This is a genomic window from Thermodesulfobacteriota bacterium (assembly GCA_036397855.1).
In the GTDB taxonomy this organism is placed as follows: domain Bacteria; phylum Desulfobacterota_D; class UBA1144; order Nemesobacterales; family CSP1-2; genus DASWID01.
On record DASWID010000163.1, the window covers coordinates 1 to 41,349 of the forward strand.

Here is a 41,349-nt window from a genome sequence, read left to right on the forward strand (position 1 = left end):
GCGCCCATAGCTCAGTTGGACAGAGCAACGGCCTTCTAAGCCGTGGGTCGGGGGTTCGAATCCCTCTGGGCGCGGGAAAAATCAATGGTGGGTGTAGCTCAGCTTGGTTAGAGCACTGGGTTGTGGCCCCAGAGGCCGCCGGTTCAAGTCCGGTCACCCACCCTCTTTTTTCCAGTGTTTTTTGAGATTTATCTAATAGTTAAAGGATATTCCGTCAGGTAGGAATCAAATCACAATAATAAAAGCGGTTGTCCCTCAGGACAACTTCCCCCTTTGCAAATATCAGGGGAATTTGAAAAATGTTCCCTCCATACACGAAAGAATGGAATTCTCCGTTTTCTCCACAAGGATCCACTCCGGCAGGCAGGTCAGATAAAAATTTCTCATCGTATTCTCTGCCTGCGAATGATTTGTCTAATGCTTCTGTATCTATGCATGTGATAACCGCCTTGAATCCCAAAGTTATAAATGTGTTGGCAAGCTCAATGGAATTTTTCCCCCAAATCGGGAATAGTCCCCTCATGCCTATTCCGCTTAGAAAATCTTCCCTGTACCTTCTTATATCTTGTAAGAAGATATCCCCAAATACTACCGAATTGATGCCCATTTTCTTATATTCAAGCACTACTTCACTGAACTTTGATTCATATTCTTGATTTGAGGCATTGTTGGAGATAAAAACATTTTCCAAGGGTATACCAATGGAATCAGCCTGTTGTTCGAGCAGGATCCTTCTTATACCGTGCATGCTGACCCTGTCATAACCTTTTGTAATAGTCGTTATCAAGGCGACTATCTCAAAATTGTCGTTTTTTTGAAGCTCACGGAGAGCTAATACACTATCTTTTCCACCACTCCAAGATAGAAGAACTTTTTCGGGCATTAGTGTTCTCCAAATTTAAGTTTTGATCATTAGAGGATAAATTATTATTAAAAAAAGAGCTTCACCTTATATGGAGTCAGCATTCAGAAGTCTGAATTCAGAATTGAGTATATAATTATAAAGGTAGTTTAGAAATAGACAGTAAAAATTTCAAATCAATTACGGCCTCATTCTCAGATCTTCTACCTAATCTGTAGGAGCGGCTTCCAGCCGCGACAAAGGGAATATATGAGAAATACGCAACCCCGTCAAAAAAGCCTTCGAAACGGTCGGTACATCGAGGCAGGCCTTTTCTACTTTCTTACTTCAGTAACAAAAGACCGTACTCCCTTCTTTCTTAAATCTAACACCGCTCTAACTGTTCTAGATGCTCTGAAATGGCTGGACCAAAAAAACCGAATAATATTGGTGGGTGCGGTGGTTATGCCTGACCATCTTCACTTCATTGCTCAACTGAAGGACGAAACACTGTCTCGGCTGATGCATTCACTGAAAAGCTACACGGCGAATGAAATTAATAAAATTCTGGGTAGACGCGGTCCTGTCTGGGAACGCCAGTATTACGAAAGCGGCATAAGATGTGAGCAGGCTTTGAGGAAGAAGGTCGAATATTGCCTAAATAACCCTGAAAGAAGAGGTTTGGTTGAAGATTTCAGGGAGTATCCTTATTGGTACTGCAGGTATGAACTTTGATCGCGCCAAGATGGCGCTCCTACAGGAGGGGCGAGACGGAGCTGTCGTAGGAGCGGCTTCCCTTCGACCCTTCGATTCTTCGACAATGCTCAGAACTTAGGACTCAGGGCAGGCCAGTAGCGATGATTAAGTCGCACCAATTCGGTACCACTTAAATAAATCATTGCATTATAAACGATGATGGCTTCATTTATTATTGGGTAATATATATTATTCATTGAAAATCAAGCGCTAGTTCCTTAAATGTATAAACAAATAATAAGGCCAATGCTAGACCGGTTGGACTCTGAGACATGGCATGACATAGCCCGCGAATCATTACACGTCGCAGAGATGTCGCCCTTCACCCTTAAATTATTGGAGAAATTTGCCTACAGAGGAAGTCGATTTTTTGATGATCGGCTGCGAGTTTCTCTGGGCGGGGTAGAATTGGAAAACCCCCTTATAGTTGGAGCGGGATGGGACAAGGCCGGCCGTGCCGTGAAGGGGCTATGGCAATTAGGCTTTGCCGGCGTTGAGGTCGGGTCGGTCCTAGAGTATCCACAGGCTGGAAATCCTAAACCTAGGCTGTTCATGCTGTCATCGGGTGTTGCTTTGAATTGGCTAGGATTTAATAGCCCTGGAATGGATGTCGTCGCCAGAAATCTGGATAGTTATAAGGATAGCGGCATACCAATTGGAATCAGTATCGGCATCAACCGAGACGTTGCTGCGAAGGATGCCCCGAGGGCCCATGCTGTAGTGGCAAAGGAGTTATACGATCATGCCAGTTATTTTGTCATTAATATCAGTTCGCCAAATACACCGGGGCTCAGACGACTCCAGGTCAAAAATTCTGTGACAGATATAGCGAAAGCCGTTAATCAAGAAATGAACGCGAAGGGTGAAAGAAAACCCCTGTTTGTAAAAATAGCCCCTGACCTCAATCAAAATGATTTAGATGGCATTATTGACGCAGTTGTTGATAATGGTTTGACAGGAATAATAGCAGCAAACACCGCCGATATTCCTGAGCTGAAAGCGAAATATGGTGAAAGATGGAGATATGTTAATGGTGGCATAAGTGGTGACGACGGGGATTATAGGAGGATGACAACGGGAAAAATAGCCTATATCTACAAGAAAGCCGGCGACCTAGTGGAGATTATCGGGGTCGGAGGCATAAAAGATACCGAGACAGCCCTTGAAAAAATCAAAGCAGGGGCAAAAGCACTTCAAATTGTTACAGGCATCAGGGGGGAAGGCCCCACCTTGCCTGGCAGGATCAACAGCGGCCTTGTCGATTATATGGAGAAAGAAGGGATCAAAAGCCTTGATGAAATAGTGGGAATTGATGTTAGGAAATAATACAATGAACTATAGACGGGACTTTCCAGTCCCCCCTCTTTGGTTCTCCCCCCAACTCATTGGTGGGGAGAGTATGATTGGACGTGATTTCCGAATGTAGCAGCGACCTTAAGGTCGCTATGCTGGCTCGGAGAATTTCGAGAATACTGACCTACCTTATGTCCTATAATGGGCATTAAGCTTCAAGTATTCTATCGTTATATCGCTGGCGATGACGAAAGAACTTGCTTTGCCACTTTTGATGTCTATTGTAACCGTAAAATTTGGCTGTCTCATAACATGCTTAAATTTATTTCCATTCATAACCTCTACACCATTTCTAACAACCCTATAATCCCCAAAATAAAGATCGACCCTCTCGGGATCGAATTTAACCCCCGCTCTTCCGGCGGCTGCAATCAGCCTGCCCCAATTCGGGTCTTCGCCATAAAAAGCGGTCTTAACTAGTATCGAGGACCCGAGTGTTCTGGCGATAAGATTTGCTTCATTCTCGGTTTTTGCGCCCTTAATTATAATCTTTACAACCTTTGTAGCCCCTTCCCCATCTCTCACTATCATCTCTGCGATTTCAGTGTTAAGTTCCGTCAATGCCCTTTCAAACTTGTTATAGGTCCTATCTCCCTCCCAAATCGCCTTATTCCCAAGTATCCCGTTTGAAAGCATGATTACAGCATCATTAGTAGATGTGTCGCCATCAACAATTATCCTATTAAATGATGTTTCCACTGAGCTTTTGAGAGATTTCACCATGGCCCTTCTGGTCAGGTTGATATCAGTTAGAATAAAACATAGCATGGTAGCCATCTGAGGGGCAATCATCCCCGCCCCTTTTCCGACTGCACATATGGTCCCCAATTTCCCATTTATCTTTAACCTTGAAGATGCGTATTTAGGAAACTTATCCGTCGTCATTATTGCCTCAGCCATGTCTACCAATCCATCGTGTCTTAAACTAGAAATCAGATTCGGGACTGCTTTCTCTATCTTTTCCACGGGCAGAAACTCGCCTATTACCCCTGTCGAAGAAGGTATTACAAGTGATTCCTTAATGTTGAGCTTATTTGCTACTATTCTTGTTGTAAGTTCAGCATCCTTGATACCTCTTTTCGCAGTACAGGCATTTGCATTTCCACTATTTGCGATTATTGCCTGACAGAACCCACCCTTAACGCGCTCCATAGCAATAATTACGGGTGCCGCTTTCACAACGTTTGTTGTAAAAACCGCGGCAACTCTTGCCGGCAACTCAGAAAAAATGAGACCCAAATCTTTCTTCTGTTTCTTCTTAATTCCGGCATATATTCCCGAGCTAAGAAATCCTGGCACCTCAATCATTTACAAAGCTCCTCGACCAATTTAAATGACTTAAATTCTCTTCCAGTATGATATTCCGTGAATTTTCGAAAGAGATTTATATACTTAAAAGCCATTCCATGATCCTCATCGATCAATTGTGAATCTAGCAAAAAATCCTTATATAGAACAGGTCCTCTAGTCTTATTCGAGTTACAATTTGAACAAATAAATCCCCCCTTTTTAATGCTGAGGGAAGATCTGTCATCGATAACCCGACCACACCCAGCACAGGAATGAAGGTTGGGCATTAAACCTGACAATTTAAGAATAGAGAGTTGAAACCTCAAAAGTTCCGGAAGGGCGGACCTCCCAGAATCAAGAGAAGAAAATGTGTCTACCAACAGGCTAAAAGTTTTTTCGTTGGGTTCTTCTTTTGGAACGAGGATCTCTATATTCTCCATTATGAAACTCCCCAAAGCAAAGAGATCTACATTCTGCATAAAACTAGAAAAAACACTTATAGTCTCGCAATCCTCAACGAAATTCATCCTGCCCGATCTATTCCGAAAACTAATGCGAAGATGTATAAACGGCTCGAGCCTTCCACCAAAGCGCTTGCTGCTTTTCTTAGCATTCCTTGCAAATCCCGTAACTTTCCCGTAATCCCTGGTGAAAATCGAGAGTATGTAATCCGCTTCACCGTAGATATTCTTTTTAAGTATAAATGACTCAGAGAGCTGCATTAACAATATTATTGTCTAAAATATCATCATAGCAATAAAGAGATAAACAACAGAACCAAATAAATCATTAAACATCGTCAGAAACGGACCAGACGCAGCGGCGGGATCAAACTTTAATTTATACAGGGTAAGAGGTCCAGCAACTCCGATGAATGAGGTAGCGATGGTCGCTGTAACCATTGCTACGAAAACCGCAATGGCCAGTTTTGCGGCTTCTGGCTCGTTCATGCTAATTATCGAGCCAATCACCGCTGCAACTAAACCACAAATCAAACCAATAATCAATCCCACTTTTACCTCTGCAAGAATCAAACTTATCATTTCTCCAAAGTGTATCGTTCCCATGCCGAGACCCCTGATGACAATCGTTACGGTCTGAAGCCCGACATTTCCACCGGTAGCCATTATAGCAGGCATAAATGCAGCTAGGATCGCAACCCGTTGTAGCGTCGGTTTGAATGCATAAATTATCACGAAGGCTATCATAAGCTCTCCAAAGAGTGTTAAGATAAGCCAGGGTGTCCTCAATCTTACTCTTGTGACCGTTGGTGTGTATATTGGATGAAGATATTCTTGAACGCCTGCTAATTGGTACATGTCTTCAGAAGCTTCTTCCGTTATGACATCTATGATATCGTCTGCCGTGATTCGTCCAAGCAGTTCTCCGTTTTCTCCTACCACCGGGAGAGAGAAAATATCATACTTTTCGAATAGATTGCCAACGGCTTCCTGATCCATAGACGGAGTAGCCGTTATTTCAACAGGCGCCATTATATTCTTTACCTTCGTTTTGGGATTTGAAAGAAGCAGTTTTTTTGGCGTGACCACTCCGAGGAGTTTTTCATTTTCATCTACCACGTATATCTCATGAAAATCTTCTACATCTTCAGCGATCAGACGAATCCAATTTATTGCATCTGCGACGGTAGAATCCTGTTGCACCTCAACCAGTTCCTTCTGCATGATACCACCGGCGGAATCTTCAGGATATTTGAGAAGAGTCTCTACTTCTTCCACCTCTTGAGGTGGCAACTTTTCAAGTACCAATCTCGCAGTTTCATCGGGCAATTCTGCAATTACGTCAGTTGCATCATCTGAATCCATTTCTTCAACCAATTCAGCTATTTCACCTAGGTCAAGTGTCTTTAGAAGTTCCTGCCTAACCTCTGGCTCGATCTCTAAAATCACTTGAGAAGCCGTTTCATTATCTAGGCTATTGAGTACCCTCGATTGATCTTCGGGTTCGAGAGCTTGAATCAAGTCAGCAATTTCGAATGGTTGAAGCTTTGAGAGCAATTCCTCAATCTCCTCCGCTTTCCCCTTCAAAATCAAATTGGAAATTTCCTCTTTAGACTTATGTTCTTCCATGATGCCAATTTCACAAATTAGGGTGTAATCAAGCTATTCTAAGTGAGAAACCTAAAATGTAAAGCAATATATGTTCCATTCAATACAAAAAATAATAACTGCATCTTACTTCTTGAAAATTCATGATATCAGATATTGATACTACATATATCAAAGGCAATGATCCAACATCGGAACAACTACTTATGGGAATAATAATATTTAACCACCAGAAAAATTTCTTTATTTTATGATTCCTTAAGATAAGATAAATGGATCGTAATAGAGACAGCGTAAAACATTTAAAAGTTGGTATAGTTAAGAAATAGCCAAATTAAGCAACGATCTATCGTTAATGGAGGTAGTTTGATGCAAGTGGAACAAAACAAGTCTATCGCCTTACGTTATATAGAAGAGATGCACAATAAAAGGAATCTCGATGTAGCAGATGAGTGATTCTCAGATGAATGTAAAATCCATCTGGGACAAGCATCATTTAATGGAGAAAATTATAAGAATATAATACTCAGATCTTCATCTACTTTTTCAGATACAACAACAACCGTAGATGATCTAATTGCCGAGGGAGATAAGGTTGTAACAAGATGGACGAGTCGATTTACTCATCAAGATAAATTTATGGGGGTCGATCCTACATATCAGCAAATAAAGATATCTGGTATCTCTATATACAGGATTAACCAAGGCAAAATTGCTGAAATCTGGATCAGCTGGGACAGGCTATCATTGATGCAGCAACTGGGCATTATTCATCCATAGACGTTTCATAATTCTGAGCGAATATTTTTGGTTTTCCCCGATTCTTTACTGGTAATAAAACCGTTGAGAGGTTTTTTTAAACCGAGTATCTTGCCAACAAACTTATCTTACGTATAGGAATCCGTTGGCAAACCCAATAACATAGCTTATGAATTCATCTTAAACGATCTGTTGCAGGTCCTTATTTATGTCGAAGGGACGGGTAGTAGTTTACTTGGATGCAACTCTAAAAGAACGTCAGGCTATTACCATCCTACTTACCCTGCACATCTAAATTGAGCAAAAACCTATGAACTCATACTTTGGTGGTTTCGTAAGACCAATTATCATATTATAATGTATTGTTGATGGATGTGTTTTAGACTTTAAGTTTAATTATCTATGCTCGGAAATAAATATAAGTTAATTGTCTTATTTTCTCTATCTTATCTCATTGTTATTCAAATGTCGTTCAGAAATAATACGTTTGCTTTGGGAGGAAATAGTATGGAACTTAAAAGCCCTGCGTTCGGAGAAGGGAGTATGATTCCCAAAAAATACACCTGCGACGGTCAGGACATCTCTCCTCCTTTAAAATGGACATCAGTGATAGATGGCACCAAGACTCTTGCTCTAATATGTGATGATCCAGATGCTCCTGGGGGAACATGGGTTCACTGGGTCATTTTTAATCTACCTAGTGACACCAGAGGCTTAACGGAGAGCACGCCCCACCTGAAAGAACTCCCGACCGGTGCTAAACAGGGCACTAATGATTTTGGAAAGATTGGCTACGGAGGACCTTGTCCACCGGGAGGAACTCATAGATATTATTTCAAAATTTATTCCCTGGATACAGATCTCAATCTAGAGCCTGGTGCTACCAAGGCTCAATTACTCCAGGCAATGGAAGGTCATATTCTTGGAGAGGGTCAATTGATGGGTAAATATAAGAGATAATAGTTTTATATAATATGCTAACCATTAAATAAAAAATGAGATCAATGAAAAATATTAAGTTTTCGTGGTAGTTGAAATAATACTGTTTTAGTGAAGTTCCTCACAAGTCCTACTTATTACATCGACAGCACGATCCACTTCTTGAATGGTGTTTTCAATGGAAAAGCTAAAGCGAATACTCGAATAAGCTTCCTCGTCTGTATGACCCATTGCTTTTAGCACATAAGAAGGTTCAGGCTGTAAATTGGTGCATGCAGAGCTTTGCGAGCACCTTATTCCCATTGTGTCTAGTTTCTTTAATAATATTCTTCCGTCTATGCCTCCAAATAAAATGTTTGTTGTGTTGCAGATCCTATCTGAAGGATCCCCGTTTATACTTGTATTTGGCACCGATTCAAGTATTTCAGACTCAAAGTGGTCGCGTAGTTCTCGCATCTTCTTAATGTGATCCTTAAGATTCTTCCGTCGAAGTTCCGCAGCCTTGCCCATTCCCACAATCCCGGAAACGTTCTCGGTACCGGGACGGAAGCCGCTCTCTTGAAAGCCCCCGAAGAAAATGGGTGCTAATAAAAACTTATCCCTACAATATATCGCCCCTATTCCCTGGGGAGAGTGAAATTTGTGCCCCGTCAAAGAGAGAAAATCTACCGCAATGTCATCCATGCTTATTTCTAACTTTCCCACAGCCTGCGCTGCGTCCGTATGAATGATTTTTCCATTTTCATGACATATAGCGACAATTTCTGCCAATGGCTGAATGACTCCCGTCTCATTATTTACCCATTGAATCGATACAAGATCTATGTTCTCCCTAACAAGTCGTCTCAGTTCCTCAAGGTCTATATGTCCCCTTGAATCGACGGGGAGCAAAATAATATCAACACCCTTAATCCTTAAATGACTGCACATCTTTCGGATCGACGAATGCTCAACGGTAGTCGTTAGTATACGACAGCGCTCACTCTTGCTACGTGTAAAGGAGTAGAAAGCCATGTTATTAGCTTCTGTGCCAGAGCTTGTGAAAACTATATTTTTCGGATCAGCTCCTATCAACTGTCCCAGTTGCTTTCTAGCTCCTATAATATACTCCCTAGCCCTCTCCCCTGCCGAATGAGAGCTAGATGGGTTCCCAAAGCCGCCGCTGAGAATCGGAAGCATTGTTTTAACCACATCCGGTAAGGGCTTTGTAGTCGCATTATTGTCTAAATAAATTTCTATGTTTTCCATCAACAGTTTCGAGCCTTTTATATTACATAAACAGTATAATATACAAACCTATGACCTGTACAGTAAATATTAATCACTGGAGAACAACTATTGAATCATAAGCAACAAGCGGTTGGATAGGTAGTCCAGTGTCGGTTGATAAGACCAGGTTTGCTTCATGCTTGAGCTTATACCGAAATTATTTTTTGCTCCTAATCAAGTTATAATTAATATTCAAACAACATGGCTATTATCACAATTTCAGAAAATCTGGATGGCTTGGGTAACGAGATTGCAACTAAGGTCTCACAAAGACTAGGTTTTTCTTTAGTCGATAGTACCTTAATGCTGAGGGATTTGATCGACACAGGCTCTCTAGACAATAAGAGCTTATTCGATTATGTGTCAAAGAAAAAAATTCCTCCTGAAATAATAAAAAATCTAATCATTGAAAAAGCACTTAGGGATAATGTCGTCATACTTAATCTAGGCGGAGAAGTCTTATTTCGGAAATTGCCAGGGACATTACATGTAAAGGTGCGGGACAGTAACAGCTATCGGGCAGACAAAAGGGCTTTAACGCAAACTAGAAAAAATTATATAAGCTTCATAAGAACACTTTTTCGAAAAGAAAAAATAGGAGCTGAATTTTATGATATACAGATAATGTTAGAGAGACTGGATACTGATTTTGCAGTGGATCTGATACTCGCTGCAGTTGAAACCAAAGGTATAACCATGAAGGCTGGAATTACATGGAAGGCTCTTCAGCTACTTAAGTCAAGCTTGAGAAAAAAAGAAAGGCGTTTTAATGCAGCCAAATATGTTAAAAAATTTACAATGCCTTCATTTGCCCACCATAGCGAAAAAGAATTTGCGAAGGTTCTGGATTTTTACAGGATAAAATGGGAGTATGAGCCTAGAAGCTTTCTTCTTAAAGCCGATAAAAACGGGATGGTTAAAGAGGAGTTCACACCTGATTTTTATCTTCCTGAGCTAGACCTTTACATAGAACTCACAACCCTTAAGCAAAAGCTTGTTACAAAGAAGAATAGAAAATTGAGAAGATTAAAAAAGCTTTATCCCAACGTAAACATTAAATTATTCTATGGAAGGGATTATAATAAGTTACTGCAGAGGTTCGGAATTAGATAAAAAAAAGCGACCCCAAGTGACCTCGTTCCTCTTGAAAACCACTTTCTCTACTCGAGTCTCCTCTTTCGATACTCTTTGATTAGTTTTCTAAGTAGCCTCAGCCCCTTGGAATCGCTTATATATATTTATACAAAATATAACTCCCCATGTCAAGAGAAAATTTTTAAATATAAAATATTACTGAAACTCAGCAAGTTATGATACACTTAATCCAAGTAATTGACGATAACACTTATATGAGATAATCCAATACGCTATCTGAAGTACATATTTGTACTCGGCAGTGAAAGTTCACAATATCAAAAGTGCTTGAAGACATACAAAAAATACTAATTACTGAAAAAGAGATTAATGATAGGGTAAAGGAATTGGGTGCGAAGATTTCGCAAGATTATAAAGGAACGAATCCTGTTTTAGTCTGTGTGCTGAGGGGTGCAATCGTATTTATCTGTGATTTAATAAGACAGATTTCCATACCCATAACCCTGGATTTCTTGTCTATTTCAAGTTATACAGGTAACAAACAGACTGGAATCGTAAGAATATTAAAGGACTTAGATGAGAACATTGAGAATAAAAGCGTAATCATGGTTGAGGATATTATCGATACGGGGTTAACCCTTAACTATATACTAAGGACTCTAAAAGCAAGGAAACCGGCTAATGTCCGAGTATGCGCTCTCCTTGATAAAAAGGTAAGACGAATCGTAGATATACCGATTGATTATCGCGGCTTCGAGATACCAGATGAATTTGTTATAGGTTACGGAATGGATTACAGACAGCAGTATAGGAATCTACCATTCATCGGCGTTCTTAAGGAAGAAATTCTGGGAAGTTGAGTACGTAAAAGCGTCATCATCGCAAAAATTTGCGAAACTCGTTCATAATGACCAGATTGGAAACAATTTTTAGGCGACTTCGGATCTCATAGGCTCATTTATCCCCTTGTGAGAATAGACTTATTCTCAAATGAAAACGAGAATTTTGTTGACTTCGCTTTCTGTTGTAATTATTTCATCCGTATTATTTACGCTAAATTCTCTTGCTCAGCCCGGCGTACTCGTTTTTAAGCGACATGGAAATGATTTCAGAACGATACCTCTTGAAAAACTTAAAAAACTTATTCCACCACTTAAAGTAGAGGCGTTAGAACCTCAAGAATCCGTAAAACGAGAGTACGTTGGCTTTCCCGTAAACCAACTCCTTACGATAGTTTATGGTAATAGCTGGAAAGATGCCGATGACATTTTGTTTACATGTAAGGACGGCTATCAGCCATCTATTCCCACAGAAAACTTCATAAGATTCAATAGCTACCTTGTATATGACCGTCCAGACAACAAAGAATTTACATTAATAAATAAATTGCAAAATGATGAACTTGTGAAGCTCGGACCGTTTTACCTCATATGGGATGATATTAAATCCCCTGAGGTCCTAAAAATCGGCGCTGTGCATTGGCCTTATCAAATAACAACAATTGACCTTATAAACTTCTCCGACCGTTTTCCCCATATGGCTCCGCCCCAGAATAGCCCAAATTCGGTAAGGAGTGGATTCAATTCCTTTAGAACGTATTGCATGAGTTGTCACACAGTAAACGGCGAGGGTGGAAAGAAGGCACGAGAGCTTAATTACCCGGTTAGCGTAACTGAATATTTCAAAGAACCCTGGCTAAAAAAATGGATCAACAACCCAAGAGACATCAGCTACAATTCAACCATGCCAGCCCTGGATCCCAACGTCGAGGATAGAGAAAGGATCATCGAGAACATTATTTCCTATCTTAAAGTCATGAAGGATAATAAACATAGACCCAAATCATAATGTAAACAAGGAATAAAACAAACCGCCAATCTAATTGTTATGAGGTATGAGGGCGACGATCCGGAGCGGCCCTCCACTGCCACCTTTGATCTTCATAGGCAAGGCAAAAACGATTGCCCCTTTAGCAGGCAATTTGTCCAGATTAGCCACGTTTTCAAATGCCGGCACGCTTTCATTAAATAATGTGACGTGTGATTTAAATAACTGCGATTGACCATAATCTATACTTGCCGTATCCAATCCTATTGCCTTTAGTCTTCGATTTTCAATCAACCACTTTGCCGCTTCCGGGTCCAATCCTGGGAAGTGAAGATTCTTCACGGCTTCTTCACCGCGATTTTCTGTTCCCAGATATTTAACCTTATCCGGCCAATATTTTGAGTAACCGGTGTACAATAAAACAATCGAATCATCCGGAATCCGACCATTTTCATCCTCCCATTCCTTGAAATCGTCGATTCCTACCTGATAATCCGGGTCAACCGAGGCCTTTTGTGAAACATCAATAACAACAGCAGATCCAACCAGTTGTTCTATAGGAAGTTCGTCGACTGTCCTTTGGCCCTCTGCGAAATGAATGGGTGCGTCGACATGAGTTCCACCATGTTCAGCAGCTGAATAATTTTTCGCTTCATAAAAGAACCCCTTGTCTGTAATGCCCTTGAATACGACTTCGGATTTGAAAGGTTGGGCAGTTGGCCAGTAGATTGTGTCGGAGGAGAAATCATGTGTGAGGTCAACCCATTCCCCTTCAGGAAATGAGTTTGATTTAGAACACCCTAGAATAGTAATCAGGGTTGATAACAATAAAGCCGGCAAATTATAACTGGACATGTTATCTCCCTCTCTATGTACAAGTTCTTGACAAGATTATATAGTGGGTGTGATAATATCAAGAATTCACAAGCCAGAATGGAGGAATAATTTTATGACAAGAGCTTGGAGCAGAATAATCCTAGCTTTTTCTTTTGCAATATTATTGCTGAATATTTCATGCGAAGAGCAGAATACCGGCACCAGGATACTAACATTTCCTGGTGGGTTGGCAGTGGCAGAAGATGGCAATATATTTTTAACCACGGTAAGTCCGCCGACAGTATTACGAGTCGATCCCGATTCAGGCGGGGTTACAACAGTTTCCGGAGGCGGCGTTGGCAGTGGACCGGGATTTTCAGCTCCCAGAGGGCTTACAATTGATGATGCAGGAATACTGTTTGTAACAGACTCCGATCTCGGGGCTGTTTTTAGCGTAGACCCTCTTACCGGTAATCGCAATATCATATCCAGTTCAAGCGTTGGTTCCGGTACAGACTTAAAAAATCCCGTAGATGTTACGGTGGGGTTCGATGGGAATCTAGTCGTCGCTGACCCAAACCTTAAGGCACTCGTTATGATAAATCCCATAGATGGTAACCGCACCATAATATCCGACAGCGACATTGGTACTGGGACTAATTTTAAAGCACCGGTAGGTGTCACCGCCGATGATGAAGGAATATTATTGGTAGCGGATCAGTTCCGTAGAGCAGTTTTTGCAGTCGATCCTGATACGGGAGACCGAACTGTGATATCGGACAGGAAGACCGGCAATGGTTCATTATTCAATCAAATCTCCGGTCTAGCCCTTGATACAGATGGTAATATAGTTGTTGTTGACACAGGGGGTAATAGTGTTATTGGTGTAGAAATTCTGACCGGAGACCGTGATACCATAACAGGACTTTTTATCGGTTCAGGTCCAATACTTCAGTTTCCCAGGGCAATTGCAGTTGAGGACGACGGAAATATCCTGGTTTTTGACAGTTTCAATTTTAGCCTTTTTCGAGTTGACCCCATAAACGGCAATCGAACTGTACTGGTAGACGTTGGTTAATAAATGTGTTTTTTATGTAGCATAAATTCATAATTATACAAAGCTAATCCATAACTTATTAAAACGATTATAATTCATGAAACAATTTAATGTACTCTTTCTCGGTAATCATATCACTTACACTCTCTAACCTGTCTAAAAATACTATTCCATTTAAATGATCATATTCGTGTTGAAATATCCTTGCTATGAAATCTTCTAATTCCTCCCTCTTCTTACCCTCATTCCTGGTCGTATACTCAACGGCGATGGATTTGTGACGAGGTACCAATCCCCTGATTCCCGGTATGCTTAAACATCCTTCCCAATCCTTAACCATGTCATCGGAGCGAGATATAATCTTCGGATTTATTACCTCTAGAGGTTCCGTTTTTGGTGCATCGGGATACCGAGGGTTTGGATGAGAGTAAATTATAAAAATTTGATAGGACTCATTTACCTGCGGAGCAGCAATCCCCACACCATTTACCGCACTAACAGTCTCAGTCAAATTGTCGATTAGATTCTGAATATATTCATCGCCAATATTATCCACATGTTTAGCTTTCTCTCTTAATATTGGATTACCAAGCTCTTCAATTTCCAATATCTCGGCCATTTCCCTCAATTATAATACCAATATGAATTTAATAAAGAACCTGGTCTTAAATGTTTGAATATATCCAATAATAATGGGAGAATTTTTTGGAACGTATTTGGTTTTCTGTAAATGATACATAAACTCTCAGATTTAAAATTAACAAGACTCAATAATGTTGACAAAGGCTCAACGAATATGGTAATGGTTGGCATGATTCCTGTCATGGTGATATTGAGAACCAAGATTCCGGGAGGAGACGACCCTAAAACACCTCTTTTCTGGGGTATTATGTCACTTGCAACAATCGCTGCCTCTTTCACTGCTTACCCAATAAACTCCTGGATGGTAAGAAGGGGTCTCAAACACGGTATGATGACAGCAGTTCCGGCTTCCCAAGCTGCAGCCACGATGTCTATGCCAATGCACCACGAAGGCGGACACATATCCACGTCAAAAGCCGTTGGAGTTTTTATAATTACCATTGCCTTGCTTGCAATATCAGTCTGGTTTACTAAACTTTTTGTGGAACTCAGGCTCTGGTAGGAAATTATGAAATGGATAAAAAACCTGGTGGGTAGGGAGACCTTGATCACGGGTATAGACCACGTTGCGATAGTTGTAAGCGACATGGATAGGTCTATAGAGTTTTACAATGAGGTGTTAGGACTGAGTATACTGAAAGATGGACGAATCGAAGGGGGAAAGAAAAAGTCCTTTCTCGGAACTAAAGACCATACTTTAATCGCCTTAACAGAAGATAAAAAACTCAATAGAGATAAAGCTCAAATTGTGGAGAGCGTTGCGCACGTGGCTTTTGAAGTGGATGATGTGGAAAAAGCGAGCAAGACACTTAAGAACAAGGGGATCTCATTTATTGAAGAAAAGGTCGAAAAGGACGGGAAGATAAAAGCATATCACTTCCTCGACCCCGATGGCCTTGAATTAGAGATTTACGGTGAGACGGGAGAATCAGTACCACCCTATTGACTTAGATTTTAATCAATTTCACTAAACTTCTGAGGCAAGACATTAGACTTCCCAGATTGTTTGAAGTGTTCACTAAACTCAAAAACGTCTTTTATCTCTAGGCGTTTGCAAACTGCAAAACTATCACAATCAGTCCGTCATGTGACTAATTCAATTTGCGAGTCGGGGAGATTTTAGGTATAAAATCATGACTCCATTACCATACTTGAGGTATTTCATGGACCTGAAACAACTCGCTAAACAAGTTTCGTATAAATCAAGAATTAAAGTTAGTTTAAAGGACATAGAAAGGCTGTTAGGTGCTCTAAAAAAGGACAAAAATCCGTGGGAGGTTATAGACAAGTCCGATTTTCCGGTACCCGCTGTTTTCGAGTCAATTAAGGCATTGGAGAAAAGCGGATTCGTTTCGGTATTGGACAATGGATTTTACCTTACAGACGACGGGCAAAATATTGCAAAAAAACTGCATCCTGTTGAAGATATTTCATGTAAGTCTTGCGAAGGAAGGGGAATCATCTTAGAAAAATTTTCAGAGATCAAAGATAAGTTTCTCAGAATTCAGAAAAGACGTCCTGTTCCGTTGAGGAAATTTGATCAGGGATACGTCACCCCTACAACTACTCTTTCTCGCTTTGCAATCGCCTATGAAAGGGGAGACATATATGGAAAGGAAATATTCGTGCTTGGAGATGACGATCTGATAAGTATCGTTCTTGGGATCAGCCGCCTACCTAAGAGAATAACCGTTGTAGAAATTGACAAGAGGCTAACCGATTTCATTCAGGAAACCGGTGTAAAAGAAGGGTTCAAAGTCGAGGTTCACACATTCGATCTAAGGCGTTCTATTCCTAATGAACAAAGGAATAAATATGATACCTTTTTCACCGATCCGCCTGAGACATTGAAAGCCGCTGATGCTTTCATAGGTAGGGGAATAGCCGCACTTAGAGAACCCGGCTCAGCTGGCTATTTCGGGTTGACAAGAAGAGAGGCATCACTTACAAAATGGCATGAACTACAGAAAATGCTATTGAAGTATCGCATCGTTTTTACTGATATCATTCATAATTTCAATGAATATATAAACTGGGGCTACGAAGAGGATACGAAAGCCTGGAAGCTTTCGCCTATAAAGGTTAAACCTAAGAAGAACTGGTACAGGTCAGCCCTCTACAGATTTGAAACGCTTGAAGGATTCAAAGGGAATACAAAGGACTATGGAAAAGAGAACATTTACGAGGATCATGAAAGCTCTACAACCTGAATATGTAATACGATACTCTTTAGCCACGAATTTAACACAAATTAACTTGAGTGAAATTAATTTGCATCTTGCATCGCGAACCAATAAATGCCTAAAAGAACGGATATCAAAAAGATTCTCTTAATAGGCTCGGGGCCTATAGTAATAGGTCAGGCCTGTGAGTTTGATTATTCCGGAACGCAAGCCTGTAAGGCACTTCGAGAGGAAGGCTATCAGATAGTACTCGTAAACAGTAACCCAGCTACAATAATGACAGATCCAACGGTCGCAGATAGAACCTATATAGAACCGCTCGTACCTGAAATTGTTGAAAAGATCATTGAGAAGGAACGTCCTCAAGCCTTACTTCCAACTCTTGGAGGACAGACAGCCCTAAATATCACCGTTAAACTTGCCGAGACAGGGGTTTTAGAAAAATTCGGAGTCGAATTAATCGGGGCAAAACTAAGCGCAATAAAAAAAGCCGAGAACAGGGATCTCTTCAAAGAATCAATCAAGAAAACCGGCCTGAAGGTCCTACCAAGCGGAGTTGCTCATTCCATGAACGAAGCATGGAATGTTGTAAACAATATTGGATTTCCGGTTATCATTCGCCCCTCTTTCACACTAGGAGGTACTGGAGGAAGCGTAGCTTATAACAAGGAGGAGTTTGAAGATTACGTGAAAGCCGGCCTAGATTTAAGCCCGGTTAGTGAGATACTGATAGAACAATCAGCATTGGGCTGGAAGGAGTTTGAGCTTGAGGTTATGAGGGATGGAATGGATAACGTAGTCATAATATGTTCAATTGAAAATTTTGACCCAATGGGTGTCCATACCGGAGATAGCATAACGGTTGCACCAGCCCAGACCCTGACCGATAAGGAATATCAGAGGATGAGAGATGCCGCCATCGCCATAATCAGGGAGATCGGAGTTGATACAGGGGGGTCAAACATTCAATTCGCAATCAACCCGGCAGATGGCGACATGGTTGTCATTGAGATGAATCCAAGGGTCTCAAGGAGCTCGGCCCTTGCTTCAAAAGCCACCGGGTATCCAATCGCTAAGATAGCAGCAAAGCTTGCCGTTGGATATACCCTCGATGAGATTCCGAATGATATAACTCGTTATACCCCTGCTTCGTTTGAACCTACAATTGACTATGTCGTAGTAAAAATCCCAAGATTCGCATTTGAAAAATTTCCACAGACCGAGCCTCTGCTCACGACTCAAATGAAATCCGTCGGTGAGGTTATGGCAATCGGAAGAACATTTAAGGAAGCATTACAGAAGGCTATACGTTCTCTTGAAATTGATTCTTCGGGGTTCGAGTCAATCACAACAAATTTAGACTTGATTAGAGAGAAATTAATAATCCCGAACCATGAAAGATTATGGTACATAGCCGATGCTATTAGGTGTGGAATGGATGTTAAGGAAATAAACATTTTAACAAAGATTGACAGATGGTTCCTTGAAAATATCAGACAAATTGTTGAATTGGAAAATCAGATAAAGAAATTCAATTCAGATGATTTGCCAGGTCCCATTTTGAGACGAGCGAAGGAATTTGGGTTTTCAGACATAAGATTAGCCGAGCTTGTAGATACAAGCCAGGATGAAATCCGAAAAAAGGCCGAAGAACTGGGAATTAACAAGGCATACAAAATGGTAGATACATGCGCCGCTGAGTTTGAGGCATACACTCCGTATCTTTACTCCACTTACGACGGGGAAGACGAGGCGTTACCAAACCAGAAAAGAAAGGTAGTCATTTTAGGAGGTGGACCAAACAGGATCGGACAGGGTATAGAGTTCGATTATAGCTGCGTTCATGCATCTTTCTCATTAAAAGAAGAAGGATTCGAGTCCATTATGGTCAATTGTAATCCAGAAACCGTTAGTACTGATTATGACACATCAGATAGATTATATTTTGAACCCCTTACATTGGAAGACACTTTGTCAATCGTTAAAAAGGAAAAACCTTCAGGAGTGATCGTACAACTCGGGGGTCAGACGCCTCTTAAGCTCGCAATTCCACTCGAGAAGAGGGGTGTAAATGTCATCGGCACGTCTCCCGAAAACATTGATCTTGCCGAGGACAGGGAACGATTCAGAGACCTAATAATACAATTAGGGCTAAAGCAGCCTAAAAGTGGTATAGCAAGGAGTGTAGGTGAAGCAATCCGAATAGCTTTCGAAATCGGATTCCCGGTAATGGTTAGACCCTCTTATGTACTTGGTGGACGAGCCATGGAAATTGTTTACAGCGAGAGAGCACTAATAAGCTATACTAAAGAGGCGGTAAAGGTATCGCCCAACCAGCCGATACTCATAGACGAGTTTATAAAGGATGCCAAGGAACTAGATGTAGACGCCATCTCCGACGGGGAATTAGTAGTTGTTGGAGGCGTCTTGGAGCACATAGAAGAGGCGGGGGTCCATTCCGGGGATAGCGCCATGGTGATCCCTCCCTTCTCCATAGATAATTCTCTAATTGACGAAATAGTGCGGCAAACGAAGGTTCTTGCTTTAGCCCTCAATGTAAGAGGTTTGGTCAACATTCAATTCGCGATTAAAGATCAAGATGTATATGTGCTCGAAGTAAATCCGAGGGCAAGTCGCACTATTCCATTTGTTAGTAAGGCCATAGGAATTCCACTCGCTAAACTGGGAACAAAGGTCATGCTAGGGAAAAGTCTGAATCAACTAGGGTTCACAAAAGAAATTTTGCCAAAACACATATGTATAAAAGAATCGGTTTTCCCCTTTATAAAATTTCCAGGCGTAGATACCATTCTAGGACCGGAAATGAAATCAACGGGGGAAGTAATGGGTATAGACACTGAACTCCGACGTACATTTGCAAAGGCGCAGATAGCAGCAGGCACATTCCTCCCCCTCGAGGGCACAGCTTTCGTCAGTGTTAAGGATGATGATAAGCCGAAGATAATACCTATAGCTAAGAAGCTCAAGGATCTTGGTTTTAAACTGATGTGTACAATGGGTACCGCTTCATATCTAGATAAGCATAAAATCAATTGTGATACGGTAAACAAGGTCATCGAAGGAAGGCCTCACGTCGTGGACCACATAAAAAATGGCGATGTACAACTAGTGGTCAACACTACCTTTGGCGAAAAGGAGATTTCACAATCCTACTCAATAAGAAGAGAATCACTTATCAAAAACGTTCCATACTTTACAACCATCGCCGCTTCAAGGGCTGCAGTAGATGCTATAGAGGTATTAAAAATGGAAGGGTTAGAGGTAAGAGCGCTTCAGGATTACTATAATGATACTACAAATTCCAAATTACAAGCACCAAATTTCAAATAAATGTAAAATCCGAAATTCTAATGCTCAATGCGTTTGGAATTTATAATTCGATTATTGAAATTTCTTTGTGATTTGGTGCTTGGAGATTGAGATTTATCTTTGATTTTATCGTCGAAGCTTGTTAATTTAAAGTATAAGAGAGCAAACTAAATGTGTTCTGATAGGGTTCCAATAACACCGGATGGCTTTAGGAAGCTTCAAGAAGATCTAAATAGGTTAATTTCTGTAGAGCGTCCACAGGTCATAAAGATGATAGCACATGCAAGATCACTAGGAGACCTCACGGAGAACGCCGAATATGAAACCGCAAAGGACAGGCAGGGTTTTATCGAGGCCAGGATAAAAGAGCTAAAGAGTAAGATAGCGAGAGCGGACGTAATAGATCCTGAAAAGCTTCCTATAAAAGACCGAGTCATGTTTGGCGTACGCGTGAGGCTTGAGGATATTGAAACCGGAAATACCCTTACGTATCAGCTCGTAGGACCAGATGAATCAGTACCCGAAAAGGGACTAATATCTGTAGCATCCCCTCTTGGTAGAGCGCTACTTGGAAAGCGAGTCGATGAAGAGGCTCGGGTTCAAACACCCGGTGGAATACGGGAGTTTGTAATCTTGGAGATTGAATGATTTTCCTTCCCAATTTCTATTGGATGTTCAAAGCCTTGGGTTGAAAGACATCGCGCAGGCTAAATGGCCCAAAGCAATCTCAAGCATAACCAGAGAGTGCTTGGGAGTCGATCGCAATTGCAAAACCCAGATATTTCGAGGACAGAATTTTTAAAAGTATTTTCTTCATTTATCTTAATGCTCCAAGGGACGCACTGCTCTGCCGTCCTGCGTCATTGCGAAATTTGCCCTTCGATTCCCTCAGGATAAATTCCGAAATTGAAGCAATCCCACGCCGTGTCAAACTCAGTTATTAGGAATCCATAAAAATACCTCTGGATCCCCGATAACTATCCTCGGGGATGACATAACCACTAAAAATTTAATTCAACCGCAACCCGCAAATTTTTTTACCGTCTTCGTTCCGGATTTTCTTAACGCAATTTTTGGAATGCCGTTGAAGTCCTTTTCATTCCGAAAAGGATTTAATGAAAATAAATCCATTCATAAAATTGTAAGAATTTTGTCCACGAAATATCTAACACCTACACCAATGGCAATTTGTTACATATCAGTTTCAAAGTAAGTTCTATTTTTCTTAACAGGTCGAGTCTAGACCCGTTGGCCCTTAGCAGTGAGCTTGTCGAACTGTCGAAGGACGTAAACGCTACTTTTAAAACCTGTCGAGTACTACGGATTTACTGGATCTAACCTAGATATTCGTTATTTAAACTGATTAAGATTACCTTTTGAAATATTTGTTTTATTTTCTCCCTGTGAGTCTTACATCGATTAATTTTTTCTATTTCAAGAGAAAGAAATCTATGATAAGGTAATACACCCAAAAACACATAAAAGGGAAATAATGAGTGATGCAGGATAATCTAATAAAAACACTTTCTGACATAAGTGGCTTAGTCTGGGGCTTGCCTCTGATTATACTTCTTCTAGGTACCGGAATATATCTCACGATAATACTAAGAGGTATCCAATTTCGGGCGCTAATACCCTCTTTATATTTAGCTTTTATCATAAGGAAAGAAAAGGAATCATCAGAGGGTGATATCTCCCATTTTCAGGCTCTCATGACAGCGCTTGCTGCGACTGTAGGTGTTGGAAACATTGCCGGTGTTGCAACAGCCATCGCCGTTGGAGGACCGGGCGCTCTATTTTGGATGTGGATCACAGGTCTTTTTGGAATGGCGACCAAATACTCAGAAGCCGTTCTTGCAGTTAAATACAGAGAGGTTGATAAATTCGGCACAATGAGCGGCGGCCCGATGTACTACATCTCCAAAGGGCTTGGACTTAAATGGCTCGGAATAATTTTTGCGGTTTTTGCTTCAATCGCTGCCTTTGGAATTGGAAACGTTGTTCAATCAAACTCAGTGGCAAAAGGACTCGAATCTTCTTTTGGGATCACTCCATGGGCCACAGGGACGGTATTGTGTATTGCAACCGGCCTGGTGATTCTCGGAGGGATCAAAAGTATAGCAAGGGCTGCAAGCGCAATAGTCCCGTTCATGATAATCCTGTATATCGTTGGTTCGATTTCCGTTCTCATGGCACACGTTACAAACATTCCAGAGGCCTTTAAATTAATTTTCGTTCATGCATTTACCCCCGCCGCCGCGACTGGAGGATTTATAGGAACAGCCCTGATACAAACGGTTAGGATCGGGGTTGCAAGGGGAATATTCTCAAACGAATCCGGTCTTGGAAGCTCTCCCATTGTTGCCGCCGCTGCAAAGACACGTAACCCCGTAGCACAGGGTCTAGTATCTATGACCCAAACCTTCATTGACACAATTGTAGTATGCACGTTTACCGGGCTTGTTATTATTTCAAGCGGAGCATGGATAAGCGGGGAGACAGGCGCTTCGCTTTCGACACTCGCTTTTGAAAAGGGTGTCCCTTTTCAATTAGGTGCTGAAGTAGTTTCATTAAGTCTTGCATTCTTTGCCTATTCCACCTTACTCGGATGGTCCTATTATGGGGAGAAGTCCATCGAATATATATTTAAAGAGCGTGCGGTGAAACCGTATAGAGTAATTTTCACACTAATAGTCTTAGTTGGCGCAGTGATTGAACTGGATTTGGTCTGGACATTCGCGGATATAATGAACGGACTAATGGCTTTCCCAAACCTTATTGGCCTTCTCGGACTCTCAAAGGTTGTGGTGGAGGAGACAAAGAAATATCTGGATCTCGAGATTTCGGGGAAATAAAAACTAACATTATAGAGGAGCTGTAACCCAAAGCTTCGATCTCCTCGAGTTCAGCATGTCGAATACCCACGACACTAAGATAGATATTCTGAAAGTTATGTAACTCAGCTTTAAGTGTTGCTAAATCTAACTCACGTTGAGCTAACTCCCCTTCAAGTGTTTTAAGTTCAGCTTTCTTTTTGTTCAGCTCTTTTTCTTCGGGGGTTTCGCTTCGTCTTATCCCTGTTTCCATAGTATCCAAATCTTTATTCCCTTTACATATTTTGTCAATTATTATCCGAGTGCTTATAAGTGATTAGAGAATTTGAAAACTTAACGTGATATAATTAATAATATTTAGTGTTAGGAGTCCTGATATGAGTTCAGCCATACCTATATCAAGGGTAAGTGTTGACAAGTATGTAGCTCTAGCCTTAAAACACGCTGAATACATCTTAAACGACGATGGAACGTGGACAGTTAAAATCTCCGTCTTGCCCGGTATTATCACGTTTGGAGAAACAAAGGAGGAAGCAAAGGAAATGGCAGAAGATGCAGTTAGAGGATGGATAAATACCGCTAAGGAATTCGGCGACGAAATTCCTGAAATTGATCGTTGTGTAGTAATTTAGTTCCTTTCTGCTTATCTATTCTAAGTTCCTCCTTGACAACGATGAGCTTATCGCCTATTTCCATGTTTGCATGGTTAAACTCAAACCTGAAAAGCCAAACGAAATGATAAGAAAGTTAAGGGCTTTGGGTTACGAAGGTCCCTTTCCTGGAGGCAGACACTTGTTTATGAGGCATCCAATAACTAAATATAAAATTCCAGTCCCTTATCACAAAGGCAGGGATATTCCCAAAGGGACCGTCAGAGAAATTATCAAGGAGCTGGGAATTACTGTGGAGAATTGGAATAAGCTTTAAGGTGATTCCTCTTGATAAATATCTTCTCCAAAAGTTTCAATATGGAAGCGAATGGCTGACTTCATATCGGCTAGGGCCTCATCATAGGTATCACCTTCGCCAACTACAATTCCTTTCAGACCAGGCGGATATGCTACAAAACCATCCGGATGTTTCTCAACTATGACTTTGAATTGTTTAGTCCTGAGACTTTCCACCAAAATACGATTCTAGCACTATTTGAGAAAGTTCCAATAATTGAAATGTGATTTAAGTTTTATAGTAGTGTGTCCAACCGTACTGAGTTCCGACTTTCGATGTCCAGCGGGCTATCGATAACGGTATATCCAAATCTATCAGAGTACCCATGCTTAGAAGCTATCGAGGTTTTCGATTCAACTTATAGTACACATTGGTCAGAGCCCAGTCGAAGGAGGGATAACACCCTTCGACATTGCTCAGGGTGCACGGTCGTTTCTAATTTAAGATAGTGTTCTTCGTGCTAAGCAACCATTAGTCAAAGTGAATAATTCTGTACCGTTCTCCAAGAAAACCTATTTGACTTTATTTCCTAAAGTTAATAAAATGTGGAATATAGTTGACGTCGAATTGGGGAATGAATGTCGAAATATATCATTAAAATCGCTGAATCTGAGGATGAACTGAAAGAATATTTTCGTATTCGCAATGAAGTGTTTGTCAGGGAGCAAAGGATATTTCCCGAAACAGATGTCGACGAATATGATCGGAATTCAATTCACATAATCGCAGTCGAAAGCTCAAGCAGTAACGTAGTAGGCGTTGTCAGATGCTACAGTAAGGATGGAAACACATGGTTTGGCGGCAGACTTGGAGCTTTACCCGATTACCGTAATGGCAGAGTTGGATCACGTCTTGTGAGATTCGCTGTGAATACTGCCAAATCAAAGGGATGCAAAAAATTCCTGGCGTACATACAGCCCAATAATGTTAGATTCTTCCAGAGACTTGATTGGGAAAAGATAGGGGAGCCGATTATCTATCACGGTATTCCGCACCAACTCATGGAAGCAAATTTGGATTCGTATTAATATCACGATGCAGGATGCAAGATGCAGGATGCAGGATGCAAGTATGAAAAAAAGAACGTGTGTCCTGAATGGTGAATCATACATCATGCATCGTGGATCGTGTATCGTGCATCATGAATCGTGCATCCGCAAATTTTGACAAGGCCGTGTTATTAAAAAAGAATAGGAATTCACTATGGATGAGCTAATAAGTGCATTACGCAGCTCCCCTCGTTTAACCGATAAAGTAAATTTAAGAAACCTCTGGGATATCATACCGGGTGTTTGCGAAGTCGATGGTAGAAATGTGATTCTTGGTGACGATGCAGCGGCTATAGAGACGCAAGATGGTTATTTGTTGGTCGCTGCTGAAGGAGTTTACCCCGAACTTCTGAAATCAAATCCCTACCTGGCAGGGCGCACCTCTGTCCTTACAAATGTGAGTGATATTTACGCTATGGGTGGAAGACCGATCGCGATCCTGGATGTACTATTTTCACCCAACTACGATGAAGTAAATGAGGTGCTTCGTGGAATAAAGGATAATGCATCACGATATAAAGTTCCTTTGGTAGGTGGTCATTTAACTCGGAAAACCAATTTTTCTTCGCTCTCAGTCTTTATAATAGGTAGGGCTACAAGGATACTCTCCAGTTTTAATGCCAAAACAGGCGATGACTTGGTTTTCGTTTGTAACTTAGAGGGGAAATTCTATTCAGGATTTAATTTTTGGGATTCCTCCAGTCAATTGAGTAGTGAAGACGCTCTGAGACAATTGGAAGTGTTTCCGCGACTTGCAGAGGAAGGAAAGGTTGACAGCGCGAAGGACGTTAGCATGGCAGGTTTAATTGGATCAGTCCTGATGCTTTTGGAGTCTTCGGGAAAAGGTGCAGAGATACACATAGAAAAGATTCCAAAGCCTTATGATATTCCATTAAGGGAGTGGTTGATTACCTTCCCGAGTTACGGATTCATTTTATCGATAAGACCACAATACACCACAGAAGTTAAGAAGATATTCAATTCTATTAAGCTCACGTGTCGAGTGATCGGTAAGATTATCGGCGGCAGTAATGTCTTATTCGTAAAAAATGGGGTTGAAAAAAGACTATTTTGGGATATTGAAGTTCAGCCTTTAATTGGTATTGGAAAAGGTAGATTAAAAAAGGTGAAAAATGGCGAATGAACAGAATCAGATAGAGACTATAGTTTCAAAACTAGGTGAGAAAATTAAGCGAATCCGATTAGAGAAGGGTCTGTCCCTTAAAGACTTGTCGGTAAAATCCGGAATCTCCGCAGCAGCTATCCACAAGATAGAGTCTAATGGAATAATCCCAACCATAACGACCATGATGAAGATCTCTGATGCATTGGGAAAAGAGGTAAGCTATTTCATTGAAGAAAGACGGGGAAAAAGGGATGTCTTTTTTGTACAAGTTCAACGACGTGAAAGTATTTTCACATTTAAGAAGGGATTAAAGCTTCATGGTATTTCTGCAAAGAAATACGGAGACTTCATGATGACAGCCGCCTATGCAGTGGTTGACGTAGGGGCCGCAAGCGGTAGAAATCCAATGAAACATAGAGGAGAAGAGTTGGTATATTGCCTTAAAGGGAAAATGGAACTTCGAATAGGTGATCAAACATATACCCTAGGACCCGGCGACAGTATTCACTTCAGGACTGATATCAATCATAGTTGGAAAAATACTGCCGACGCTCAAGCAGAATTAATATGGGTGCTAGCCGTTGAACCTTCATGATTCAGGATACAGGAAACAGGATGCAGGATGAAAAGAAAAAAGATTAATCCTGAACCGTGAATCATGCATCTTGTATCGTGCATCATGAATCAGTTTTTATTTATCATGCATCATGCATCGTGCATCGTGAATCATGCATCTTCTGTTAATACAATGGTTGCTAAAATAAAAGACCAGAAAAAAACAGAGACCGGGGCATTAAAGTATCTCGGTGAGCGAATTAATGAAGCCAACACACTTGCGATAGACAGAATCTTATCCGTTGAACCTGTTTTCATTGATGTTGATACAGCACTTAATGTAATACCCGGTATGACCCACGATACAATACTCCATGCAGGTCCTCCGATTGAATGGGAAAGAATGTGCGATCCGATGAAGAGGGCAGTTAGAGGAGCTTTAGTGTTCGAGGGCCTTGCAGAAAATGACGAGGCCGCAATTCAACTACTAAAAAGAAAAAAAGTAAAGCTCTCGCCAAACCATCACCATGACGCAGCGGGAGCGATGACGGGAATTATCTCGCCCTCAATGCCTGTCATTGTTACAAAAGACTCAACCTTCGGAAAAACAGTTTTTTCCACATTTAATGAAGGCGCAGGCAAAGTCCTATGGTTTGGGTCTTTCGAAAAAGAGACCCTTGATCGTCTCAAGTGGATTCGGGACATTTTTGGTCCTGTAATGAAGAAGGTTATCAAAAAAGCACAAGGCATCCCCATCTGGAGCATCCTGGCCCAGGGAATTCAGATGGGAGATGAGTGCCATAATCGTCACGCGGCATCATCAAATCTTTTTCTTAAAAGAATTCTCGAACCACTCGTTTCGATCGATCTTTCAAAAAGAGTTTTGTTGCAGGTCTATAACTTTATTGCCGGAAATAGCCATTTCTTTCTAAACATTACCATGGCTGCCTGTAAACTCTCGATGGATGCGGCACGGGGTATAAGAGAATCAACTGTTGTCACCGCAATGTCTCGAAATGGGACTGATTTTGGTATTCGAATAAGCGGACTTGGGAATGAATGGTGCACAGCACCTGCTCCTTATCTCAAGGATGCTCTATATAACCCTGGATACAACTTCAATGACGGAGCCCCAGATATAGGGGACAGCTCAATCATAGAAACAATGGGACTTGGAGGGTTCGCCATTGCAGCCGCGCCTGCAATGGCATCATTTGCCGGAGGAGGCTTTCAAGAGTCTATAAGAATTACAAAGGAGATGGGTCGAATCACTCTTGTAAAGAATCAGAAGTTCGGAATCCCGGTATTGGACTTCGAGGGAACTCCCACAGGTATCGATTTACGAAAGGTCGTTGAAATTGGAATTAGCCCAAGTATTAATAGCGCCGTACTACATAAAAGCTCGGGAGCCGGTCAGATAGGTGCGGGAATCGTAAAGGCCCCATATGAATGTTTTTCGAAGGCACTCAAGGCTTTTGGCAGGAAATACACATGATGCAGGATGCAAGATGCAGGATGCAAGATGCAAGATAATAAAAGAAAATATAGGTTAATCCTGGATCATGTATCGTGCATCGTGCATCGTGGATCTTGAATCGTTAAGAGAAAACTATGGCTGTAGTCAGCACAGTTAAGAAAAACTTCTATCAGGATTCAATGAAGCTTATGCAGATTAGCCAAAAGCTAAGCAGTCTTAGCGGAATTAAAAAGGCGGCAGCAATCATGGCAACCGAAGCTAATCTAGCCATGCTGAAAGAGACGGGATTACTCAAGAAAGGAACCGATTCAGCCAGTCCTAACGATCTTATAGTGGCAATCGAAGCAGAGTCTGGAAAAGCAGCAGATGAAGCTCTAAAGATGTTGGACTCTCTTCTTGCCCCTCATCCAGCTGACGTTACTTCAAAAATTGAATATAAGGATCTTGATTCAGCTCTAAATAATTTGCCCCAGGCGAATATTGTAGTTATTTCCGTTCCCGGAGAATATGCAAAGTTGGAGGTTGCGAAGGCTGTTGACAGGGGTATCCATGTCTTTCTGTTTAGCGATAACGTATCAATCGATGAAGAGATTGAGCTCAAGCTTAGGGCAAAAGAGAAGGGTTTACTAATGATGGGTCCTGGTTGCGGAACAGCAATCATAAATGGAGTAGGACTTGGATTTTCAAATGTCGTAAATCGAGGTCCAATAGGGATTATAGCAGCAGCGGGCACTGGAATGCAAGAAGTTACTAGCCTTATAAACAATTGGGGATCAGGAATTTCACACGCGATCGGAGTCGGTGGCAGAGACTTGTCTGACAAGGTAGGCGGAATAATGACGATAGAGGCAATAAGAATGCTTCTGGGCGATGAAGGAACAAAAGCCCTTCTTCTGGTTTCGAAGCCACCTTCAGATAAGGTAGCAAGAAGGGTCATAAATTTAATTCGTAAAGGTGACCTACCAGCTGTTATATGTTTCCTCGGAATGGAAAACATCAAAACGAAAGATTCAAAAATGCAATTTGCCACAAATTTGGACCAAGCCGCGCTTAAAGCAATTAAGCTGGTGGGAGCAAATAATCGCGCTCCCAAGGTTCTTTCTGATAACAAGTGGAAAAAAGCCGCTCAGAAGTGTCAAAGCCTTTTAAATACCGATCAGCTTTATCTTCGCGGCTTATTCTCTGGCGGAACCCTTTGTTATGAAGCCCAGCAAATCCTGACACCAATGCTCGGCAAAATATATTCCAATACCCCACTCTATAAGCAAAACAAATTAAAAAATTCAAATGTAAGCAAGCGGCATACATGTATTGATCTGGGTGAGGAAGAATTTACTAAGGGACGCCCTCATCCGATGATTGATGCGACACAGCGAAGTGAACGGCTATTACAAGAGGCATCCAATCCTGATGTTGCCGTGATTCTATTCGACGTGGTACTTGGATACGTCGCAAGCCCTGATCCTGCAGGTGATCTAATTCCCGCTATAAATGAATCAAAAAAAATAGCGAAAACTAACGGTCGTTCTATCACTTTTGTGGCGCATGTTTGTGGTACTGAGCGAGACCCTCAGGATCTAAAATCGCAGGAGAAAAAGTTGGAAAAAGCTGGAGTCATTGTTCTTCCCACAAACGCTTTAGCCTCTAGAGTGGCAGGATTAATAGCAAAAGGTGTGAAGACTTAGCTAACTAAATAAGCGGAGGGAATGTAATGAAGGTAGCTGTAGTAGCTTTTGGTGGAAACGCCCTCATGGGTCACGAGGGTAAAAGCAATTATACAGATCAGATGAGGAGAACAGATACAATATGTAGAAAACTACTCAGCCTGTTTGAATTGGGATATAGGATTGTAATCACCCACGGTAACGGTCCGCAGGTGGGAAATATTCTGATGCAGCAGGAGTGTCTTATAGATTCTTTACCACCAATGCCACTTGACGTTTGTAACGCAATGACACAGGGACAGATAGGATATATGATAGAACAGAGGTTGAGAAACATTTTCGAGGAAAAAAAGATCAAAAAATCCGTTGTAGTTTTAGTTACGCAAGTGGTTGTTTCAGAAAACGATCCCGCGTTTAAAAATCCAACAAAGTTCATCGGGCCTTTTTTCAGTAAAGAGGAAACTGAAAGACTCGAAAAGGAGAAGGGCTGGAACATAAAAGAGGATTCAGGAAGGGGTTATAGACGTATTGTTCCATCTCCAAGACCAATAGATATAGTAGAAAAAGACGAAATCTCGGACATGGCAAACAGAGATTTAGTCGTAGTAGCATGTGGGGGTGGAGGAATACCAGTGCTTAGAGACAAAAAAGGGAAACTAAAGGGCGTTGCCGCTGTGATTGACAAAGATTATGCAGCTGAAAGGATCGCGAGTCTCATAGGTGCGGATTCACTGATCTTAATAACGCCCGTCGACAAGGTATCAATATTCTACGGAACATCAAAACAGAAAGACCTTGGAAGATTATCGCTCGAAGAAGCGAGGGGTTACTACGATGAAGGACATTTCCCACCCGGGAGCATGGGGCCTAAAGTCGAGGCCGCTATGAAATTTATCAGCTCAGGCGGACGGAGGACGATTATCACCTCTATAGAGGGTTTGGAAGATGCGATAAAAGGCAAAGGCGGAACGGTGATAACGCAATGAAATAATATCAGTAGACCAGTAGTAACTTGTAGGGGATTAATTTATAGAAATACTTTAAAATCGTTTTTTTTGAAATAAATTCCGTACTCCATAAAGAGTTATTAGAATTTGCGATTTTGGTATTTATGAAACGATTTGCTATATATGACATCTAAGCACCAAGGCTTTTATACGTAGGAAGTTGAGATATTGCTTTTATTGAACTTTTGTAATATGATGGGATAATAAGGGGTGTGAGTTAACCGATTAAACATTAAATTTATTGAAGCGAGAACATAGGAGGTGATGTAATTGAAAGTGAACAGAAAGGTTTTTGATGCTCATTCACACATAGGAGAGCTAGCGGCGTATAAATACTATGATTTAACAGAACCAGTAAAACCCACCGTGATCGAGTATCCCACTTATAAAGAATATCTAAAACATATGGACGAGTATGGTGTTGATCGCGCGATGGTGATTTCTAATTACGGAGTGCCTGACTCAGGTCAGCCATTTACTTTGAATCCAATTGTGCTTGATGGTGTCCATCATGCAGACCGACTGGTTGGAGCAATCTGGGTTTCCGGTCTTACAAAAGACAAAGAACGTACAGCGGAAGCATTAAAACATGTTAAGGAAGAAGGGATAGTTGCTCTAAAGTCTACATGCCTTCTTGGGGGTACATACAATCCTGGTGAATGGGATGATGAAGCGCGAGCATTATGGGAAAGCATAATTAATGCTGCTGAGCAAAATGACCTTGCTTTACATATTCATACGAGCCCTGGTGGAGGTTCAGACATTTCAAATGCACTCGAGTTAGTCAAAAAGTATGGGAAAAGAATCAAGATACATCTGGTACATATGGGTGGATTTGTTAGTGGACATATAAAGCTGGTACCAAAGTTTATTAATTTGGTGAAAGAAGGTTTTAAGGTTTATACGGATACAACATGGGCAGTTGGCTTTGGATCGCGTTGGTTACTCAGTGAGATTGAACGAACTGGTGTTGGCTCCGATAACGTCCTTTTTGCATCCGACACTCCATGGAGTGACTTTCCTTCGGAGTTCTGGAAGATCGAAGGCGCAGATATTTCTGAGGAATTAAAAAATAAGATTTTTTGGGAAAATGCCCAGAAACTTTATTCTAAATAAAAAACCGTTGCCACAAAATCACAAAGGCACAAAGGAGTAATCCAGAAGTTGAATGAAAAAATCCTAATTATAACTTTGTGTCTTAGTGTCTTTGTGGCTGATAGAAGAAAATTAAATAAATTAAGGAGGTAGTAAAAATGGCAGTCGATCGAGTAAAAGGAGAGAAACCAACAGTAGGAAAGGCGTTGGTAGATTATGAGGAGAAGGTATTCCCCGATCATAAAGCAAAACCAGGGGAAAAGGCGTTATTCCTTATCCACTCGGTGCCCTATGAAGGTTCTGTGGCTGGTATAAATATGCTTACGGCCATAAGAGCTAAAAAGAAGGGTTATGATGTGAGCGTACTCTTTTACGGCCCGGCTTCCGGCATACCAGTATATAGGGGCTGGCCCAATGTTGGAGACGACGCTTATGGTGCTGGGATACAGTTATATCCAAACCTTGTTGCACGATTGATTAAGGAAGGAATAACGGTCTACGCTTGTCGCTTTTCAGCTGCTTCGCTTTGCGGTCTCAGAGAAGATGACTTTCTGGAGGGTGTAAGGGGGATACATCCAACTGACATCCTGGACATTGTAATCGAACACCATAGGGCTGGGGCAATGTTATTCAGCACTTGGACTGTTTGAGAACAATTTATTAGCAGTTATCTTTTTTAATATTTATTTTTCAGAGATACTATAAAACGATCATTCTTTGGTCTGCAAGCTAAAGCCGTAGAGTGGTTGACTGGGTAGTATTGCTAAACTTATCTGGGGGTGATAAATGGATCCAAGATCCCTGAAAGTGGAGTTGCAGAGTTACGGCGTGAGAATCCCTGATACCAGAGATATAAGGAGGGGTGGAGCGGGACCTACGGGCGGGATACATCTAAAGATTCTTCCCGACAGTGAAGCTAACATTCCCGTGGTTGGGGGTTTCCTGGATTCCTCGCCCTACTATCTCGACCAAATTAATGGGGAATACTGGGTGTTTCGAGACGATGTAGCTCTAGCTCAGGTAGAGCTGATGAAGGACGCTAATTTTTATGAGCACAAAACATCAAATGGAATTCCGATGCAGAAAATTGGGCTGCTTCACTGTCCGACAACATTTGCGACTACCCTTCTTCAGACCTGCGATTTCTGGGTAGATGAACGGAGGTGTAAGTTCTGCGGTATCGAGCTTACACTTAAGGATAGGAGCACTGTTGGTTTTAAAAATTCAAAAAGCCTTGTTGAGACTATTTTGCTTGCTAAGGAACTCGATGGAATTTCGAATATTGTTTTTACCTCGGGAGTTGCTCCAGATGAGGAAAAGGCATTACGAAAGTATGCCGAAATATGTTCAGAAGTGAAGAGATTCACGGGTCTTCCAATACAGCTTCAAATTATACCCCCTGAGGATCTAACCTGGCTTAAAAGACTAAAGAATGCAGGAGTTGATGCCCTGGGGGTTCATATAGAGACGTTTGACCCCGATGTATTTGAAAAAATTACCCCTGGTAAAGCGAGAATTGGATTCGATAAGTATTTGGAGACGTGGAGGGAAGGGGTGAATGTATTCGGAAGGTGGCAGGTAAGTACATATGTATTAGTAGGGCTCGGAGAGAGACTAGAAACGATAATAGAAGGAGCATCATTATGCGCTGAATTAGGAGTGTATCCCTTTATAGTACCATTCCGACCCATTGCTGGAACACCGATGGAAAATGTAAAACCCCCAGAGCCAGAAATTATGAACTACGTTTATACAGAAGTCGCAACGGTTCTTGCAAAATACGATGGGGGATCAAAGAGCAGCAGTGCGGGTTGTGTGAGCTGTGGCGAGTGTTCAGCCCTTCCTGACTTTGAAAAGATGTTTAAGGAAAGTGAAGTCAAATTCAAAGGATTTATGAAAAAGAATAAGGTTAGCTGAAGTGTCCTGAAGATTTAATCTGCTGATTAATAAACAGGATTCGAAGAAAGTGAGGAACGCATATATGCGTTTCCAAGTTTCCTGTTAAACTTTTACCTGGTTAATAAATTATATTTGGATCTGCGATTTCAGTGAGGTAAAAATATCATGGCTCAAAACAATCTACGTATCATTGTTGTCGGAGGAGGCGCTGCTGGGATTTCCTCCGCCTCGACTTCCAAGGTTATCGCGCCGGATTCCAAAGTTACTCTTTTCACAGAATATGAAGATGTAGCTTACAGTCCTTGCGGTATCCCATTCGTACATGGAAAGGAAATTCCAGATTTCAAGAATCTCTTTCTCCAGACCTCAGAGCACTATGCTGGGATAGGAATAGATCTAAGGCTCCAAACGACTGTTACTGGACTAGATGTAAAAAATAAGACCGTTAATGTTGGCTCAGATGTCTTCGAGTGGGATCGGCTGATTCTCGCAACTGGTTTTGAATATGAAAAGCCGGATATTCCGGGTGTAGAACTCGAAGGTCTTCACTACGTTAAGAACATTCGTCGCGCAATGGAATTTGACAAGATTCTTGATCAGATAAAGAAGGCTGTAGTCATGTCTGCAACTCCTCTAGGTATTGAAATGACTGGCGCCCTTGCCCAAAGGGGTCTTGAGACCCACCTTGTGGACGAGGGGGCATGGATAATGTCTGATGTAGCTGATCCCGATATAGTCGAACCAGTGCAGCAGTCTCTTGAGGAACTCGGTGCAAAAATCCATTTTGGCACTAAGGTCTTAGAGTTTAAAGGCTCTAATGGAAAGGTGGCCTCGGTAGTTACAAATAATGGTGAGATCGACTGTGATGTAGTAATCGTTGCCACTCATAAAGTGCCAAACAACAAACTCGCTAAGGCTGCAGGTTTAGACATAGGAGCAACCGGGGGAATACTCGTAGATGATCATATGCGCACATCCGTCAAAGATGTTTATGCAGCAGGAGACTGCATAGAAGTTGTTCATGGCGTAACTGATTTACCAATACAAGGCCTTTCCGGGAGCCACGCCTATTCCCAGGGAAGGGTTGCGGGCGCTAACGCCGCGGGCGATGACCGAGCTTATGATCCTGTCTACATACCCTGGGGCATGGTAGGGGGCCACGTCCAGTTAGGGGGTGTTTCCCTTGGCGAAACGCTTCATAAGGCTTTAGGAATTCCGCACTTCGTTGCCTTTGCTCAAGGAATATCCAGAGCCAGATACTATCCAGGAGTTAGCAGAATACGTGTTAAGCTCATTGCTGATCCGAAAACACTTCGAGTCATGGGTGCGCAGATGTCGGGCGGTGAGGGAATCAAGGAAAGAGCAGACTTCCTTGCATTTACGATCAAACGTGGAGCCACACTGCATGACTATGCCTGGATGGAAAATGTTTATTCACCCCCAATCGGGGCACTGATGGAGCCGATTGCACTGGCGGCTCAGGCTGGATTAGCAGAGTTGGCAAAGAGAAGATACGAAGCTCCAGAATTTGCCGGCAAATAGAATAGAGGTAGCAAAATTGGCAGACAACAAATCTTTCAGTCAATGGTTAAGAAAAAATGCTGAAAAGTACCTGCTGGAGGCTGCGGCTGATGATCTAATAGCCCGCTATCCCGATCTTTGCGCAAAGCCTTACCGCGATGAAGGGCCTGGTCCCTTTTTTTGGAGGAAGGTATTCGTTCCACTTTATACTTCTATTCCCTGGAGCATACGTAAAAAGATTATCCTTCTTACTGCATACCCGGGTGGAAAACGCCCACACTGGAAGAGTTTTACTTAATTCCGATGCCATTAATTGCAGAATCCGTAGGTTATAAGGCCAAGAAGGCCCTACAGAATTCCCGAACAAAATCTAAGATACATAGCGTATTCGATCACGCCTTTTATATAGAAGTTAATGAAAACAAATTGATTAATGTCATAACGACTATATCGTACATGAGTTCAACCTCTGTTCTGATAAAGAATACAAGAATGAAGAGTTTTAAACTATTGAATATTAAAGAAGGTATGCAAGTTAGCGCAGACGATCGTCATATTGTGATCGGAGACAAGCTAGCAGCTATAAAACTTGATGGGTCCTCCACATATTCAAAACCCCCGGTCCCAAAAAAGGAATCATTAGGAAGTTTAGCTATGATAAGTTTGAATCTCAGGGTAGCTCGAGATGAAATATATAAATGCAGGAGCAGGGACGGTCTGGTCGATGTATTGGAAAAGGTGGAAACCACGGGCCCGCTCAACCTTTTTCTAAAACCTCAAGAGATCAACCTTTCAGAAAGAGCAAGGCCTTATATCGAAAGGCTAATGTGGGGCCTCCACTGGGGCGATTCCGAGATGGTATTATCGAATGCCCAGTTGCTTCTAGGATTAGGCCCGGGACTAACACCTTCATGTGATGACTTTTTAGCAGGTTTGCTAATGAGTTTAAACTTCGCGGGCAAAGTTATCTTAAAAGATATTAAGCAGGAAACGGAGTTTTATAAGATGATTTCTAACCAAATCTACAGGTCCGCAAAATCAAAAACAACTATATACAGCCTAAATAATTTAGAAGGTGCTTGTTATGGTGAAGGGCCTAATGCAGCTGTGGACTTAATGCTCAGTCTGCTAACAAAGGATGCAAATCAAGTTGCAAAGTGTACTCGGATGGTGCTAAAGATCGGAGAAACAACGGGCGCCGATATCGCAATTGGAGTTTACTATGGAATTCGTTATTTGATTTCGCGATTAGAAGGTATAGAAAGCTTTGATGAAACCGCTTAAGATCGCCCTATTTACATATTCAACCAAGCCAAGAGGAGGCGTCGTACATACTCTAAGATTGGCGGAGGAATTGACAAGTCTAAAACATGACGTTCATGTTTATACCCTATCCACCGGGAATGGCTTTTACAGAAATGTAGACTTTCCCCATACCCTTATACCTTGCCCGGTGGTCAACTATCCAAGCATTGATGAAAAGATAGAAAGCTATATCCGAATATATTACGAATATCTCTCGTCCATAAATGAACTTTACGACATCTACCACGCAGAGGATTGTATCTCAGCAAATGCACTATTGGAATTGCGTAATAATGGAGTTATCAAGTCGTTCGTAAGAACGGTCCATCACCTAGATGATTTCACTTCTCATTCCCTAATTGAGTGCCAGTCGAACAGTATATTGGAACCCGATCATGTGATGGTTGTTAGCAGATATTGGGAAAAGGAACTCCGTTCACTTTATTCCTTAAACCCTATACTTACTCAAAATGGCGTGGATGTGGGCAGGTTTTCACAACTTAAAGGAGACAAATATTCAAAAGAATCGGCAAAAGGTAAGTTTTCGGTTAATGGTTACAGGGTAATTTTGAGTATAGGTGGAATTGAACCGCGAAAGAATACCTTAACTACGCTCAGGGCGTTTAACATTGCAAAATCCCATTTTATGAAAAAGGGTGAGCGTTTGATATGGTTAATTGGAGGCGGAGAAACCCTCTTCGATTACAGGGCATATCGCGAGGAATTCTTTTCTCAAGTCGAGAGGCTAGGACTCAAAATGGATCAAGACATAAGGGTTCTTGGGAATATACCGGAAGTGAATATGCCAGACCTTTACGGCGCGGGAGATATTTTTGTATTTCCATCCCTGAAAGAAGGTTGGGGACTTGTCGTGCTTGAGGCCATGGCTTCAGGAGTTCCAGTCATCGCTTCCAATATTGCACCGCTGACCGAGTATCTAAAAGATAGTGAAAACGCAATCCTTATTCCTCCCATGGACCATGAGGCCCTGGCTCAAGAAATAATAAGTGTTTTGGAAGACGAAGATCTTCGAGAAAAACTAGCAACAAATGGACTGAGGACTGCCAAATCCTACAGCTGGCGGAGTACAGCGTTAATGCATTCGGAGTTTTATAATAGAATTCTAGAAGGTGTTATACCAGTTAAAAAAAACACATTGTAAATTTCTTCACTTGTATGCATAACTACCGAAATCACCCGCAGGGAATGGCGGCCAGCGACGTTGATTTCAGGTCTAAATCCCGACCGCCAATCCCGGTCGGGTGCAACAACTGGTTATGCCACCATTTGTGACCGTTTGAATTGTCTTTTCTAGTGACTGGCACACAACTTCCTTTGTTGATTTAAGGTCACCGGACAGCACTGGGCATTTATTTATTCTTCTTTTCCTTTTTCAGTTTTCGTTTTTCCTTTGGATTAAGCTGGGCCTTTTTCTGTTGTTCCCTTTTGCCTTTATCTTTTTTTCCCTTATCACCCATATCTGTTTCTCCTTGGTTGAAAATGACTTGCGCCCGACTGTAGCGCCGAAAACCCGTCTTCGGTTGTAGGGGTTAGCAGATGAGATCGATTGGCGTCACGCTCGCCAATTTCTCGGCTATCCCCAAGCACTACTTGACATGCGGTATGACTACTAAATAGCCTGCGAAAATGCAGCATAATTTCCTATATGGCAAGTTATACTGCAAATCTTTGATCAATCTAATGTTAAAACGAGTCTAGTTTCATGTCAAGATTTCACCCTATTTTTCACCTAGTTTTCTTCAACCAATTCACCGGATAACCTACCCGTTCATCCTGAGCTCTGTCGAGGATGTTAAGCCTTGTATCTTTCCGCACTCCCAACCTTCGATTAGACTCACGGCTTAGTGTGAACCGGTTTTTGAACACTTCAATCCTTACTACCGGGTTCGTCGTGGCACCGAATCTGAGCCATTTTCCTTCACCGGAGATTATACTTCAAACCGTCATAAATTAAATTGCACGAATAAATTCGTGCCTACAAACTTTTTATTTGTAGGCACAGACTTGTCTGTGCCATTGAGCACGTCCGACGAGACCATGAGGGACTGATGCCCTCATCAGTTAGGCTCTAACCCGACCTCACATCCCCCGAATCAAATGATCAAATTGTCAAATGATCTCATAATCAATCACGAGCCACCACGAACTGGAAGCACGAAGCGGTTGGGGACCTTACTGGTGATGATCAAGCCGCCAGTGGTGAAATCGACGCACCACGCGGCGTCCGGGCTGCTCGGGTACGTAGTAGACGACCAGTAGCGGCCTGTAACAATGTTCAAGAATGGGTGGCCAGTCGGCAACGCTGGATTAAAGTTTCCAAGATCAAGGAGGCTCGTCAACTGATTCCGATTCGGCAAATGCCAATCCCCTTCAGCGGAACCATCCATAAGGCCACATTCCCCGCTATTCAGAGTATTCGCATCTGCCAACGCGTCGGCCCAAAGCCTTGACCCAAAACAGTTCGCGTCCTTCAGCCAAATAAGCCCTGTCAGATTATCCGTCACCGTACCGTCACAGGACTCCTCTGCGTCGGTGCAGTCGCCATCGCTGTTCATGTCAACATTGGCCGTGAACCGCGGGTCCGGAGGTGCCACTCCTGCCCGCACTTCACCATCCTGGCCCTGAGCGCCGGCATCTGTACAGGGTATCTCATCAATTGGGGGAATCTCCCCCCTGGATCCCCAGCACGTCGTCTGACCCGTCTGTGGCACCGGAGCCTTACAAGAGTCCAACTCTGTACCCATTAGCCCCAAACTAAGCAATACAAACAACAAAAGAAATACCTTTTTCATGGTATTTACCTCCTGATTTTAATTGTTTTTTCAAAGCAACGCTGTGTGCATGGAATAATCCTCAATGGCCTGTATCAATACAGGGTAATCTTCCCTATGAATACCTTTGCTATAAAAGTTCCAAATGCTCATATGGTTAGATAATAGATAAAATGGTACCGGCTTGTCTATACAACTTTGGATGTATTTTGGTTGTACACGGATGTACAACCTTTTTACCCGTACAACGGGGTGACTCGGCCTAGTAAAATAGGGACTGAAACTGTTATTTATAAAGACAGCGTCTGCTGTACCTATTTTACATTGAGTTGGAAAGACTATCATCGCCAATGAAAGCTGGTGTCTCTCCTATTTTTCCGTTAGAGCACCCTTCGACTGGGTGATCGGAAATTGTTATTTAAATATTATGAACTTATTTTAAGCCGTTCATCCTGAGCTCTGTCGAAGGCGGGGAGGAATAACAACCTAACCTCAGTTAGTACCATTAAGCACAACCGACGAGACCATAAAATGTAGGGACTGATGCCATCATCAGTCCAAATCAAGCCCGTTCAGGAACCGGGAGCTACATTTTCTCATTCTTCGATCAAAATAGGGACTGAAACTATTATTTATAAAGACAGCGTCTGCTGTGCCTTTCTTACACTAAGAGAGAATATCATCCCCAATCAAAACTAGTGTCTGTTCCATTTTTCCTCGAGCCATAATTTAGGTTAGAATTAAGGGAATATCACCCAATTAATGGTATATTCGTGTTCATTCGTGGATAATAAGGTGTTCAGAGGTGAAGGTTTATGGAAGTTCAGGCTATTTGGAAGAAGAATTATCGGGTTGAAGTTAGGGCGAGGCAATTTAATGTTCCTATTGATGAGGCTCCCGAGTTCAATGGTGAAGACACCGGAATGATGCCGACTGAATTATTTCTCTGCTCTCTAGCTTCTTGTTATTGCCTTTCTCTCGTATACGTTGCTAAAAAAAAGCAAATGAAAATTGAAGACATGCGTGTAAATGTAATAGGCGAAAAGGACAAAAGAAATTTCATTTTTTCAAGACTTATAGTAGAGGTTGAGAGTTCATTGCCATCAGAGGATTTAGAAGATATCATCGATATTGCAATAAAATATTGCTATGTGAGCAATACTGTATCAAAATCATGCCCGATTGAGTATGTAGTAGTTTAGCCACGAATCAACGCTAATGGACAGGAATCAAGAATTAAGTGCAGGATACAGAATACAAGATGAACGACGCAGGACACAGCATGGATCATGGATCATGAATCGTGTATCATGCATCATTTTTAATGGAGGGGAAATATCTTGGCAATAAAGTTCAAAATCAAAAAAGGCTATTTTCAAGATGCACTGCGTTTGATGCGAATTTCCAAAAATCTAAGGGATATAGAAGGCGTAGAAAAGGCCGTTGCAGTAATGGCCACCGAAAAGGCAAAATTTGCACTCAAAGATGCCGGTCTGATGACCGCAGAAATAAACGATGCTAGTGGAAGTGATCTAGTAATCGTTGTCGAGGCCAAATCTGAAGAGATCGCAGAAGAAACATTGGACAGGATGGAAGAAATGATATCATCAGGTGGTCCACGGGCTGGGAAGCCGTCTTCTTCTAATATACTTAATGATGAAATTCAAGCTATAAATATTGGACTTGAAGCCTTCAAGGACGCATTAGAAGCACAGGGGGTAAAGGTGAAGCACGTCGATTGGCAGGTCCCCGCAAAAGGTGACATGAAGTTAATAAACATTCTGAAGAAGATGTATTGATGTAAGAACCACTACGGCACCAAGACACCACGTTCTTAATTATATTAAAACA

At 41.8% G+C, this 41,349-nt stretch carries 38 protein-coding genes and 2 tRNA genes; 32 read left to right on the top strand and 8 right to left on the bottom strand.

All coding sequences use genetic code 11. The features are described from left to right. Positions 1-74: transfer RNA gene (locus VGA95_12705), tRNA-Arg, on the top strand. A gap of 13 nt (positions 75-87) precedes the next feature. Continuing rightward, positions 88-162, top strand: a tRNA-His gene (locus VGA95_12710). 52 nt (positions 163-214) lie between these two features. On the opposite strand, the gene VGA95_12715 is transcribed toward VGA95_12710, so the two are convergent. Next, positions 215-883, bottom strand: a complete 669-nt coding sequence (locus tag VGA95_12715; GenBank protein ID HEX9667400.1) for an ATP-binding protein — start codon at positions 881-883, stop codon at positions 215-217. A gap of 228 nt (positions 884-1,111) precedes the next feature. Here VGA95_12715 and VGA95_12720 point away from each other — a divergent pair, with 228 nt between their 5' ends. Together VGA95_12720 and VGA95_12725 are read left to right on the top strand one after the other, a co-directional pair. Then, entirely contained in the window at positions 1,112-1,576 is a 465-nt protein-coding gene (locus VGA95_12720; GenBank protein ID HEX9667401.1) for a transposase, read from the top strand. Positions 1,577-1,819: 243 nt separating this feature from the next. Beyond that, positions 1,820-2,923 carry a quinone-dependent dihydroorotate dehydrogenase gene (locus tag VGA95_12725; GenBank protein HEX9667402.1) on the top strand — a complete coding sequence of 368 codons (1,104 nt, stop codon included), beginning with the start codon at positions 1,820-1,822 and terminating at the stop codon, positions 2,921-2,923. Between the two features lie 156 nt (positions 2,924-3,079). On the opposite strand, the gene argJ is transcribed toward VGA95_12725, so the two are convergent. From argJ to mgtE, 3 genes are read right to left on the bottom strand one after another with little or no spacing between them, the layout of a single operon-like run. Beyond that, positions 3,080-4,258 carry a bifunctional glutamate N-acetyltransferase/amino-acid acetyltransferase ArgJ gene (gene argJ / locus VGA95_12730; GenBank protein HEX9667403.1) on the bottom strand — a complete coding sequence of 393 codons (1,179 nt, stop codon included), beginning with the start codon at positions 4,256-4,258 and terminating at the stop codon, positions 3,080-3,082. Next, the gene (gene recO, locus VGA95_12735; GenBank protein HEX9667404.1) at positions 4,255-4,962 is read right to left on the bottom strand and encodes a DNA repair protein RecO; all 708 of its coding nucleotides are present in this window, start codon (positions 4,960-4,962) and stop codon (positions 4,255-4,257) included. Before recO ends, argJ begins: the two co-directional genes overlap by 4 nt. A gap of 15 nt (positions 4,963-4,977) precedes the next feature. After that, positions 4,978-6,330, bottom strand: a complete 1,353-nt coding sequence (mgtE, locus tag VGA95_12740; protein ID HEX9667405.1) for a magnesium transporter — start codon at positions 6,328-6,330, stop codon at positions 4,978-4,980. Between the two features lie 1,245 nt (positions 6,331-7,575). On the opposite strand from mgtE, the gene VGA95_12745 reads away from it, so the two are divergent. Beyond that, positions 7,576-8,028, top strand: a complete 453-nt coding sequence (locus VGA95_12745; protein HEX9667406.1) for a YbhB/YbcL family Raf kinase inhibitor-like protein — start codon at positions 7,576-7,578, stop codon at positions 8,026-8,028. Positions 8,029-8,115: 87 nt separating this feature from the next. Here the strand turns inward: VGA95_12745 and VGA95_12750 are convergent, their stop codons facing one another. After that, positions 8,116-9,255, bottom strand: coding sequence for a cysteine desulfurase family protein (locus VGA95_12750; protein ID HEX9667407.1), 1,140 nt, complete (start codon positions 9,253-9,255; stop codon positions 8,116-8,118). A 222-nt stretch (positions 9,256-9,477) separates the two neighbouring features. Here VGA95_12750 and VGA95_12755 point away from each other — a divergent pair, with 222 nt between their 5' ends. From VGA95_12755 to VGA95_12765, 3 genes are all read left to right on the top strand, one after another. After that, positions 9,478-10,389: a hypothetical protein gene (locus tag VGA95_12755; protein ID HEX9667408.1), complete on the top strand. Its 912-nt coding sequence runs from the start codon at positions 9,478-9,480 to the stop codon at positions 10,387-10,389. Between the two features lie 305 nt (positions 10,390-10,694). Next, positions 10,695-11,231 carry a hypoxanthine phosphoribosyltransferase gene (gene hpt, locus VGA95_12760; GenBank protein ID HEX9667409.1) on the top strand — a complete coding sequence of 179 codons (537 nt, stop codon included), beginning with the start codon at positions 10,695-10,697 and terminating at the stop codon, positions 11,229-11,231. A 148-nt stretch (positions 11,232-11,379) separates the two neighbouring features. Then, the gene (locus VGA95_12765) at positions 11,380-12,219 is read left to right on the top strand and encodes a cytochrome c (protein HEX9667410.1); all 840 of its coding nucleotides are present in this window, start codon (positions 11,380-11,382) and stop codon (positions 12,217-12,219) included. Between the two features lie 30 nt (positions 12,220-12,249). Here VGA95_12765 and VGA95_12770 read toward each other — a convergent pair whose 3' ends face one another. Next, a complete protein-coding gene (locus VGA95_12770) occupies positions 12,250-13,053 on the bottom strand; it encodes a cyclase family protein (protein ID HEX9667411.1) in 804 nt (267 codons plus the stop codon). Positions 13,054-13,147: 94 nt separating this feature from the next. On the opposite strand from VGA95_12770, the gene VGA95_12775 reads away from it, so the two are divergent. After that, entirely contained in the window at positions 13,148-14,092 is a 945-nt protein-coding gene (locus tag VGA95_12775) for an NHL repeat-containing protein (GenBank protein ID HEX9667412.1), read from the top strand. A gap of 67 nt (positions 14,093-14,159) precedes the next feature. Here the strand turns inward: VGA95_12775 and def are convergent, their stop codons facing one another. Beyond that, the gene (gene def / locus VGA95_12780) at positions 14,160-14,690 is read right to left on the bottom strand and encodes a peptide deformylase (protein HEX9667413.1); all 531 of its coding nucleotides are present in this window, start codon (positions 14,688-14,690) and stop codon (positions 14,160-14,162) included. Positions 14,691-14,801: 111 nt separating this feature from the next. On the opposite strand from def, the gene VGA95_12785 reads away from it, so the two are divergent. The 8 genes from VGA95_12785 (at position 14,802) to VGA95_12820 (ending at position 23,987) form a co-directional block, all read left to right on the top strand. Further along, entirely contained in the window at positions 14,802-15,215 is a 414-nt protein-coding gene (locus VGA95_12785; protein HEX9667414.1) for a DUF4396 domain-containing protein, read from the top strand. Positions 15,216-15,221: 6 nt separating this feature from the next. Beyond that, complete coding sequence (locus VGA95_12790) at positions 15,222-15,659, top strand: VOC family protein (GenBank protein ID HEX9667415.1); 438 nt, start codon at positions 15,222-15,224, stop codon at positions 15,657-15,659. A gap of 217 nt (positions 15,660-15,876) precedes the next feature. Beyond that, the gene (locus tag VGA95_12795) at positions 15,877-16,923 is read left to right on the top strand and encodes a bis-aminopropyl spermidine synthase family protein (GenBank protein ID HEX9667416.1); all 1,047 of its coding nucleotides are present in this window, start codon (positions 15,877-15,879) and stop codon (positions 16,921-16,923) included. Between the two features lie 87 nt (positions 16,924-17,010). Beyond that, positions 17,011-20,247, top strand: a complete 3,237-nt coding sequence (gene carB / locus VGA95_12800) for a carbamoyl-phosphate synthase large subunit (GenBank protein HEX9667417.1) — start codon at positions 17,011-17,013, stop codon at positions 20,245-20,247. A 150-nt stretch (positions 20,248-20,397) separates the two neighbouring features. Next, on the top strand, positions 20,398-20,874 hold the full coding sequence (gene greA, locus VGA95_12805) for a transcription elongation factor GreA (protein ID HEX9667418.1): 477 nt from the start codon (positions 20,398-20,400) through the stop codon (positions 20,872-20,874). A gap of 851 nt (positions 20,875-21,725) precedes the next feature. Further along, positions 21,726-23,081, top strand: coding sequence for a sodium:alanine symporter family protein (locus tag VGA95_12810; GenBank protein ID HEX9667419.1), 1,356 nt, complete (start codon positions 21,726-21,728; stop codon positions 23,079-23,081). Between the two features lie 356 nt (positions 23,082-23,437). Continuing rightward, entirely contained in the window at positions 23,438-23,692 is a 255-nt protein-coding gene (locus tag VGA95_12815; protein ID HEX9667420.1) for a type II toxin-antitoxin system HicB family antitoxin, read from the top strand. A 70-nt stretch (positions 23,693-23,762) separates the two neighbouring features. Then, entirely contained in the window at positions 23,763-23,987 is a 225-nt protein-coding gene (locus tag VGA95_12820) for a type II toxin-antitoxin system HicA family toxin (GenBank protein ID HEX9667421.1), read from the top strand. Here VGA95_12820 and VGA95_12825 read toward each other — a convergent pair. Next, positions 23,984-24,184: a type II toxin-antitoxin system HicB family antitoxin gene (locus VGA95_12825; GenBank protein HEX9667422.1), complete on the bottom strand. Its 201-nt coding sequence runs from the start codon at positions 24,182-24,184 to the stop codon at positions 23,984-23,986. The genes VGA95_12820 and VGA95_12825 overlap by 4 nt on opposite strands. Before the next feature lie 402 nt (positions 24,185-24,586). On the opposite strand from VGA95_12825, the gene VGA95_12830 reads away from it, so the two are divergent. The 15 genes from VGA95_12830 (at position 24,587) to VGA95_12900 (ending at position 41,297) form a co-directional block, all read left to right on the top strand. Next, a complete protein-coding gene (locus tag VGA95_12830; protein ID HEX9667423.1) occupies positions 24,587-25,036 on the top strand; it encodes an MSMEG_0567/Sll0786 family nitrogen starvation N-acetyltransferase in 450 nt (149 codons plus the stop codon). A 175-nt stretch (positions 25,037-25,211) separates the two neighbouring features. Beyond that, positions 25,212-26,201 (top strand): sll0787 family AIR synthase-like protein, encoded by a 990-nt coding sequence (locus VGA95_12835; GenBank protein ID HEX9667424.1) that lies wholly within the window; start codon positions 25,212-25,214, stop codon positions 26,199-26,201. After that, on the top strand, positions 26,191-26,778 hold the full coding sequence (locus VGA95_12840) for a cupin domain-containing protein (protein ID HEX9667425.1): 588 nt from the start codon (positions 26,191-26,193) through the stop codon (positions 26,776-26,778). Before VGA95_12835 ends, VGA95_12840 begins: the two co-directional genes overlap by 11 nt. A gap of 84 nt (positions 26,779-26,862) precedes the next feature. Beyond that, positions 26,863-28,233, top strand: a complete 1,371-nt coding sequence (locus VGA95_12845) for a DUF1116 domain-containing protein (protein ID HEX9667426.1) — start codon at positions 26,863-26,865, stop codon at positions 28,231-28,233. A 116-nt stretch (positions 28,234-28,349) separates the two neighbouring features. After that, the gene (gene fdrA / locus VGA95_12850) at positions 28,350-29,900 is read left to right on the top strand and encodes an acyl-CoA synthetase FdrA (protein HEX9667427.1); all 1,551 of its coding nucleotides are present in this window, start codon (positions 28,350-28,352) and stop codon (positions 29,898-29,900) included. 26 nt (positions 29,901-29,926) lie between these two features. Next, complete coding sequence (gene arcC, locus VGA95_12855; protein HEX9667428.1) at positions 29,927-30,865, top strand: carbamate kinase; 939 nt, start codon at positions 29,927-29,929, stop codon at positions 30,863-30,865. A gap of 297 nt (positions 30,866-31,162) precedes the next feature. Beyond that, positions 31,163-32,002, top strand: coding sequence for an amidohydrolase family protein (locus tag VGA95_12860; GenBank protein HEX9667429.1), 840 nt, complete (start codon positions 31,163-31,165; stop codon positions 32,000-32,002). Between the two features lie 137 nt (positions 32,003-32,139). After that, the gene (locus tag VGA95_12865; GenBank protein ID HEX9667430.1) at positions 32,140-32,631 is read left to right on the top strand and encodes an MSMEG_0572/Sll0783 family nitrogen starvation response protein; all 492 of its coding nucleotides are present in this window, start codon (positions 32,140-32,142) and stop codon (positions 32,629-32,631) included. Positions 32,632-32,767: 136 nt separating this feature from the next. Continuing rightward, the gene (locus VGA95_12870; protein ID HEX9667431.1) at positions 32,768-33,898 is read left to right on the top strand and encodes an MSMEG_0568 family radical SAM protein; all 1,131 of its coding nucleotides are present in this window, start codon (positions 32,768-32,770) and stop codon (positions 33,896-33,898) included. A 147-nt stretch (positions 33,899-34,045) separates the two neighbouring features. Beyond that, a complete protein-coding gene (locus VGA95_12875) occupies positions 34,046-35,422 on the top strand; it encodes an FAD-dependent oxidoreductase (GenBank protein ID HEX9667432.1) in 1,377 nt (458 codons plus the stop codon). 16 nt (positions 35,423-35,438) lie between these two features. Next, entirely contained in the window at positions 35,439-35,699 is a 261-nt protein-coding gene (locus VGA95_12880) for a hypothetical protein (protein ID HEX9667433.1), read from the top strand. Between the two features lie 5 nt (positions 35,700-35,704). Then, positions 35,705-36,685: a DUF2877 domain-containing protein gene (locus VGA95_12885; GenBank protein ID HEX9667434.1), complete on the top strand. Its 981-nt coding sequence runs from the start codon at positions 35,705-35,707 to the stop codon at positions 36,683-36,685. Then, positions 36,672-37,868: an MSMEG_0565 family glycosyltransferase gene (locus VGA95_12890; protein HEX9667435.1), complete on the top strand. Its 1,197-nt coding sequence runs from the start codon at positions 36,672-36,674 to the stop codon at positions 37,866-37,868. The genes VGA95_12885 and VGA95_12890 overlap by 14 nt, the downstream gene beginning before the upstream one ends. Before the next feature lie 2,445 nt (positions 37,869-40,313). Continuing rightward, positions 40,314-40,700, top strand: coding sequence for an OsmC family protein (locus tag VGA95_12895; protein HEX9667436.1), 387 nt, complete (start codon positions 40,314-40,316; stop codon positions 40,698-40,700). 138 nt (positions 40,701-40,838) lie between these two features. Then, positions 40,839-41,297: a hypothetical protein gene (locus tag VGA95_12900; GenBank protein HEX9667437.1), complete on the top strand. Its 459-nt coding sequence runs from the start codon at positions 40,839-40,841 to the stop codon at positions 41,295-41,297. Positions 41,298-41,349: the final 52 nt, after the last annotated feature.

Excerpts from the sequence above, each read along its gene's own strand:
- VGA95_12715 (HEX9667400.1), bottom strand. The coding sequence starts at position 883 with ATGCCCGAAAAAGTTCTTCTATCTTGGAGTGGTGGAAAAGATAGTGTA.
- VGA95_12720 (HEX9667401.1), top strand. The coding sequence starts at position 1,112 with ATGAGAAATACGCAACCCCGTCAAAAAAGCCTTCGAAACGGTCGGTAC.
- VGA95_12725 (HEX9667402.1), top strand. The coding sequence starts at position 1,820 with ATGTATAAACAAATAATAAGGCCAATGCTAGACCGGTTGGACTCTGAG.
- argJ (HEX9667403.1), bottom strand. The coding sequence starts at position 4,258 with ATGATTGAGGTGCCAGGATTTCTTAGCTCGGGAATATATGCCGGAATT.
- recO (HEX9667404.1), bottom strand. The coding sequence starts at position 4,962 with ATGCAGCTCTCTGAGTCATTTATACTTAAAAAGAATATCTACGGTGAA.
- mgtE (HEX9667405.1), bottom strand. The coding sequence starts at position 6,330 with ATGGAAGAACATAAGTCTAAAGAGGAAATTTCCAATTTGATTTTGAAG.
- VGA95_12745 (HEX9667406.1), top strand. The coding sequence starts at position 7,576 with ATGGAACTTAAAAGCCCTGCGTTCGGAGAAGGGAGTATGATTCCCAAA.
- VGA95_12750 (HEX9667407.1), bottom strand. The coding sequence starts at position 9,255 with ATGGAAAACATAGAAATTTATTTAGACAATAATGCGACTACAAAGCCC.
- VGA95_12755 (HEX9667408.1), top strand. The coding sequence starts at position 9,478 with ATGGCTATTATCACAATTTCAGAAAATCTGGATGGCTTGGGTAACGAG.
- VGA95_12770 (HEX9667411.1), bottom strand. The coding sequence starts at position 13,053 with ATGTCCAGTTATAATTTGCCGGCTTTATTGTTATCAACCCTGATTACT.
- VGA95_12775 (HEX9667412.1), top strand. The coding sequence starts at position 13,148 with ATGACAAGAGCTTGGAGCAGAATAATCCTAGCTTTTTCTTTTGCAATA.
- def (HEX9667413.1), bottom strand. The coding sequence starts at position 14,690 with ATGGCCGAGATATTGGAAATTGAAGAGCTTGGTAATCCAATATTAAGA.
- VGA95_12785 (HEX9667414.1), top strand. The coding sequence starts at position 14,802 with ATGATACATAAACTCTCAGATTTAAAATTAACAAGACTCAATAATGTT.
- VGA95_12790 (HEX9667415.1), top strand. The coding sequence starts at position 15,222 with ATGAAATGGATAAAAAACCTGGTGGGTAGGGAGACCTTGATCACGGGT.
- VGA95_12795 (HEX9667416.1), top strand. The coding sequence starts at position 15,877 with ATGGACCTGAAACAACTCGCTAAACAAGTTTCGTATAAATCAAGAATT.
- carB (HEX9667417.1), top strand. The coding sequence starts at position 17,011 with ATGCCTAAAAGAACGGATATCAAAAAGATTCTCTTAATAGGCTCGGGG.
- greA (HEX9667418.1), top strand. The coding sequence starts at position 20,398 with ATGTGTTCTGATAGGGTTCCAATAACACCGGATGGCTTTAGGAAGCTT.
- VGA95_12810 (HEX9667419.1), top strand. The coding sequence starts at position 21,726 with ATGCAGGATAATCTAATAAAAACACTTTCTGACATAAGTGGCTTAGTC.
- VGA95_12815 (HEX9667420.1), top strand. The coding sequence starts at position 23,438 with ATGAGTTCAGCCATACCTATATCAAGGGTAAGTGTTGACAAGTATGTA.
- VGA95_12820 (HEX9667421.1), top strand. The coding sequence starts at position 23,763 with ATGGTTAAACTCAAACCTGAAAAGCCAAACGAAATGATAAGAAAGTTA.
- VGA95_12830 (HEX9667423.1), top strand. The coding sequence starts at position 24,587 with ATGTCGAAATATATCATTAAAATCGCTGAATCTGAGGATGAACTGAAA.
- VGA95_12835 (HEX9667424.1), top strand. The coding sequence starts at position 25,212 with ATGGATGAGCTAATAAGTGCATTACGCAGCTCCCCTCGTTTAACCGAT.
- VGA95_12840 (HEX9667425.1), top strand. The coding sequence starts at position 26,191 with ATGGCGAATGAACAGAATCAGATAGAGACTATAGTTTCAAAACTAGGT.
- VGA95_12845 (HEX9667426.1), top strand. The coding sequence starts at position 26,863 with ATGAATCAGTTTTTATTTATCATGCATCATGCATCGTGCATCGTGAAT.
- fdrA (HEX9667427.1), top strand. The coding sequence starts at position 28,350 with ATGGCTGTAGTCAGCACAGTTAAGAAAAACTTCTATCAGGATTCAATG.
- arcC (HEX9667428.1), top strand. The coding sequence starts at position 29,927 with ATGAAGGTAGCTGTAGTAGCTTTTGGTGGAAACGCCCTCATGGGTCAC.
- VGA95_12865 (HEX9667430.1), top strand. The coding sequence starts at position 32,140 with ATGGCAGTCGATCGAGTAAAAGGAGAGAAACCAACAGTAGGAAAGGCG.
- VGA95_12870 (HEX9667431.1), top strand. The coding sequence starts at position 32,768 with ATGGATCCAAGATCCCTGAAAGTGGAGTTGCAGAGTTACGGCGTGAGA.
- VGA95_12875 (HEX9667432.1), top strand. The coding sequence starts at position 34,046 with ATGGCTCAAAACAATCTACGTATCATTGTTGTCGGAGGAGGCGCTGCT.
- VGA95_12885 (HEX9667434.1), top strand. The coding sequence starts at position 35,705 with ATGCCATTAATTGCAGAATCCGTAGGTTATAAGGCCAAGAAGGCCCTA.
- VGA95_12890 (HEX9667435.1), top strand. The coding sequence starts at position 36,672 with ATGAAACCGCTTAAGATCGCCCTATTTACATATTCAACCAAGCCAAGA.
- VGA95_12895 (HEX9667436.1), top strand. The coding sequence starts at position 40,314 with ATGGAAGTTCAGGCTATTTGGAAGAAGAATTATCGGGTTGAAGTTAGG.